The 55,335-nt window shown below is 70.8% G+C and carries 53 protein-coding genes and 1 tRNA gene (1 of these 54 only partly in view); 34 read left to right on the forward strand and 20 right to left on the reverse strand.

Annotated features, from left to right (window positions below; all coding sequences use genetic code 11):
• Positions 1-49 precede the first annotated feature (49 nt).
• Together ACFWNV_RS14610 and ACFWNV_RS14615 are read right to left on the reverse strand one after the other, a co-directional pair.
• The gene (locus ACFWNV_RS14610; RefSeq protein ID WP_383945791.1) at positions 50-538 is read right to left on the reverse strand and encodes a glutathione peroxidase; all 489 of its coding nucleotides are present in this window, start codon (positions 536-538) and stop codon (positions 50-52) included.
• Positions 539-780: 242 nt separating this feature from the next.
• Complete coding sequence (locus tag ACFWNV_RS14615) at positions 781-1,149, reverse strand: hypothetical protein (protein ID WP_383945794.1); 369 nt, start codon at positions 1,147-1,149, stop codon at positions 781-783.
• A gap of 837 nt (positions 1,150-1,986) precedes the next feature.
• Between ACFWNV_RS14615 and gcl the strand changes: the two genes are divergently transcribed.
• The gene (gene gcl, locus ACFWNV_RS14620; RefSeq protein WP_383945937.1) at positions 1,987-3,768 is read left to right on the forward strand and encodes a glyoxylate carboligase; all 1,782 of its coding nucleotides are present in this window, start codon (positions 1,987-1,989) and stop codon (positions 3,766-3,768) included.
• A 151-nt stretch (positions 3,769-3,919) separates the two neighbouring features.
• Positions 3,920-4,915, forward strand: coding sequence for a phosphotransferase family protein (locus tag ACFWNV_RS14625; RefSeq protein ID WP_383945797.1), 996 nt, complete (start codon positions 3,920-3,922; stop codon positions 4,913-4,915).
• Between the two features lie 425 nt (positions 4,916-5,340).
• Here the strand turns inward: ACFWNV_RS14625 and ACFWNV_RS14630 are convergent, their stop codons facing one another.
• From ACFWNV_RS14630 to ACFWNV_RS14640, 3 genes are all read right to left on the reverse strand, one after another.
• Positions 5,341-6,798, reverse strand: a complete 1,458-nt coding sequence (locus ACFWNV_RS14630; protein WP_383945940.1) for a catalase — start codon at positions 6,796-6,798, stop codon at positions 5,341-5,343.
• Between the two features lie 260 nt (positions 6,799-7,058).
• On the reverse strand, positions 7,059-7,949 hold the full coding sequence (locus ACFWNV_RS14635) for a 2-hydroxy-3-oxopropionate reductase (RefSeq protein ID WP_327303538.1): 891 nt from the start codon (positions 7,947-7,949) through the stop codon (positions 7,059-7,061).
• A 74-nt stretch (positions 7,950-8,023) separates the two neighbouring features.
• Complete coding sequence (locus ACFWNV_RS14640) at positions 8,024-8,857, reverse strand: TIM barrel protein (protein ID WP_243339126.1); 834 nt, start codon at positions 8,855-8,857, stop codon at positions 8,024-8,026.
• A gap of 126 nt (positions 8,858-8,983) precedes the next feature.
• Between ACFWNV_RS14640 and ACFWNV_RS14645 the strand changes: the two genes are divergently transcribed.
• The 7 genes from ACFWNV_RS14645 (at position 8,984) to ACFWNV_RS14675 (ending at position 15,047) form a co-directional block, all read left to right on the forward strand.
• A complete protein-coding gene (locus tag ACFWNV_RS14645) occupies positions 8,984-9,235 on the forward strand; it encodes a thiamine-binding protein (protein WP_250740545.1) in 252 nt (83 codons plus the stop codon).
• A complete protein-coding gene (locus tag ACFWNV_RS14650) occupies positions 9,232-9,630 on the forward strand; it encodes a helix-turn-helix domain-containing protein (protein ID WP_383945801.1) in 399 nt (132 codons plus the stop codon). The genes ACFWNV_RS14645 and ACFWNV_RS14650 overlap by 4 nt, the downstream gene beginning before the upstream one ends.
• Before the next feature lie 154 nt (positions 9,631-9,784).
• Positions 9,785-10,300 (forward strand): 2-oxo-4-hydroxy-4-carboxy-5-ureidoimidazoline decarboxylase, encoded by a 516-nt coding sequence (uraD, locus tag ACFWNV_RS14655; RefSeq protein ID WP_383945804.1) that lies wholly within the window; start codon positions 9,785-9,787, stop codon positions 10,298-10,300.
• Positions 10,301-10,308: 8 nt separating this feature from the next.
• The gene (gene uraH / locus ACFWNV_RS14660; RefSeq protein WP_383945807.1) at positions 10,309-10,701 is read left to right on the forward strand and encodes a hydroxyisourate hydrolase; all 393 of its coding nucleotides are present in this window, start codon (positions 10,309-10,311) and stop codon (positions 10,699-10,701) included.
• 1 nt (position 10,702) lies between these two features.
• Complete coding sequence (pucL, locus tag ACFWNV_RS14665; protein WP_250740536.1) at positions 10,703-11,626, forward strand: factor-independent urate hydroxylase; 924 nt, start codon at positions 10,703-10,705, stop codon at positions 11,624-11,626.
• Positions 11,627-11,834: 208 nt separating this feature from the next.
• Positions 11,835-13,238 carry an 8-oxoguanine deaminase gene (locus tag ACFWNV_RS14670; protein WP_383945811.1) on the forward strand — a complete coding sequence of 468 codons (1,404 nt, stop codon included), beginning with the start codon at positions 11,835-11,837 and terminating at the stop codon, positions 13,236-13,238.
• 402 nt (positions 13,239-13,640) lie between these two features.
• A complete protein-coding gene (locus ACFWNV_RS14675; RefSeq protein ID WP_383945943.1) occupies positions 13,641-15,047 on the forward strand; it encodes a nucleobase:cation symporter-2 family protein in 1,407 nt (468 codons plus the stop codon).
• 297 nt (positions 15,048-15,344) lie between these two features.
• Here the strand turns inward: ACFWNV_RS14675 and ACFWNV_RS14680 are convergent, their stop codons facing one another.
• A complete protein-coding gene (locus tag ACFWNV_RS14680) occupies positions 15,345-16,406 on the reverse strand; it encodes an Lrp/AsnC family transcriptional regulator (protein ID WP_383945813.1) in 1,062 nt (353 codons plus the stop codon).
• A 127-nt stretch (positions 16,407-16,533) separates the two neighbouring features.
• Between ACFWNV_RS14680 and ACFWNV_RS14685 the strand changes: the two genes are divergently transcribed.
• Positions 16,534-18,612: an ATP-binding protein gene (locus ACFWNV_RS14685; protein ID WP_383945816.1), complete on the forward strand. Its 2,079-nt coding sequence runs from the start codon at positions 16,534-16,536 to the stop codon at positions 18,610-18,612.
• A 21-nt stretch (positions 18,613-18,633) separates the two neighbouring features.
• Here the strand turns inward: ACFWNV_RS14685 and ACFWNV_RS14690 are convergent, their stop codons facing one another.
• Positions 18,634-19,605: an MTH938/NDUFAF3 family protein gene (locus ACFWNV_RS14690; protein WP_383945819.1), complete on the reverse strand. Its 972-nt coding sequence runs from the start codon at positions 19,603-19,605 to the stop codon at positions 18,634-18,636.
• Between the two features lie 179 nt (positions 19,606-19,784).
• On the opposite strand from ACFWNV_RS14690, the gene ACFWNV_RS14695 reads away from it, so the two are divergent.
• Positions 19,785-20,108 carry a hypothetical protein gene (locus tag ACFWNV_RS14695; RefSeq protein ID WP_383945822.1) on the forward strand — a complete coding sequence of 108 codons (324 nt, stop codon included), beginning with the start codon at positions 19,785-19,787 and terminating at the stop codon, positions 20,106-20,108.
• 58 nt (positions 20,109-20,166) lie between these two features.
• Here ACFWNV_RS14695 and ACFWNV_RS14700 read toward each other — a convergent pair whose 3' ends face one another.
• Both ACFWNV_RS14700 and ACFWNV_RS14705 read right to left on the reverse strand, forming a co-directional pair.
• Positions 20,167-21,345 carry a hypothetical protein gene (locus ACFWNV_RS14700; protein ID WP_383945945.1) on the reverse strand — a complete coding sequence of 393 codons (1,179 nt, stop codon included), beginning with the start codon at positions 21,343-21,345 and terminating at the stop codon, positions 20,167-20,169.
• 239 nt (positions 21,346-21,584) lie between these two features.
• A complete protein-coding gene (locus ACFWNV_RS14705; protein ID WP_383945825.1) occupies positions 21,585-23,465 on the reverse strand; it encodes a DNA/RNA helicase domain-containing protein in 1,881 nt (626 codons plus the stop codon).
• 257 nt (positions 23,466-23,722) lie between these two features.
• On the opposite strand from ACFWNV_RS14705, the gene ACFWNV_RS14710 reads away from it, so the two are divergent.
• Positions 23,723-25,786 carry a DUF2075 domain-containing protein gene (locus ACFWNV_RS14710; protein WP_383945828.1) on the forward strand — a complete coding sequence of 688 codons (2,064 nt, stop codon included), beginning with the start codon at positions 23,723-23,725 and terminating at the stop codon, positions 25,784-25,786.
• 47 nt (positions 25,787-25,833) lie between these two features.
• Here ACFWNV_RS14710 and ACFWNV_RS14715 read toward each other — a convergent pair whose 3' ends face one another.
• From ACFWNV_RS14715 to ACFWNV_RS14730, 4 genes are all read right to left on the reverse strand, one after another.
• The gene (locus tag ACFWNV_RS14715) at positions 25,834-25,977 is read right to left on the reverse strand and encodes a DUF6408 family protein (protein WP_383945831.1); all 144 of its coding nucleotides are present in this window, start codon (positions 25,975-25,977) and stop codon (positions 25,834-25,836) included.
• Between the two features lie 249 nt (positions 25,978-26,226).
• On the reverse strand, positions 26,227-27,846 hold the full coding sequence (gene aceB / locus ACFWNV_RS14720; RefSeq protein WP_383945834.1) for a malate synthase A: 1,620 nt from the start codon (positions 27,844-27,846) through the stop codon (positions 26,227-26,229).
• 263 nt (positions 27,847-28,109) lie between these two features.
• Complete coding sequence (locus ACFWNV_RS14725) at positions 28,110-28,766, reverse strand: NTP transferase domain-containing protein (protein WP_383945837.1); 657 nt, start codon at positions 28,764-28,766, stop codon at positions 28,110-28,112.
• Positions 28,688-28,903 carry a hypothetical protein gene (locus ACFWNV_RS14730; RefSeq protein ID WP_383945840.1) on the reverse strand — a complete coding sequence of 72 codons (216 nt, stop codon included), beginning with the start codon at positions 28,901-28,903 and terminating at the stop codon, positions 28,688-28,690. The genes ACFWNV_RS14725 and ACFWNV_RS14730 overlap by 79 nt, the downstream gene beginning before the upstream one ends.
• Positions 28,904-28,992: 89 nt before the next feature.
• On the opposite strand from ACFWNV_RS14730, the gene ACFWNV_RS14735 reads away from it, so the two are divergent.
• Positions 28,993-30,480: a PLP-dependent aminotransferase family protein gene (locus tag ACFWNV_RS14735; protein ID WP_383945843.1), complete on the forward strand. Its 1,488-nt coding sequence runs from the start codon at positions 28,993-28,995 to the stop codon at positions 30,478-30,480.
• A gap of 140 nt (positions 30,481-30,620) precedes the next feature.
• On the opposite strand, the gene ACFWNV_RS14740 is transcribed toward ACFWNV_RS14735, so the two are convergent.
• Together ACFWNV_RS14740 and ACFWNV_RS14745 are read right to left on the reverse strand one after the other, a co-directional pair.
• Positions 30,621-31,256 (reverse strand): response regulator transcription factor, encoded by a 636-nt coding sequence (locus ACFWNV_RS14740; RefSeq protein ID WP_243339143.1) that lies wholly within the window; start codon positions 31,254-31,256, stop codon positions 30,621-30,623.
• Positions 31,253-32,473, reverse strand: a complete 1,221-nt coding sequence (locus tag ACFWNV_RS14745; RefSeq protein ID WP_383945846.1) for a sensor histidine kinase — start codon at positions 32,471-32,473, stop codon at positions 31,253-31,255. Before ACFWNV_RS14745 ends, ACFWNV_RS14740 begins: the two co-directional genes overlap by 4 nt.
• A 134-nt stretch (positions 32,474-32,607) precedes the next feature.
• Here ACFWNV_RS14745 and ACFWNV_RS14750 point away from each other — a divergent pair, with 134 nt between their 5' ends.
• On the forward strand, positions 32,608-33,699 hold the full coding sequence (locus ACFWNV_RS14750) for an ABC transporter permease (protein ID WP_383945849.1): 1,092 nt from the start codon (positions 32,608-32,610) through the stop codon (positions 33,697-33,699).
• Complete coding sequence (locus ACFWNV_RS14755) at positions 33,696-34,388, forward strand: ABC transporter ATP-binding protein (RefSeq protein WP_383945852.1); 693 nt, start codon at positions 33,696-33,698, stop codon at positions 34,386-34,388. The genes ACFWNV_RS14750 and ACFWNV_RS14755 overlap by 4 nt, the downstream gene beginning before the upstream one ends.
• A gap of 66 nt (positions 34,389-34,454) precedes the next feature.
• Here ACFWNV_RS14755 and ACFWNV_RS14760 read toward each other — a convergent pair whose 3' ends face one another.
• Positions 34,455-35,258, reverse strand: coding sequence for an IclR family transcriptional regulator (locus tag ACFWNV_RS14760; RefSeq protein WP_327303518.1), 804 nt, complete (start codon positions 35,256-35,258; stop codon positions 34,455-34,457).
• A 337-nt stretch (positions 35,259-35,595) separates the two neighbouring features.
• On the opposite strand from ACFWNV_RS14760, the gene allB reads away from it, so the two are divergent.
• Positions 35,596-36,930 (forward strand): allantoinase AllB, encoded by a 1,335-nt coding sequence (gene allB / locus ACFWNV_RS14765; RefSeq protein ID WP_383945949.1) that lies wholly within the window; start codon positions 35,596-35,598, stop codon positions 36,928-36,930.
• A gap of 2 nt (positions 36,931-36,932) precedes the next feature.
• A complete protein-coding gene (gene alc / locus ACFWNV_RS14770; RefSeq protein ID WP_266885207.1) occupies positions 36,933-38,051 on the forward strand; it encodes an allantoicase in 1,119 nt (372 codons plus the stop codon).
• A gap of 182 nt (positions 38,052-38,233) precedes the next feature.
• On the opposite strand, the gene ACFWNV_RS14775 is transcribed toward alc, so the two are convergent.
• Entirely contained in the window at positions 38,234-38,968 is a 735-nt protein-coding gene (locus ACFWNV_RS14775; protein ID WP_383945856.1) for an SDR family oxidoreductase, read from the reverse strand.
• Positions 38,969-39,154: 186 nt separating this feature from the next.
• Between ACFWNV_RS14775 and ACFWNV_RS14780 the strand changes: the two genes are divergently transcribed.
• On the forward strand, positions 39,155-39,769 hold the full coding sequence (locus ACFWNV_RS14780; protein WP_383945859.1) for a dihydrofolate reductase family protein: 615 nt from the start codon (positions 39,155-39,157) through the stop codon (positions 39,767-39,769).
• A 21-nt stretch (positions 39,770-39,790) separates the two neighbouring features.
• Here ACFWNV_RS14780 and ACFWNV_RS14785 read toward each other — a convergent pair whose 3' ends face one another.
• Complete coding sequence (locus tag ACFWNV_RS14785; RefSeq protein WP_383945862.1) at positions 39,791-40,519, reverse strand: GNAT family N-acetyltransferase; 729 nt, start codon at positions 40,517-40,519, stop codon at positions 39,791-39,793.
• A gap of 191 nt (positions 40,520-40,710) precedes the next feature.
• Between ACFWNV_RS14785 and ACFWNV_RS14790 the strand changes: the two genes are divergently transcribed.
• From ACFWNV_RS14790 to ACFWNV_RS14800, 3 genes are all read left to right on the forward strand, one after another.
• Positions 40,711-41,139, forward strand: coding sequence for a universal stress protein (locus tag ACFWNV_RS14790; protein ID WP_383945864.1), 429 nt, complete (start codon positions 40,711-40,713; stop codon positions 41,137-41,139).
• Positions 41,140-41,258: 119 nt separating this feature from the next.
• A complete protein-coding gene (locus ACFWNV_RS14795) occupies positions 41,259-42,173 on the forward strand; it encodes a DMT family transporter (protein ID WP_383945867.1) in 915 nt (304 codons plus the stop codon).
• Between the two features lie 55 nt (positions 42,174-42,228).
• Complete coding sequence (locus tag ACFWNV_RS14800) at positions 42,229-43,413, forward strand: cytochrome P450 (RefSeq protein WP_383945870.1); 1,185 nt, start codon at positions 42,229-42,231, stop codon at positions 43,411-43,413.
• A gap of 83 nt (positions 43,414-43,496) precedes the next feature.
• Here the strand turns inward: ACFWNV_RS14800 and ACFWNV_RS14805 are convergent, their stop codons facing one another.
• Positions 43,497-44,501, reverse strand: coding sequence for a Gfo/Idh/MocA family oxidoreductase (locus ACFWNV_RS14805; RefSeq protein WP_383945872.1), 1,005 nt, complete (start codon positions 44,499-44,501; stop codon positions 43,497-43,499).
• A gap of 236 nt (positions 44,502-44,737) precedes the next feature.
• Here ACFWNV_RS14805 and ACFWNV_RS14810 point away from each other — a divergent pair, with 236 nt between their 5' ends.
• From ACFWNV_RS14810 to ACFWNV_RS14870, 13 genes are all read left to right on the forward strand, one after another.
• Positions 44,738-45,727, forward strand: coding sequence for a sugar ABC transporter substrate-binding protein (locus ACFWNV_RS14810; RefSeq protein WP_383945875.1), 990 nt, complete (start codon positions 44,738-44,740; stop codon positions 45,725-45,727).
• A complete protein-coding gene (locus tag ACFWNV_RS14815; protein ID WP_383945877.1) occupies positions 45,724-46,779 on the forward strand; it encodes an ABC transporter permease in 1,056 nt (351 codons plus the stop codon). Before ACFWNV_RS14810 ends, ACFWNV_RS14815 begins: the two co-directional genes overlap by 4 nt.
• A gap of 2 nt (positions 46,780-46,781) precedes the next feature.
• Positions 46,782-47,663, forward strand: coding sequence for an ATP-binding cassette domain-containing protein (locus tag ACFWNV_RS14820; RefSeq protein WP_383945879.1), 882 nt, complete (start codon positions 46,782-46,784; stop codon positions 47,661-47,663).
• 16 nt (positions 47,664-47,679) lie between these two features.
• On the forward strand, positions 47,680-48,843 hold the full coding sequence (locus tag ACFWNV_RS14825) for an ROK family glucokinase (RefSeq protein ID WP_383945882.1): 1,164 nt from the start codon (positions 47,680-47,682) through the stop codon (positions 48,841-48,843).
• Entirely contained in the window at positions 48,840-49,430 is a 591-nt protein-coding gene (locus tag ACFWNV_RS14830; protein ID WP_383945885.1) for a hypothetical protein, read from the forward strand. The genes ACFWNV_RS14825 and ACFWNV_RS14830 overlap by 4 nt, the downstream gene beginning before the upstream one ends.
• 39 nt (positions 49,431-49,469) lie before the next feature.
• Positions 49,470-49,544, forward strand: a tRNA-Trp gene (locus ACFWNV_RS14835).
• 43 nt (positions 49,545-49,587) lie between these two features.
• Positions 49,588-50,220 (forward strand): MBL fold metallo-hydrolase, encoded by a 633-nt coding sequence (locus ACFWNV_RS14840; protein WP_383945886.1) that lies wholly within the window; start codon positions 49,588-49,590, stop codon positions 50,218-50,220.
• 30 nt (positions 50,221-50,250) lie between these two features.
• On the forward strand, positions 50,251-51,030 hold the full coding sequence (locus ACFWNV_RS14845) for an exodeoxyribonuclease III (protein WP_383945889.1): 780 nt from the start codon (positions 50,251-50,253) through the stop codon (positions 51,028-51,030).
• A gap of 93 nt (positions 51,031-51,123) precedes the next feature.
• Positions 51,124-51,564 carry a DUF6278 family protein gene (locus ACFWNV_RS14850; RefSeq protein ID WP_383945892.1) on the forward strand — a complete coding sequence of 147 codons (441 nt, stop codon included), beginning with the start codon at positions 51,124-51,126 and terminating at the stop codon, positions 51,562-51,564.
• Between the two features lie 143 nt (positions 51,565-51,707).
• Positions 51,708-52,451: an amino acid ABC transporter ATP-binding protein gene (locus tag ACFWNV_RS14855; protein ID WP_266903477.1), complete on the forward strand. Its 744-nt coding sequence runs from the start codon at positions 51,708-51,710 to the stop codon at positions 52,449-52,451.
• A 23-nt stretch (positions 52,452-52,474) separates the two neighbouring features.
• Positions 52,475-53,398, forward strand: a complete 924-nt coding sequence (locus tag ACFWNV_RS14860; protein WP_383945895.1) for a glutamate ABC transporter substrate-binding protein — start codon at positions 52,475-52,477, stop codon at positions 53,396-53,398.
• A 17-nt stretch (positions 53,399-53,415) separates the two neighbouring features.
• Positions 53,416-54,060: an amino acid ABC transporter permease gene (locus tag ACFWNV_RS14865; protein WP_383945898.1), complete on the forward strand. Its 645-nt coding sequence runs from the start codon at positions 53,416-53,418 to the stop codon at positions 54,058-54,060.
• A complete protein-coding gene (locus ACFWNV_RS14870; protein ID WP_383945900.1) occupies positions 54,057-54,944 on the forward strand; it encodes an amino acid ABC transporter permease in 888 nt (295 codons plus the stop codon). The genes ACFWNV_RS14865 and ACFWNV_RS14870 overlap by 4 nt, the downstream gene beginning before the upstream one ends.
• 50 nt (positions 54,945-54,994) lie before the next feature.
• Here ACFWNV_RS14870 and ACFWNV_RS14875 read toward each other — a convergent pair whose 3' ends face one another.
• Positions 54,995-55,335, reverse strand: partial view of a CocE/NonD family hydrolase gene (locus tag ACFWNV_RS14875; protein WP_383945903.1) — the 3' portion only. 1,267 nt of this gene lie beyond the right edge of the window; only the last 341 of its 1,608 coding nucleotides appear in the window; the start codon falls outside the window, past its right edge; it ends in the stop codon at positions 54,995-54,997.

Below are 55,335 nucleotides of genomic sequence, written 5' to 3' on the forward strand. Positions count from 1 at the left end.
GTACGGGGCTGCGCGCGCAGCCCCGTACCGGCCCTCGGCTCGGGTGGTACTAGGCCGGGAGCTGCGCCTCGATCGCCGCGATGACCTCGGCGGCCTCGGGCTCGGTGCGCGGGCGGAAGCGGGCCACGACCTCGCCGGCGGGGGAGATCAGGAACTTCTCGAAGTTCCAGGTGATGTCACCGGCCTCGCCCTCGGCGTCCGGGACCTTCACCAGCTCCTTGTAGAGCGGGTGCCGGTTCTCGCCGTTGACCTCGGTCTTCTCCAGCATCGGGAAGGTGACGCCGAAGCCGGCCGCGCAGAACGTCTGGATGTCGTCGGCGTTGCCGGGCTCCTGGCCGCCGAACTGGTTGCAGGGCACACCGATGACGGTGAAGCCCTTCTCCTCGTACTTGAACTGCAGGCGGGCCAGACCCGAGTACTGCGGGGTGAGGCCGCACTGCGAGGCGGTGTTCACGAGCAGGATCGCCTTGCCCTTGTGCGCGGCGAGGCTGGTGGGCTCGTCGGACAGGGTGGTCAGCGGGATGTCGTACAGGCTCATCAAGCTCTCCTCGGCAGGCAAACGCACGTAATGCCCCGAGCTTAGGGGGTGTCTTGCCGATCAGGCCGGGCTCGCGGGGTCTGGCACCGCGCCTCGCCGCGTTGTCGTCACTCGCCGACTTCCCCAAGCTCTCGGCTTCGCTCGAGCAGGGGAGACCCCATTCGCGTCGACTCCCTCCTCCGCCTTGCGATCCACGGCACCAGACCCCGCTCCCTGATCCGGCCTGATCGGCAAGACACCCCCTAAGCCCCCATGGCGAGGAGGTCCTCCGCCGGGTCGTTGACCGGCTGCGGCATGCCCGTGAGGTCCATCACGAAGAGGGGTATCGCGAGGTCGTCCGCGCGGGCGCGGGCGTCCTCCGTGTATCCGGCGAGGGAGAAGTAGACGCTGGTCGCGCAGGCCGTGAGCCCGTTCAGCCAGACGCATTCCACCGCCCGCAGGCCGGCCGGGGCGGTGGTCGGGTCCACCTGGGCGACCAGGCCGGGGGCCCGCAGGTCCACCGCCGCCGACGGGAGCGGCCGCCCGTCGGGCTGGCGTACGTCCTGGAAGCCGAGCCAGCGCAGGTAGAGCGCGGCGGTGACCACCGCGTCCCGGGCGGTACGGATGGTCACGGGCCGGAAGGCGGGGCGGGGCACCGCGGGGTCCGGGGCGCCGGGGGCGGCGGCCGGGGAAGCGGGAGGGCCCGGGGGAGCGGAGGAAGCAGAGGGACTGGAGGGAACAGAGGGAGCGGGAGGGCCCGAGGAGCCGGACGGGAACGCCGGAGGCGGGCCCGCCGCCGCCCCGGGCGACTCCGCCGGCCGCGGCGGAGTCCGTACGTCCCCACCCGGAAGCCCACTCGGAACGCCACCGGGACCCCCGCCCGGAGCCCCGCCCGGAACTCCGCTCAGGCCCCCACCCAGACCCCCGCCCACCGGCTCCAGCGGATGCACCGGAACCAGCACCACCGTCCCGCACGAGGTGCAGCCCACCTCCGGGTGCGGCCACTCGCTCTCCCGCCCGCAGGCCCCGCACCGCACCGCGACCCAGCTCTGCGTCCAGGTGCGGTGGGTCAGCTCCCGGGGCGGCGACGTCAGGTCCAGGGGAGGGGTGACCGGGTTCCCGCAGGCGCAGGGGAAGACCGGGGCGGCGTAGTCGTTCTCGCGCAGGCACGCCGGGCAGCGCACCGGTACCGCATCCGCCATCAGAACCGGACCCCCTTCGTCGCTGTGCGTAGGCCCATGGTCCACCACCTGCCACCGGAGGGACGGGCAGACCCCCGATTTTCGGCCGAGGCCTGGTTTTTCGTACAAGTCACTGCCCGAGGCGCGGCTTTTGGTGGGTTCCGGGGTGCCGTACCGCCTTGACGTTGCGGGGAGTCGCCGCTTAGCTTGTTCCGTATAGCAGAACAAAACTTCCGGATTACGGAAAAGCCTGACCCGCCAGACCCGCAGGAGAACTCGATGCCTCGTATGACAGCCGCCGCCGCTGCAGTGGAGATCCTCAAGCTCGAGGGTGTCGAACAAGCGTTCGGCGTCCCCGGTGCTGCGATCAACCCGTTCTACCGCGAGCTCAAGAACGTGGGTGGAATCGCGCACACCCTGGCCCGTCACGTCGAGGGTGCCTCGCACATGGCCGAGGGGTACACCCGCGCCAAGGCCGGCAACATCGGCGTCTGCATCGGTACCTCGGGCCCGGCCGGCACCGACATGATCACCGGCCTGTACTCCGCGATCGCGGACTCCATCCCGATCCTGTGCATCACCGGTCAGGCTCCGGTCTCGAAGCTCCACAAGGAGGACTTCCAGGCCGTCGACATCGCCTCGATCGCCAAGCCGGTCACCAAGAAGGCGACGACCGTCCTGGAGGCCGCCCAGGTTCCGGGCGTGTTCCAGGAGGCCTTCCACCTGATGCGCTCCGGCCGTCCGGGCCCGGTCCTGATCGACCTCCCGATCGACGTCCAGCTGACCGAGATCGAGTTCGACCCCGAGACCTACGCGCCGCTGCCGGTCTACAAGCCGAGCGCCACCCGCGCCCAGGCCCGCAAGGCCCTGCAGTTCCTGCTCGACTCCGAGCGTCCGCTGATCGTCGCCGGTGGCGGCATCATCAACGCCGACGCCTCCGACCTGCTGGTCGAGTTCGCCGAGCTGACGAACGTCCCGGTCATCTCCACCCTCATGGGCTGGGGCGTCATCCCGGACGACCACGAGCTGGCCGCCGGCATGGTCGGTGTCCAGACCGCGCACCGCTACGGCAACGCGACGTTCCTCGAGTCGGACTTCGTCTTCGGCATCGGCAACCGCTGGGCCAACCGTCACACCGGTTACAACCTCGACGCCTACACCAAGGGCCGCAAGTTCGTCCACGTCGACATCGAGCCGACCCAGATCGGCAAGATCTTCGCCCCGGACTTCGGCATCGCCTCGGACGCCAAGGCGGCCCTGGAGCTCTTCGTCGAGATCGCCAAGGAGCTCAAGGCCGAGGGCAAGCTGCCCGACTTCAGCGCCTGGGCCGCTTCCGCCCAGGAGCGCAAGGCGACGCTGCTGCGCCGCACGCACTTCGACAACATCCCCATGAAGCCGCAGCGCGTCTACGAGGAGATGAACAAGGCGTTCGGCCCCGAGACCCGCTACGTCACCACCATCGGTCTGTCCCAGATCGCCGGTGCGCAGATGCTGCACGTCTACAAGCCGCGCAACTGGATCAACTGTGGCCAGGCCGGCCCCCTCGGCTGGACCATCCCGGCCGCGATCGGTGCCGCCACCGCGGACCCGGAGACCCCGATCGTCGCGCTGTCCGGCGACTACGACTTCCAGTTCATGATCGAGGAGCTGGCGGTCGCCGCCCAGCACAAGGTCCCCTACGTCCACGTCCTCGTGAACAACGCCTACCTGGGTCTGATCCGTCAGGCGCAGGGCGGTCTGGGCATCAACTTCGAGGTCAACCTCGAGTTCGAGAACATCAACGCCCCCGAGCTGGGCGTCTACGGTGTCGACCACGTCAAGGTCGCCGAGGGCCTGGGCGTCAAGGCGATCCGCGTCACCGACCCGGACAAGCTGGGCGAGGCCTTCGAGACGGCCAAGAAGTGGGCCCAGGAGCACCAGGTCCCCGTCGTCGTCGAGGCCATCCTCGAGCGCATCACCAACATCTCGATGAGCAAGACGGTCGACATGAGCGACGTCACCGAGTTCGAAGAGCTCGCGACCGAGCTGGAGCACGCTCCGACCGCGATCCGCAACACGCTGTCCGCCTAGTCCCATCAGGCTGGTCTAGCACCACCGAACGGCCCCCGTCCCTCCTCCAGGAGGAACGGGGGCCGTTCTGCGTCCCCTACGGGTCCCAGGTCCCGGCCCCGTTCCACCAGACGGCACGCCCACGCGGCGCCGCCCCGGATAGATTCGCCCGATGCGCAGATTCGCGGAGGCCGAGGACCTGTCGGGAGTGGTGCGGGACGCCCTGGGAGGGGCGGCCGGCATGGCCGGCGCGGAACGCCTGCGGGGCGGGAGCAAGAAGGGCGTGTACCGGGTCCGGCTCACGGGAGCCGGGACACCGAGCGTGATCGTCTACAGCTGGGCGGCCGAGGAGAACTTCTGGCCCGGCGGCGCCGAGGCGGAGGGTGCCGACGGGACGGACCCGTTCGCCCCCGCCTCCGGCCTGGAGCCGTTCCTGGCCGCGCAGCGGCTGCTGCACGCGCTCGGGGCCCGCGTACCCCGGCTCCTGCTGGCGGACGACAGCAGGCAGCGGTACGCGGCCGACGTAGCGGTGGTGGAGGACATCTCCGGGGGCACCCTGGAAGCCCTCTTCCGCACCGACCCCACCGCCGCGCGGAGGGCGCTGTCCGACCTGGCCCGGACCCTGGGCCTGATGCACGGCGCCCAGGCCCCCCGCTACGGCAGGGTGGACCTGCTGGAACGGGGAGGCGTCGCCCTCGGCAGCTCCTGCGAACAACTGGTCCTCGACCGGGCCCTGCACGACCTGGCGGAAGCGGCGGGCCGCGACGGCAGGATCAGTGCGGCCCGCGGCCGTCTCGACGACCGGCTCCGCACCCTCCGGGCGCTGGTGTCACCGCGCACGGAACACGGCCTGATCCACGGGGAACTGGGCCCCGACCACGTCCTCGTCACCCCCGAAGGGGAAGCGGTCCTCATCGACATCGAGGGCCTCATGTACTTCGACGTCGAGTGGGAGCACGTCTTCCTCCGGCTGCGCTTCCAGGACCGCTACGGAGCCCTGGCCCGTCCAGGCCTGGACCCGCGGCGCCTCGACCTCTACACCCTGGCCATGCGCCTCTCCCTGGTGGCCGGCCCCCTGCGCCTCCTCGACGGAGACTTCCCCGACCGGGAGTTCATGCGGGGCATCGCCGAGCACAACCTCAAGGAGGCGCTGGCCCTGCTCCCGTAGAGCAGGGTGGAGTAGCCCCCGGGCATGACAAAGAGCCGAGTCACGGGACCGTCCGTGACTCGGCTCTTTGAGTGTGTGCTGCTTGTTACCGCCCGACGGTACGAGGCTGGCGCGACAGGACGTTCGCACCGCCGGGCGGAGAGGGTGGGGGAGGTTCTCCTCGTACATATAGGGGCCGCTGTGCGTGGCCCCTATATGTAGGGGAGTGTTTGGCTGGGACCGTGGCGAACGGCGACGAGAACTCCGGCTTCGTCTCCCTCAGGTCAAGAGACGGGCCTCGGAACCCATTACCACCGCACTGGCTCGCACGCTCGCCACGGTCCTCGTCCTGCCCTCACCGCGTACCACCCCTCATCCGGGTCCGCGGTGTGGGCTCAGCACCCGGATCCTGACCTCCCGTCAGGATCCCGGCGCAGCTTTTCGGCTCAGGCGTCGCGCAGGGCGCGGACGGCCTCCTCGACGCGCTTGCCGTAGTCGGCGTCGGCGGCGTGGAAGTGAGCCAGGTTCTTCTCGATGACGTTCTCGAGGGTGACCTGAGACAGGCCGCCGGCGATGGTCGCCACCAGACGCTGCTTCTCGGCCTCCGACATCAGGCGGTAGAGCTCACCGGCCTGGAAGAAGTCGTCGTCCTTGGTGTGGGCAGGAGCCTCGTGGGTGCCCGTGTAGCCGGAGACGGCCTTCGGGGCGCCCAGCGCCAGGCCGGTCTCGGCCGGACCCTGGTGCGAGTTGGGCTCGTAGTTCTTGTCGTGGCGCGAGCCGTTGCGCAGCGCCATGACGCCGTCGCGGCCGTAGTTGTCGGCCTTGGTCGCCTTCGGAGCGTTGACCGGGATCAGGGTGTGGTTCACACCGAGGCGGTAGCGCTGGGCGTCGGCGTACGCGAAGAGGCGGCCCTGGAGCATCTTGTCCGGCGAGGCGGTGATGCCCGGGACGAAGTTGTTCGGGGAGAACGCGGCCTGCTCGACCTCGGCGAAGACGTTGTCCGGGTTGCGGTCGAGGACCAGACGGCCCACGCGCTGCAGCGGGTAGTCGCTGTGCGGCCACACCTTGGTGAGGTCGAACGGGTTGAAGCGGTAGTCCGCGGCCTCGGAGGCCGGCATGACCTGGACGTACAGGGTCCAGCTCGGGTTCACACCGCGCTCGATGGCCTGCAGCAGGTCGGTCTGGTGCGAGTTGGCGTCCGAGCCGACGAGCTCGGCGGCCTGCTCGCCCGACAGGCAGCGGATGCCCTGGTTCGTCTTGAAGTGGTACTTGACGAAGAAGGCCTCGCCCTGGGCGTTGGTCCACTGGTACGTGTGGGAGCCGTAGCCGTTCATGTGACGGTACGACGCCGGGATACCGCGGTCACCCATCAGCCAGGTGATCTGGTGCGTCGCCTCGGGGGCGTGCGCCCAGAAGTCCCAGACGTTGTCCGCTTCCTGCTTGCCCGTGAAGGGGTCGCGCTTCTGGGAGTGGATGAAGTCGGGGAACTTGATCGGGTCCTTGATGAAGAACACCGGGGTGTTGTTGCCGACGAGGTCGTAGTTGCCCTCTTCGGTGTAGAACTTCAGCGCGAAGCCGCGCGGGTCGCGGACCGCGTCCGCGCCACCCAGCGAGTCGGCCACGGTGGAGAACCGCAGGAAGGTCTCGGTCTTCTTGCCGACCGTGTTCAGGAACGCGGCACTGGTGTACGCGGTGACGTCGTCGGTCACCTCGAAGTGGCCGTACGCGGCGCTGCCGCGGGCGTGCACCACGCGCTCCGGGATGCGCTCGCGGTTGAACCGGGCGAGCTTCTCGAGGAGCTGCTGGTCCTGGATCAGCAGGGGGCCACCGACGCCGGCGGTAGCGGAGTTCTGGTTGTCGGCGACCGGGGCGCCAGACTCGGTCGTCAGCGTGCGCTTCGACATGGTGACCTTCCGTACGGGGAACTGCTGACGGAATCCGTCTTCCGTCATGCGGAACAGCCTAATTTCGGCATGAACTCGACGTCAACAGTTTGTTGAAAGAAAGAGTGGAGGGAGAGGTGATCCGGACGGTGCCGGCACTTGGGCGCGACAGGACAGGTGTCAGCACCGGCACCATCCGGAAACTCAGGGCCCCGCGAGCGGGGCGGGTGGCGGCCCGGCGATCGCAATGACCGGGATCGGGCCGCCTATCCGAGCGGAGCTCAGATCTGGGCGCCGGAGAGGCGCTCGACCGCGCGGAGCAGCGCGGAGTGGTCCAGGCCACCGTCACCCTGGGCGCGCAGCGAGGCGACCAGCTGGGCGACGACCGCGCCGACCGGGAGGGCCGCACCGACGTTGCGGGCGGCGTCGGTGACGATGCCCATGTCCTTGTGGTGCAGGTCGATCCGGAAACCGGGCTTGAAGTCGCGGTTCAGGAAGTTGGCCTTCTTGCGGGTCAGGACCGTGGAGCCGGCCAGACCGCCGTTGAGCACGTCCAGAGCGGCTTCGAGGTTCACGCCCGACTTCTCGAGGAAGACGACGGCCTCGGCGCACGCCTGGATGTTCACCGCGACGATGAGCTGGTTGGCAGCCTTCACCGTCTGGCCGGAGCCGTGCGGGCCGCACAGGACGATGACCTTGCCGAGGGCCTCGAGGATCGGGAGGGCCTCGTCGAAGTCGGCCTGCTCGCCACCGACCATGATCGACAGGACGGCCTCGATGGCACCGGCCTCGCCACCGGACACCGGGGCGTCGATGACGCGGATGCCCTTGGCGGCGGCGTTCTTCGCCAGGTCGATCGAGGTCTGCGGGGTGATCGACGACATGTCGATGATCAGCGCGCCGGACTTGGCGTTCTCGAGGATGCCGTTCTCACCGTAGGAGATGGCCTCGACCTGCGGGGAGGCGGGCACCATCGTGATGATGACGTCGGCGTCCTTGACGGCCTCGGCGATCGAACCGGCGGCGCCGCCACCGGCCGCGGCGAGGCGGTCCAGCTTGTCCTGCTCCAGCGTGAAGCCGGTGACCGAGTAGCCGGCCTTCAGGAGGTTCTCGGCCATGGGGGAGCCCATGATTCCGAGGCCGACCCAGGCGATCTTGGGGAGGTTGCTCATGATGAGGGTCCTTCTCTTAATGCTTCGTACGAAAAGTTCGTCTGGTGCCTGGCTGTTCGCCCGGACTTTTCCGCTTACTTCGCGGCGCGGGCCTCGGCGGGCAGCCACGCGAAGGAGGCGGCGGCGTCGGCGGCCTTGTACTCGAGACCGACAAAGCCCTGGTAGCCGGCCTTCTGGAGCTGGTCGAGCAGCTCTTCGAGGGGCAGCTCGCCGGTGCCGGGGGCACCTCGTCCCGGCTTGTCCGCAATCTGGACGTGTCCGGTCTTGGCGGCGTACTTTTCGATGACCTCGGAGAGGTCCTCATCGTTCATCGCCAGGTGGTACAGGTCGAGCAGGAACTTGGCGTTCCCGAGGCCGGTGGCCTCGTTCACCTTGTCCACTACCTCGATGCCGGCCGGGGCGCTCACCAGGGGGTAGAGCGGCGACTCGGGCTTGTTCAGGGTCTCGATCAGGAGGATCGCGCCGACGCGGTCCGCGGCCTGAGCCGCCACGACCAGGTTCTTCAGTGCGAGCTCGTCCTGAACGGCCGGGTCCACGCCTTCGACGCGGTTGCCGTAGAGGGCGTTCAGCGCCTTGCAGCCGACCGAGGCGGCGAAGTCCGCAGCCACGTTGATGTTGGCGTTGAAGCGCTCCGACTCCTCACCGGGAACCGAAACCGCACCGCGGTCCGGGCCCGGCAGCTGGCCGGCGTAGAAGTTCAGGCCCACCAGCTGGGTGCCGGCGTCCTCAAGAGCGGTCTTGAGGGCGTCGAGCTCCTCCTGAGCGGGGGTGGGGGTCTCGATCCAGGGCCACCACAGCTCGACCGCCGTGAAGCCCGCTGCGGCAGCAGCCGCGGGACGCTCCAGGAGCGGGAGTTCCGTGAAGAGGATCGAAAGATTTACATCGAAGCGCTGGTCCGTGTATCCCATGAGGGGTGTGCGCTCCTTCCGTATTGCGGAAGTTAGTTTCTGCCTGATGGAAGACTGCAAGCAGGGCGGCCCGCTTGTCAAGTACCGCCTCCCGAAAAGTCCGGAGTGCCAGGTAGCTTGAGCGGCGTGCGATTGAGAGTGGAGTTCACGACCGAGCCCTTCGATCTAGAAGAGGCCCCCGCCCATGCCGTAGCCGCTCGCGAGGTCATTCAGACGGCCCAGCTGGACGCGGTGGATGTAGGCCCGTTCGGCAATACGGCCGAAGGGGAGTCCGAGGCGGTGCTGACCGCGGTCACCGCGCTGCTGCGGAACTCCCTGGAGGCCGGAGCCACGCGCGTCTCGCTCCAGGTCAACGTGATCGGGGAGGACACGCCATGACCGAGCCCCGGGACCACCCGTTCGTCGCCGCGGTCAAGCCGCTGGTGGACGCGATGGGCGGCGAGCTGATGGATCCGTCCCTGGCCCAGCCCGACGACGTCGTGCTCGCCTGGGAGGGTCAGGACCTGCTGGCCGTACGGCTCCCGCAGCTCTCCGACTCGCTGGACCACATCCTGGCGGCGCTGGAGCGCCGGCACGGCGTACCGTTGTCCCAGCTCGACCGGAAGTCCAAGCAGGACGTCGTACGGATACTGGAGGCGCGCGGCGCCTTCTCGGTCCGGCACGGTGTGGAGACGGTCGCGGGGGCCCTGGGCGTGAGTCGCTTCACGGTCTACAACTACTTGAACAGGGACTCGAACACTCCCAAAGGGTCCGGAGCGACCAACCAAGAGTGAATCCTGAATGACCCACCGTGACGAGCCGCCGCCCAATTCACCCGGGCGGCGGCTTTTGTGTACGGGAAGTTTCAACAAAGTGTTGACGCGGTGTTGTCGAGGGCGTTAGCTATGCGCAGCCCGTCAAAGCAACAACAGGCCACGGAGGCCTACCGTGACTTCGAGTCCGACCCCGGGTCTCACCCGGTTCAACGCCTTGGACGACAGCGCGGCCACGGCCGAACTGCACGAGGTGTGTGCCAGCTCGGCATGGGGCAGCAAGCTGCTCGCCCAGCGCCCCTTCACCACCGTCGACACCCTGTTCGCCGCGAACGAGGCCGCCATGGCCGAGCTCACCGCGGAGGACCTGGGCGAGGCGATGGGCGGCCACGCGCCGATCGGCCGGCCGAAGCCGGGAGACCCGACCTCCGCCCGCGAGCAGCGCGGCATGGCCGGTGCCTCTGAGGAGCTCAAGACCGAGCTCCTCGAACTGAACCTGGCCTACCAGGACAAGTTCGGCCACGTCTTCCTCATCTGCGCCACCGGTGCGACCGGTGAGTTCATGCGGGACGCGGTCAAGGTCCGGATCGAGAATTCGCCGGAACAGGAGCGGGAAACCGCTCGTGGCGAGCTCGTCAAGATCAACCGGATTCGGCTGACCCGTCTCGTGGAATCCGTAGAAGGAGAGTAAAACCGAGCATGAGCACTGAGACCACCGCGTCGGTGTCCACGCACATCCTGGACACCAGCATCGGAAAGCCCGCCGAAGACGTCGCGATCTCCCTGTCGGCCCGTACGGGTCTCGACGGCGAGTGGGCGGCCCTGGGCGGATCCGCCACCGATGTCGACGGGCGCTGCAAGGACCTGCCGGCGCTGCCGGAGGGCACCACCCACGTGCGCCTCGACTTCGAGACCGAGACGTACTTCTCCAAGAAGCAAGCCGCCGAGGCACAGCAGGACGCCCCCCGCGTAAGGGACAGCGGTGCGTTCTTCCCCGAGGTCACCATCACCTTCGCGGTGAACCCGGGCGAGCACTATCACGTACCGCTGCTGCTCAACCCGTTCGGCTACTCCGTTTACCGAGGGAGCTAGCATGGCCACCATTCTGGGCCAGAACCAGTACGGCAAAGCAGAGAACCGCGTAGTCAAGATCACGCGGGACGGCGACACCCACCACATCAAGGACCTGAACGTCTCGGTCGCCCTCTCGGGCGACATGGACGACGTCCACTACTCCGGCTCGAACGCCAACGTCCTTCCGACGGACACCACCAAGAACACGGTGTACGCGTTCGCCAAGGAGTACGGCATCGAGTCCGCCGAGCAGTTCGGCATCCACCTGGCGCGTTGGTTCGTCAACAGCCAGGAGCCGATCCAGAAGGCCCGCATCCGGATCGAGGAGTACTCCTGGTCCCGGATCGCGACCTCGGACGCGAACTCCAAGTTCATCGGCTCCGACGAGGTGAACCACTCCTTCGTCCGCGAGGGCATGGAGACCCGGGTCACCCAGATCACGTACGACGGCAAGAACTGGGAGGTCATCTCCGGCCTCAAGGACCTGACCGTCATGAACTCCACGAACTCCGAGTTCTGGGGTTACGTGAAGGACAAGTACACGACCCTGAAGGAGGCCTACGACCGCATCCTGGCGACCCAGGTTTCGGCTCGCTGGCGCTTCGCCTGGTCGGATGACGAGCAGCGGATGCCCAACTGGGAGAAGTCCTACGCCGAGACCCGGAAGCACATGCTCCAGGCCTTCGCGGAGACCTACTCCCTGTCGCTGCAGCAGACCCTGTACCAGATGGGTTCGCGCATCATCAACCACCGTTCGGAGATCGACGAGGTTCGCTTCTCGCTCCCGAACAAGCACCACTTCCTCGTCGACCTCGAGCCCTTCGGTCTCAAGAACGACAACGAGGTCTACTTCGCCGCGGACCGCCCGTACGGTCTGATCGAGGCGACGGTCCTCCGCGACGGCGTAGACGCCCGTATCCCCGTGGACATGACCAACCTCTGATGTGGCACGCGCGTCCCGGGGCTCCGCAGTGGCCCCGGGGCGGCGCGACACCCCTCAGTACTTTCAACACTTTCAACTTCCTGAATCGGCACCCGGACGCACCACACGGGGCGGCAGTACTGTCAGCTGTCAAGGCCCCCGGCTCCGGCACTCAAATCCCCTGGGTTTTGCCGTGCCCGCACCGCCACTGAAAGCACGAGGAAGTCCCATGGCAGCATCGGCAGCCAATGACAGCGCCGTAGAGCGCATCGTCATCGAAAACTGTGCGATTGCGACCGTCGACGCCAACGACACCGAGTACGCCTCGGGTCACGTGGTGCTCGCCGGTAACAAGATCGAGTTCGTCGGTGCGGGCAAGGCCCCCGCGAACCTCGAGAACGTCGTCCGTCGCATCGACGGCACCGGGCACCTCGTGACTCCCGGTCTGGTCAACACGCACCACCACTTCTACCAGTGGATCACGCGTGGTCTGGCCACCGACCACAACCTCTTCAACTGGCTGGTCGCGCTGTACCCGACGTGGGCGCGCATCGACGAGCAGATGACGTACACGGCCGCGCAGGGCTCCCTCGCCGCGATGGCCAAGGGTGGCGTCACCACCGCGATGGACCACCACTACGTCTTCCCCAAGGGTTCGGGCGACCTCTCCGGGTCGATCATCCGCGCCGCGTCCGAGATGGGCGTCCGCTTCACCCTCGCCCGTGGCTCCATGGACCGCAGCGAGAAGGACGGCGGCCTGCCGCCGGACCACGCGGTCGAGACCCTCGAAGGTGCCCTCGCGGACACCGAGGCGACCGTGAAGAAGTACCACGACTCCTCCTTCGACGCGATGACCCAGGTCGCCGTCGCCCCGTGCTCCCCCTTCTCGGTCTCCACCGAGCTGCTGAAGCAGGGCGCCGAGATGGCCCGCCGTCTGGGTGTGCGCATGCACACGCACGGCTCGGAGACCGTCGAGGAAGAGCAGTTCTGCAAGGAACTGTTCGGCATGGGCCCGACCGACTACTTCGAGTCGACCGGCTGGCTCGGCGAGGACGTGTGGATGGCGCACAGCGTCCACATGAACGACTCCGACATCGCCGCGTTCGCCCGTACCAAGACCGGTGTCGCGCACTGCCCGTCCTCCAACGCCCGTCTGGCCGCCGGCATCGCCCGCGTCCCGGACATGCTCGCCGCCGGTGTCCCGGTCGGCCTCGGCGTGGACGGCACCGCCTCGAACGAGTCCGGTGAGCTGCACACCGAGCTGCGCAACGCGCTGCTCATCAACCGCCTGAACCCGGTTCACCGCGAGCGCGCGCTCAACGCCCGCCAGGCCCTGCGCCTCGGTACCTTCGGTGGCGCCCAGGTCCTCGGCCGCGCCTCGAACATCGGTTCGCTGGAGGTCGGCAAGTGCGCCGACCTGGTCCTCTGGAACCTGAACACCCTCCTGCACTCCTCGATCGCCGACCCGGTCACGGCGCTGGTCTTCGGTGCGGCGGCCCCGGTCACCGCGTCGTTCGTCAACGGCAAGCAGATCGTCGAGAACAACCGTCTGCTCTTCGCCGACGAGGACGCCATCGCGGTGTCCACGCGCGAAGAGGCCCAGCGCCTGGCGCGGATCTCCGCGCAGGCCTGATCCCACGGAGTCCGGCCGGGGGGGACGGCCCCCGGCCGGCGGCCGCGGACCCGAGCGGGGTCCGTGGCAGCTGTTCCCGGGTAGCGCCCGAGGATTTTCCTGGGGCGCCCCGGGGGCGGTGACTCGTGCCAGTAGCTCTGCGGCCCGTGCCGCGGGCCCCGCAGCCCGCGTACCGCGTCCGCGCCATCGCTACGGCACCTCCAGCTCTCTTCGACTTCCTTACCGGCGGCCCCTCTGGCCGCCCGTGCGTGGAAACGCCTCGGGCGAATCGTTTCCGCACCCCTTGGGACAAGTATTCGCAGCACCCCCACAACTGAATACAGGCTCGACTCGCACAGCTTTCGCACCACCTCCCAGACACATCACGTCCCTGCCGGCGTGTTTAACAGTTCGGAGGAAGCCGTGGCCCAGGCGCCCAGGTTTCGCAAAGACGCAGTCGCAGTACCGCAGGCCGAAGGCGACTCAGGGGTGAAACACCCGGTCGACGAGACCTTGCCCCCGCTGAAGATGTTCACCAGCGGGCTCCAGCACGTAGCCGCCATGTACGCGGGCGTCGTCGCCCCACCCATGATCGTCGGACCGGCCGTCGGCCTCTCCGCCACCGAGACCGCCTTTCTGATGGGCGCCTCGCTCTTCACCGCAGGACTCGCCACCCTCCTCCAGACCCTCGGCTTCTGGAAGATCGGCGCCAAACTCCCCTTCGTCAACGGCGTTTCCTTCGCCGGTGTGACCCCGATGATCGCCATCGGAAAGGGGGAGGGCGACAACGCGATCCCGGTCATCTTCGGCGCGATCATCATCGCCGGAATCCTCGGCTTCTTCGCCGCCCCCTACTTCGGCAAACTGGTCAGGTTCTTCCCACCGGTCGTCACCGGTACGGTCATCACCCTGATCGGCGTCTCGCTGCTGCCCGTGGCCTTCAACTGGTCGCAGGGCGGGAACAGTCACGCCGCCGACTACGGCTCGATGAAGAACATCGCCATGGCCGCCGTCACCCTCATGATCGTGCTGCTGATGCGCAAGTTCCTGCGCGGATTCCTCCAGCAGATCTCCATCCTCCTCGGCCTGGTCGCCGGCACGCTCATCGCGCTGCCGCTGGGCATGACGAACTTCGACGCCGTCAGGAACGCCGACTTCATCGGCTTCCCGACCCCGTTCCACTTCGGGGCGCCGCAGTTCCAGGTCGCCGCCATCATCTCCATGTGCATCGTGATGCTGGTGTGCATGACCGAGTCCACCGCCGACATCCTCGCGCTGGGCAAGATCGTCGGCCGCCCGGCGGACGCGAAGACCATCGAGGGCGGCCTGCGCGCCGACACCCTGGGCAGCGCGCTCAGCCCGCTGTTCAACGGGTTCATGTGCAGCGCCTTCGCGCAGAACATCGGGCTGGTCGCCATGACCAAGGTCCGCAGCCGGTTCGTCGTCGCGGCCGGCGGCGGCATCCTGATCCTGCTCGGCCTGTGTCCCATCGCCGCCTCCGTCATCGGAGTCGTACCGCTGCCGGTCCTCGGCGGCGCGGGCATCGTGCTCTTCGGCTCGGTGGCCGCCAGCGGCATCCAGACCCTGGCCGGCGCGGCCATGGAGAAGGGCGAGAACGCCCTGATCGTCGCCGCCTCGCTCGGCATAGGCCTGATCCCGATCGCGGCCCCCGGCTTCTACCACGCCTTCCCCGAGGACCTGTTGGTCGTCCTCGACTCCGGCATCAGCACCGGCTGCGTCGTGGCCATCGTGCTGAACCTGGCCTTCAACCACCTCGGTGCCAAGAAGGGCGCGGCCTCGGCCGCCCCGGATCCGGTACTGGTGCACTGACCGGGCTGTTCCCGGCCCTGGCTCCGGCCTTGGCCCTGGCCCCGGTCCCGGTCGGCGTGCGGTGAGCGGGCTCTGCCCGGACCGTGCGCGGGATACGGCGGTGCGTACGTCACCCACTGCGGGGTTGACGTCCGCACCGCCGTCCGCGTTGGCGGGGAGGGGCGGGAGGCCCGGGCCGGCTTCGGCCGGGGTTCCCGGGGCTCCGCCCCGGACCCCGTGCCTCAAACGCCGGCGGGGCTGGGTTTTCCGGAGCCCGTGCCTCGAACGCCGGCGGGGCTGGATTGACCCGACGGGGGATCAGGCCGTGTCGGTGGAGACCGGGTCCGACCAGATGTCCGGGGTGACCGTGCGCACGCGGTGGCCGCGCCGGTCGAGTTCCTGGGCTTCGGTCTTGCGGACCTGCAGGGCCACCGCCGAGTCCGTGATGCGCAGGCCCGGCAGCCGCCGGGTGAGCTCCGCCGTGTAGCGCGAGAGGTCCTCCACCGTGCGCAGCCGGGCGCTGATCATGAAGTTCCAGGGGCCGCTGACGGACATGCAGATCCGGGTCTCGCGCAGCCCCGCGGCGACCGCCGCGCAGTCGGCGAGCTCGAACTCGGAGGCCTCCGCCCACAGCGTCGCCGACACCGGCCAGCCCGACAGCGCGGAGGCCAGCGCGCAGCTGTAGCGCAGGCTCTGCCCGCCCTCCAGCCGCGCCAGCCGGCGCCGTACGGTCGACTCGCTCATGGTGAACTCCCGGGCCAGCGAGGCCACGGTGCGCCGCGCGTCCGAGGCCAGGGCCAGCACCAGCGGCCGGTCCTCCTCCTGGAGCGGCGCCACCGCCTGCCGGTCCGGGGCGGCGGAGGCGGCCGGCCGCCGGGTCCTCCTGGTCAGCAGGCCTATCTGGCCCGGGGTCAGCTGGTCCAGGCGCCAGCGGTCGGGGGCGTAGTGCACCGCCGTCACCATCGAGGTGCGGGTGCCGACCACACCCGGGATCCGCTGCACCCGCGAGGACAGGTAGGCGTACAGCGTCGGCAGGTCGGGTACCGCCACGAAGACGAGCAGGTCCCGGCTCCCGGTGGTGTGTTCGACCCCCAGCGCGTATGGATCCGCCACGAGCACGTCCCCCACCGAGGGCGAGGTGCCCGCGGTACAGGTGACCTCCACCCACGCCATACAGGGCTTCGTGGCGCCGGTGCGCAGCCCGAGTCCGCTCAGCCACGCCTCGCCGGACCCGGTGAGCCGCTCCCAGCGGCGCGCCAGGGTGTCCGGGCGCGCGCCGAGGACGGGCCCCAGCAGTTCCCAGCTGGCGCGGGGCGCGAGCTGGAGCGCGTGGACGAGTGCCCGGTCCGTGTCGTCGATGGCGGAAATGGCCGAGTTCATACCCTCCCCTTGGTGGTTCTCCCGGTCGGTGACGGGACAACGGGATTATGAGCCGATCATCTCTCTTTGTGCGTTCAACTGTTGACCACATGACGGTGCGCACGGAGCGGACATTGCGGGAGGACGTGTGGCGGAGGCCGGCTCGGGCGTGCGGCAGGCGGTGCCCGCCGAACTGTCGAGTTTCATCGGGCGGGAGCGGGAGCTCACCGCCCTCGCCTCCCTGCTCGCCACGGAACGCCTGGTCACCCTCACCGGACCGGCCGGCATCGGCAAGACCCGGCTCGCGGTGCGCACCGTCCGCACCCTGGGCGACAGGGACGGCCTGGAGGTCGTCTGGGCCGAGCTCGCGAGCCTGCCCGAGCGGTGCTGGGGCGGTCTCCGGGCGGAACTCGCCGACCGCCTCGCCGGCCCCGAGGTGCTGCTCGTGCTCGACGGCTGCGAACAGCTGGGGGAGTCCGGCGCGGGGCTCGCGGCCGAGCTGCTGCGACTGCCGGGGCTACGGATTCTGGCCACCTCGCAGCGCCGGCTGCGGATCGCCGGGGAAGCGGTGCTCGCCGTACCGCCGCTCTCGGTGCCGACCGCACCCTCCGTGCAGCCGCTGCCCCCGTCCCCGTCGGTCCTGCCGGGGCACGGCGCGCCCGACCCGGCCCGGCGGTTCCCGGTGGCCGACGTCGCCGGCTACGCGGCCGTACGGCTCTTCGCGGAGCGGGCGCGCGGCGCGGACCCCTTCTTCGAGCTGACCGAGCGCAACGCTGGCGCCGTGGCCGCGCTGTGCCGGGCGCTCGACGGGATCCCCGGGGCGCTGGAGCTCGCGGCGGGGCGCTCGCACCAGTACGCGCCCGCGCAGGCGCTCCGCAGACTCGGCTCCGACCCGCTGGGCTTCCTCGCCGGCGGCGCGGGCCGCAGCACCCGGGGCGACGCCGAACGCTCGCTCCGGCTGGCCTCGCCCGCCGAACGCCTGCTCTGGGAGCGGCTCTCCGTCTTCGCGGGCTCCTTCGACAGGGCGGCCGTCGCCGAGGTGTGCGGCTTCGGGGCGCTCACCCCGGACACCGCCGTCGAGGCACTGCTCCGGCTGGCCCCGGGCCTGCTCGCGGACGCCGGGCAGGGCCGCTACCGACTGCCGCTGTCCGTACGGGCGTACGCGGCCCGGCGGCTGGCGCACGCACCCGCCGGGGAGGCCGCGAAGACCGCCCGGCGCCACCGCGAACGCTGCCGGGTGGTGGCGGAGCGGGCGGCGCGGCTGTGGCGCGCCGGTGCGCAGCGCGAGGCGCGCGCCCTGGCCCTGCGGGAACTCCCCGAGCTGCGCGCGGCGATGAACCCGCTCGCCGCCGGAGGGCCGGGCGCGGCCCTGGAGATCGCGGTGTCCCTGTGGTTCCTGTGGTCCGCGTGCGGGATGGCCGCGGAGGGGCGCAGGCACGTGGAACGCGCCCTGGCCGTGCACCCCGCACCCCGGCCCGCCCGGGCGCTGTGGCTCGCGGCGTGGCTGGTCGCCGCCTTCGGGGAGTCGGCCGGCACCGACCCGCTGCTGGTGGAGGCCTGGACGGAGGCCGTGCACGAAGGGGAGGACGCCTGCCTGGCGTACCTCGCGCACCTGCGCGGCACGATCGCGCTGTGGGAGGGCCGCTACGAGGACGCCGCGGCGGAATACCGGGAAGGGCTGGAACTCCTGCCCGCGGAGCCCGGGTTCGGCCCGGGCCAGGAGGCCCTGTGCGCCGCGCACACGCTGGCGGTGGCCCGTACCGACCCGGCCGCGGTCCCGGTCGAGGTCCCGGTCGAGGACGGCGTGCCGGGCGGCTCCCCGTACGCCTCGCCGGGTGTCCCGCCCGGCGGCCCGGTCGACCTGTGGGCCCGGTCCTGGGTGAGCTACGCCCACGCCCTGGTCCAGCGCCACGAGGGCCGCCCGGCGAGGGCCCGTACCGAACTACTGGGCGCGCTGCGGACCCAGTTCGCGCTGGACGACACCCTCGGGCAGGCCTTCTCGGCGGAACTCCTCGCCGAACTGGAGGCGGACCAGGGCCGGTACACCGAAGCCGCCCGCCTCCTCGGCGCGGTCTCCCGCACCCGCCCGCACGCGGCCCCGGCCCCCCGCGCCCAGCACACGGTCCGCGCCCGCCTCACCCCCCAGGCCTTCCGCACGGCCTACGCCGCGGGCGCCCGGACACCACTGCGCGACCTGCTCCCTGACCTGCCGGCTCTGCCGGACTGACCGGGCGGCGGGCCCTCCGGCTCAGCAGGTCGAGTGGAAGAGCCCGCCCACGCGCTCGGTGGCGGCCAGCCGGTTGTAGAGCGCGACCGCGGCGGCCGTCTCCTCGACGTGCACCTCCACCCCGGCGTCCCGCAGCACCCGCAGCGTCTCGGGCATGGTGTGGAGCCGCAGCTCCATCCCGCGGCTGAGGACGGCCACCGTGCAGTCCCGGTCCAGGAGTTGTGTCACGTCGGCGGGCTGGATGCCCGGCTCGTGCCGGGTGCCGTGCTCGCCCCAGTCCCAGGGCCGGCCGCCGCCCGGGTACAGCACGAAGTCCTTCCCCGCCGCGAGGCCCTCGACCTCCATGCGGCCCCACGAGAGGTGCGTGACGAGCGGGGAACGGGCGGGCGGCGTCCACGCCATCAGGTTGCTCATCAGCTCGGCCTGCTCGACCGCGTCGTCCAGCGCGTGATGCGTGTGCGGCCGCCGGGAGAGCAACTCGCGCGGCATGCGCCCCTTGACGGCGGCCCGGAGCGGGACCCCGGCCTTGGCCGCGTAGAGGGTCTTCATGTCCAGGCAGCCGGAGTGGCCGAAGGGGCTTTCGCCGCCGAAGCTCATCAAGTACCAGTACAGGAAGGTCCAGTCGAAGGAGGCCGGGTACGCGCACATCACCGGCTGCGCCCCCACCGAAACCTCCCGCACCCAGGCGCGGAACTCCGCCATGGCCGCGCCCGGTTCGGCCCCCTCCCGGAGCAGCCGGTCCCGGTCCAGCCCACTGACCGCGAGCGCCTCCGGCACGTACGCCTCGCTGATGGGGCGCAACTCCCGGTAGAAGGTGTCCCGTTCCGGATCGGCGGCCGTATACGAGACCCCGTCCTGCCGCCCCGCCACGGCGGCCCCGAAACTGATCATCGAATACGGCCCGGGGATGGGCCCGTCGGCCTCGACGTCGACGGAGATGTAGAGGCTGGGACGAGGCGGACGGACGGAGCGGGCGGAACCGGCAGAGGTCATACCCCGAGCATCGCAGCCGACGCCGCCTTGATCACCCCGATATCCCCGAGCCCGACGGACCGGCAGCGCCCGTACGCGGCCCCGGTCCGTCCACATGGCGGGCTCCCTTACCGGCGGGTGCAGACCGCCGTCCACAATGAGAGGAACGCCGCCCCGCCGCCCCGCCATGAAGGAACGCAATGCCTGATCCCAGCCCCGGCCCCGCTTTCACCATGGGCGGGGTCTCCCACCCCCTCACCCGCCAAGCGGTCGAGGCGGCCGCCGCCGGTCTCCTGCCCGCCCACAGCGCCCGCGGTCTCGACTACGTGTGGTACGCCCTCGTCGGCCGGGAACTCCACTACGTCGTGGCCCTCGCCGCGGCCGCCGCCGGGCAGCCCCTGCCCGACCGCCCCTCGCGGTACGTCAAGGACGCCCGCCTCGCGCTCAAGGCCCTCGGCTACCCCGTCGTCTGCTGGGCCGACTCCGTCCTCCTCGACAAGGGCCACCCCTCCCACACCGGCTGACCCGCACAACACACCACCCCCGGCCGGTCCTCCGGCGCGGGGGCGGTTGCGTCCTCGGCTACGGCGCCGCGGTGAGGTACATCCCGCTCTGGTCGGCCCCGGCGGTGTTCTTGCAGCCGAAGCCGCTGCCCGCCGGCTGCGCCACGACCAGTGCCAGGCAGCGCCCGGCCGCGAGCTGCCCGAAGTAGTTCGGGTGCATGGACTCCTGGACCAGCCCCTGCGTCTCGCTGCTGTCGATCCAGCGCGCCCACTCGCTCGTCTTCGCCGACGCCGGCGCCGCGGTGGTCACCTGCTTGCTCGCCTTCGCGCAGACCTCGCGCCCCTGCATCATGTCCTTCAGGTCCAGGAACTGCGCGCCCTTGGCCGCGGCGACCGCCTTCAGCCGCCCGGCGAGCTGCGGCACGAGCGAGTCCCGCGCCCAGTCGGAGTCCCGGTTCCAGAAGGGACAGCCGCCGGTGTTGAGCCGGCTCCAGTCGCTCTGGGTGTACCGGTTCTCCGCGCCGCGCGGGATCGGTGACGGGTAGGACTGGAGCACGATCCGGTACGAGGAGTCCGTGTACCCGGCGCCGCGCATGACGGCCCGCACTTCGTCCACGGACTTCCCGACGCCGGCCATCACCCCGTCGATCTTCTCGTCCACACCCTCCTGCTGGTCGTCGTAGCAGTAGGAGCCCCACAGCACGAAGTCGTACGCGCACTCCTTGATGATGTCGGCGAAGCCGAGGTCGTTGCCGCCGATGGACAGCGCGATGACCTTGACGTTGTTGCTCGCGGCCACGGCGGCGAGCTGATCGGCCTGCGGGGCCTCGCCCTTGAAGGCGACGCCCCCGTTGGAGGCGCGGAACACGTTCTGCGAGACGGCCCCGGAGCAGGCCAGGTTGATCGCGACATCGGCGATCGGCCCGGCGCTCTTCACCTCGGCGGAGTCCGACCGGTGGCATCCGCCCGCGGTGGCCCCGTAGACCTTCCCGGGGTCGTAGCTGCTGCCGCTCACCCAGGCCCGGTCGGTGCCGGTCCGGTTCCCGCTGTTGGTCAGGCTGTTGCCCTTCCAGCGCCCGGCCTCTCCGGAGATGTAGCTGTCGCCGAGGGACACCACCGCCGTGGGCCCGCTCCCCGGCCCGGCCACCGCCGTCCCGGCCCCTCCGGCGACCAGCGCCCCGGCGCCGAGGGCCACCGCCGTCCCGATCCCGGCCAGTCGTCGCACCCGACGGGCCCGGTCCCTGCTGTCGCTGCGCATTCCGATCACTGCGGAACTCCTGCGGTCGGCCATGCGAAAGCCGGGAACAACTCCGGCGCATGGCGGGGTAAGTGGGGGTTACCTCCGGCCGGTGGCAATCGGAAAGGTCCCACCCCACACGTTGTTACCGCTAGGTACAGGCAAGTTACGAAGAAGTAACAACCGACCGCTCGTTCGGCGCGGGGCGCGCATCAGCCCCCGGCGCCGAGTGGTGCCGGGGGCTGTGGGAGTGCGTGAGATCAGACGCTGACCGGGGCCACGAGCGCGCCGGCCAGCTCGCGGAGTCTGGTCCGGGTCTCGGCGTCCGTGGAGTGGACGACCGTTCCCACCATGCCTCGCGTCAGGAGGACCTTGTAGGTGTTCCGGATGAGCCGGTCCACGTCGGCGTCGGGGGTCGACTTCGTGAAGACGGGATCCTTCGAAGCCGCGCGGACCGTGACCCAGCGATCGGTGCGCCACACGAGGTCGGGGCCGAGGATGACTCCGCTCCAGTCGTACTCGAAGCCCTGAGCGGTGTAGACACAGCCGACCTGGCCGAAGCCCGCGGGATCAGTGGCCCAGAGCCAGGACGGGGGCGCCCCGTCGACGGACCTGTCGCCGGCGAGGTTCCAGGGGCGCGCCCAGTCCCCGACGACGACATCGGTGGGGAGGGGCTCCCCGGGCACGATCCGGGTGGTCCACTTCCAGCAGTAGCCCGCGGACATCCGCGCACCGTAGCCCTCCGCGCGCCTGGCCTCGAGGAAGTCCTCCATTTCCTGCGGGGTGTCGGCCACCATGAGGTGCATCTTGCCGTCCGGCTCCCAGGCGAGGGGGCCGCCCGGTTCGAGGCCCAGCAGACGGACGACCCAGTTGAGGTACGCGTCGCTGCCGCCGCAGCGGAACTGGCTGTCGAGCGGCACGACCCGGCAGGTCAGGCCCTTGGCCGCGGCGGCCGCCCGGATCTCTTCGACGGTGCCCATCTCTCCGGGGCGCACCACCTGGTGTTCGTCGAGGAGGAACACGGGTACGCGTGCCACGTCGATCAGTTCCGAGATCTGCGGCTTTCCGGTCCGGTGCTGGGCGCGCGTGTAGCGGTTGGCCGACGTCTCCCGGATCCGGTGCGCCTCGTCGCAGATCAGTACATCGAGGCTGTTCTTGTCCGCGGTCATGAAACTGTTGAAGTACTTGAAGAGTTCCTGTACTTCACGCTTGCGGGATCCGGCCACCTTCCGCATGGTCTGGGTGAAGGACTTCGATCCGGTGGCGTGCAAGGTGGGAACGCCCTGCCGGTACATCTCTCCCAGGAGGGAGAGCGCGATCACGCTCTTGCCCGTACCGGGTCCTCCCGTGACGACCACGACCTCTTTGTGGTCCGAGCGCTTCGCGCGTTCCACCGCGCCGATCACGGTCCGGTACGCGACCTGCTGTTCATCCAGGAGGACGAACAGCTCCCGCTCCCGCACTTCTTCGGCGGCGACGTCCATCAGCTGCAGCGAGGGCCGGGTCTTGCCGGCGAGCAGTTCGTCGGCGGCCGACGCCCCGGAGGAGGGCGCCAGTTTCGCGCGCAGGTAGTCGAGGAACGCTCCCCGCCGGTCCGCCGAGAAGAGCTGCCCGAATTGGTCCTCCCCCGCTTCGGCCAGTCCAGCGACACCGAACTCGGTCGCGTTGTGGAGATAGGCGACTCCGTGAATTCGTTCGGAACGGCCGGAAAGGGCCCCGTTGAAGTCGGCGAGGTAGCGGCAGTAGCGGCGTACTTGCTCGATCGGATTCAGCTTCGGGCGGGAGTAGCCGTCCATGAGGCACAGTGTCGGGTCCTCGTCGTCAGGGGCTGCCTGACTCCACTGCTTCAGCTCGACGACGACGTACGAGGGTTCTCCGGTCCTGGGGTGCTTTCCGGCCAGGACGACGTCGGCCCGCTTGCTGGTCAAGGGAAGGCCGTACTCGATCAGCATCTCGACCTGCCCGAGTCCGGCGTCGTTGAGCGCGTTCGCCACTACCGGGATGCTGCGTTCCCACGACCTGGCTTCACCGGGGCTGGGCTTGTGTCCGTGCACGTGGACGAACTGCTCGGTCAGCCGGAAGTACAAGGAGCCGGAGAGGATCTCGGCGGCCACGGCGGCGGCGGAGTCGCGGAACAGCAAGGAAGCCCCCAGGCAGCACGAAGTAGTCGTGCGGGTGGGGGCATGTCCTTCGGAACTCCGAGGGCGCGGAGCGGAAGCCCGGCGGGCCGCATGGATGTCGTGGCCAAGACTATCGCGGTGATCGATCACCCAGCGGGGGTGGTGGGGTGGAGATCACGGGCGCCGATCTATGATCGCCGGGTCATTGCGGACCGACGGGCTTCCGATCCGGACATGCCCCCACCGCACGGGATTTCTCGTGCCCTGGGGGACCGGTCGTGCTTTTGCTGCAACTTTCCGCCCGGCAGTTGCTGCGCCTGCACGCCCGGGGCCGCCTGCTGCCGCACATGGCCGCTCGCTGGATCGAGTTCCAGAGGAAGGAAGCTTCGCCCGGGGAACAGGCCGCCTGGAAGGAAAGCCTGGTCAGGCTCGCCGAAGAACTCGTCGAGGCGGGGCACGGCGAAGTCCACATGTTCGTGGAATGCCGGCCGGACGGGGTGGCGGCCCCGGCGGACGTCATCCTGGTGGGAACGCATCCCGAGTCGCGGCAGGACTCGTTGCTGGTCGTGGAGCTCAAGCGATGGAAATCGGTGGCGCAGGCCACCGATCCGCAGAAGGTGGACGTTCCCGGCTACCGCACTCCGAAGAAGCACCCGAGCACGCAGGTACGCGGAATCATCGACTATTTCACCGCGGACCAGGCGGCGCCCGGCCTTGCCGTTTCCTATGCGGGGCTGACCTACCTGCACAACGCCACCGAGGACTCGGTGGGGCCTTTGCTGAAGGCCGGAACGGACAGGGGGGCGCACGCCCTCTACTTCACGGACGACACGCGTGAGGAACTGCTGGAGGAGCTCGGGGACCGCTTCACGCAGGAGAGCGGCGCGCCTGCAGCGGCACGCCTTCTTCGTCGGCTCGGCCTGAGCAACGCACCTTTGCTGGAGGCCGTGGCCTACTCGGAGGGCGCGGATACGGCGTTCACCCTGCGCGGTGAGCAGCGGACGGTGTGGCGCGACGTGAAGCGCTCCGTCGAGCGGGTGGGCAAGGAGTCCGAAGGGGCGGCCGGGCAGGCGGTGTTCTTGGTGAGGGGAGGCGCGGGGACGGGGAAGAGCGCGATTGGTCTGCAACTGCTCCGGTATTTCACCGCGAAAGGACTGCGGGCTGGCTACGCCACTGGTTCGTATGCCTTCGACGGCTCGCTGAGAGATCTGTTCCAGAAGGACGGCGTGCTCTCCGAGGACCAGCTCGCGTACTTCCTGAACTTCGTCGAAGCTCCCGATCCCCTGCTCGACCTGCTCATCTGTGACGAGGCGCACAGGCTGCGGGCAAAGTCGGAACACCAGCGGATGAAGGCCGAGGACCGGGGTAAGCAGCCGCAGGTGGACGAGTTGATCCAGGCCGCCCGCGTCACGGTTTTCCTCCTGGACGAGAACCAGTCGCTGCGTCGCGATGACGTGGGCAACAGCGCCCTGATCGAGGAGGCGGCCCAACGGCACGGCGTGGCCCTCGGTACGTACGATCTGCGCACCGAGTTCCGCTGCGGAGGAAGCGACAGTTACCGGAACTGGGTGTTGGACCTGTTGGGGATCTCCGGCGAAGTGGCGCAACCCTGGGCCCCGGACGGCCTGATGTACGTCGAGATGGCGGACAGCGTGGAAGCGCTCGAGGAAATCGTTCTTCGGGAGGAGCGCGACGGTGCGACGGCACGCATGGTGGCTGGATTCGCCTGGCCGTGGAGCGAGCCGCATCCGCAGACGCATGTGCTCCACAAGGACGTGCAGATCGGGGACTGGCACCGGACGTGGAACGCGAAGGGAACCCGGTCCAGGTACGGCGGGGGTGAGCCGCCCGCCAAGTACTGGGGCGTGAGGCCGCAGGGGATCGGCCAGATCGGCTGTGTCTATACCGCACAGGGCCTCGAATGGGACTGGTGCGGCGTCATCATGGGCGACGACATGGTCTGGCGTGACGGAGAGTGGATCTTTCGCAAGGGCAAGGCCTCGCCGAAGGACGAGAAGACCGGGATCCGGGAGACCGTGCGGAAGGGCTCGATGGATCCGATGCTTCCCGGTGACCCCGCCGAGTTCGCACGGCGGATCCGGAACGCCTATCACGTGCTGCTGACGCGGGCGAGCCGTTGCACGGTGATCTACTCCACCGACGAGGACACCAGGCGCCATCTTCGGACGCTGATCGACCCCGTGGACGATCAGGGGCTGAGGCCGGCCCCCGTGGAGTTGTCGCCGCAGGAACGACTGCGCCGCGAGATCAGGGAGTACGACGCCCGGTCGGGCAGGAGGCGCAAGTCCTCTGTGCACGAAGGCCAAGTGGGCTTCTTCTGAGGGTGCGGTGGAATGGGGCGGCGGGCCGCGAGGGCCCGCCGCCGGCCTCACCGGAGTCCGGTGAGGGACGCTGCCGTCTGCCCCGCCCAGAGAACCAGTTCCGTAGCCAGGCCACCAGCGATGCTGAGGGCGAGGTCACGCAGCCAGGTGCGACGGGGGGACGTGTACTTGACGGGCTCCATGCTCTGCATCTCCTCGAGGAGTCGGATGTGGCAGGGAAGTCCCCAACCGGGGAACCGAGCCGTCCGAAGAACCGCGTCACCTACACCCTTCGTGAAGAAGGAAGCGAGCGCCTTGCAAGGTTAGCCAGAGATCGAATCGCGGAACACCGATTTCCGGCCGGCGTGTCCGCGAAAACACCTCCGCCCCCGGCGCGGTGAGGCGACGGGGGCGGAGGCGCGTGGTTTCGGCTGCTGTGCGATTCAGCCGAAGGTGGGGTTTCAGCCGATGAGCTGGTCGTACGCGGGGAGGGTGAGGAAGTCCGCGTAGTCGGCGTCGAGGGAGACCTGGAGGAGGAGGTCGTGGGCCTGCTGCCACTTGCCGGAGGTGAAGGCCTCCTCGCCGACCTCGGCGCGGATGGCGGCGAGTTCGGCGGCCGCGACCTCGCGGGCGAGGTCGGCGGTGGCGAGCTTGCCGTTCTCGAAGACCACGCCGGCGTTGATCCACTGCCAGATCTGCGAGCGCGAGATCTCGGCGGTGGCGGCGTCCTCCATCAGGCCGAAGATGCCGACGGCGCCGAGGCCGCGCAGCCACGCCTCGATGTAGCGGATGCCGACCTGGACGGCGTTGCGCAGGCCGTCGTACGTGGGCTTCGCGTCCAGGGAGTCGATGGCGATGAGCTCGCCGGGGGCGACGTGGACGTCCTCGCGGAGGCGGTCCTTCTGGTTGGGCTTCTCGCCCAGGACGGCGTCGAAGGAGGCCATCGCGATCGGGACCAGGTCGGGGTGGGCGACCCAGGAGCCGTCGAAGCCGTCGCCGGCCTCGCGGTCCTTGTCGGCCTTGACCTTCTCGAAGGCGACCTTGTTGATCGCCGCGTCCTTGCGGGACGGGATGAAGGCCGCCATGCCGCCGATGGCGTGCGCGCCGCGCTTGTGGCAGGTCTTGACCAGCAGTTCGGTGTACGCCCGCATGAAGGGGGCGGTCATCGTCACCGCGTTGCGGTCCGGCAGGACGAACTTCTCGCCGCCGTCACGGAAGTTCTTGACGATGGAGAAGAGGTAGTCCCAGCGGCCGGCGTTCAGGCCCGCCGCGTGGTCGCGCAGCTCGAAGAGGATCTCTTCCATCTCGTACGCGGCCGTGATCGTCTCGATCAGGACGGTCGCGCGGACGGTGCCCTGCGGGATGCCGACGTAGTCCTGGGAGAAGACGAAGATCTCGTTCCAGAGGCGCGCCTCCAGGTGGGATTCCGTCTTCGGCAGGTAGAAGTACGGGCCCTTGCCGAGCTCGATCAGGCGCTTGGCGTTGTGGAAGAAGTACAGGCCGAAGTCGACGAGGGAGCCGGAGGCCGGGCCGCCCTCGAAGCTCAGGTGGCGCTCCTCCAGGTGCCAGCCGCGGGGGCGCATCACGACGGTGGCGAGCTCCTCGGCGGGCTTGAGGGCGTAGGCCTTGCCCGTGCGGGCGTCGGTGAAGTCGATGCGGCGCTCGTAGGCGTCGATCAGGTTGAGCTGGCCGAGGACCACGTTCTCCCAGGTGGGAGCCGAGGCGTCCTCGAAGTCGGCGAGCCAGACCTTGGCGCCCGAGTTCAGGGCGTTGATGGTCATCTTGCGGTCCGTCGGACCGGTGATCTCCACACGGCGGTCGTTCAGCGCGGCCGGGGCCGGCGCCACCTTCCAGTCGCCCTCGCGGACCTGTGCGGTGTCCGGGAGGAAGTCGAGCGTGGAGGTGCGGGCGATCTCGGCGCGGCGCACGGAGCGGCGGGCGAGGAGCTCGGCACGGCGCGGGGCGAACCGCCGGTGGAGCTCCGCGACGAAGGCGAGAGCCGCGTCGGTGAGGACCTCGTCCTGCCGGGGCAGGGGCTCGGCGTCGACGATGGCCAGCGATGACGGCGCTGGTGCGGACATATCTGTCACTCCTTCAGCGGCGGTGCCTGGCGGCCGCGGGGGAATGCTCGCGCGAGACGGCACGCAGTGCCGTCGGGTGTGGAGAGTTCCGGGATACGGTCGCGGGCGCCGTCTGGGGGTTCAGGGCGCTTCTGACCAGTGGATAGTAATTTCCTCATGGTGGAAGTTCAATGGTTTGTTGATGTCGAGATTCTCTGAGTCGACAGATTCCGGTTCCCGGCCGGTTCCCGGTGGCCCTCAGTGCCATCGTGGTCACAGCCTGCTCAGGCGAGTCGTGCCAGGTCGGGAGGGGTGTCGATGTCGAAGGCCTCCGCGATGTCACCGCACTCGACCAGCGTGAGCTCGTCCGCGTGCGCCGCGAGGTGCACCCGCGCGCCCTTGTCCCCCGTGGCCGTCGCCACGATGTCCGGCCAGCGGTCCGCCCCGAAGAGCACCGGGTGCCCGCGCTCGCCGTCGTACGCCGCCGCCACCAGGCTCGCGGGGGACCGGTAGGCGGCCCGGACCCGGGCCACCGCCTCCGGGCCGATGCCCGGCTGGTCCACCAGGGAGACCAGGGCCGCGCCGGCGCCCGTACCGGCCAGCGAGGCGAGGCCGACCCGCAGGGAGGAGCCCATGCCCTCGGCCCAGTCCGGGTTGTCCGTCACCACGCAGCCGCTCAGGTCGGCGCGCTCGCGCACCTCGGCCGCGGAGGCGCCGAGCACCACGTGCAGCGGGCCGCAGCCCGCCTCGCGCAGGACCCGTACGGCGTTCTCCACCAGCGGGCGGCCCCGGTAGGTCAGCAGGGCCTTCGGGCGGCCGCCCAGGCGCCGGCCGCCGCCGGCCGCCAGGAGGAGACCGGCGATCACCGGGGGAGCGGAGAGGCCGGCTGCCGCCGCGGGCTCGTGCCGGTGCTGGTCGGGTGTGCTGCTGTGGGGTGACATGTCACCGATTCTCGCTCGCGCCGCAGGAGGCGCCGTACGGCGGCCAGCGCGGCCCCCACGCGCAGGGGTTCGGCGATCCGGTTCTCGGCGGCGGCGAGCAGGGCCCGTTCGTCACGGTCGGTCAGTCTCTGCGACATTGCGTCATCTTCCTTGCCAATCGGCGGCCAATACAGCGAGTCTGGACCCGGATTGGCCTGGCAGGCAGAGCCAATCAGGGGAGGTTGGCATGGCAAACGGGCGAGTGGTCCAGACGGCGGACAGAACGATCGGCAGCCGCCAGCTCGCGGCCCTGCTCCCCGCCGAGGTACGGGCCCGCCCCGGCTACCGGGCCCTGGCCGACGCCGTCCGCACGCTGATCCTCGACGGCCGGATCGCCCTGCACGTGCGCCTGCCCGCCGAACGCGAGCTCGCCGAGGCGGTCGGCGCCAGCCGGGCCACCGTCACCGGCGCCTACGACCTCCTGCGCGAGAGCGGCTACGTCCGCAGCCGCCGCGGTTCCGGGACCTGGACCGAGCTCCCCGAAGGCCACCGCCCGGTCGGCGCGCACGCCATCGTCGGCGCCGGCGGCTACCACGCCGACGGCGACCCCGGCATCGACCTGGCCATCGCCGCCATGGGAGCCCCCGAGGACAGCCTCACCGAGGCCGTGGCCCGGGCCGCGCCCAGGCTCCCGGCCTTCGCCCGCACCCCCGGCTACCACCCCTTCGGGCTCCCCGACCTGCGGACCGCCATCGCGGAGCGGTTCACCCGGCGGGGACTGGCGACCCGCCCCGAGCAGATCCTCGTCACGGCGGGCGCGCAGCAGGCGTTCGCGCTGGTGGTGAGCCTGCTGTGCCGGCCCGGGGACCGGGTGATGACCGAGAACCCGACCTACGCCAACGCCCTGGACGCCCTGCGCCACGCACGGCTGCGCACCGGGTCGATCGCCGTCTCCGACGCGGGCTGGGACCTGGAGATCGCCGAGTCCGCGCTGCGCCAGACCGTGCCGAGGCTCGCGTACGTGATCCCCGACTTCCACAACCCGACGGGTGCGCTGATGCCGGAGGAGCAGCGGCTGCGGCTGCTCGCGGCGACCCGGCGGACCGGGACCTGGCTGGTGGTCGACGAGACCATCGCCGACATCGCGCTCGACGTGCCCGCGCCCGCCCCGCTGGCCTCGCTCGCGCCGATGGGCGGGGCCGATCACGTGGTGACCATCGGCTCCCTGAGCAAGACGCACTGGGGCGGCCTGCGGGTCGGGTGGATCCGCGCCACCGCCAAGATGATCACGGAGCTGACGGCGGTACGGGTCGCCGCCGACATGACCGGCTCCGTCCTCGACCAGCTGGTCGCCCTCCCCCTGCTGGAGGGCCTGGAGCGGACGCTGCCCGTGCGGCTGGAGCAGGTGCGGGGGCAGCGGGCGGCCCTGATCGCCTCGCTGGAGCGGCACACGCCGGAGTGGACCTGGCAGGTGCCGCCGGGCGGACTCTCGCTCTGGGTGGACCTGGGGGAGCCGGTCAGCTCCGCGCTGGCGGACCGGGCGGCGGCGGCCGGGGTCAACATCGGGCGGGGCGCGCGGTTCGGGGTGGACCCCGGGACCTTCGAGCACCGGCTGCGGATTCCCTACACGCTGGGGGCGGAGGAACTGGACGAGGGGGTGCGGAGGCTCGCGGAGGCGTTTCACGGGGGCGTGCCGTTGCCTTCGGCGGTGGAGCGGCCGTACTGGGTGGCGTAGCCCGCCACCGGGGCTCTGGGCCCGGAACCCGGTGCGGGTGGGTGGGCCCTGCGGGGGCGGAGTCCCCTACCCGCCCTTCCACCGTTCCCCGGGGCTCCGCCCAGGACCCCGGTCCTCAAACGCCGGACGGCTGAGTTGGCCTACGGCGTCCGGATCAGGCGGCGGGTGGCGGCCGTGGCCACGGCCGAGGTGCGGGAGTCGACGCCGAGTTTGGCGTAGATGTGGACCAGGTGGGACTTGACCGTGGCCTGGCTCAGGAAGAGCTGCTTGGAGATCTGCTGGTTCGACAGGCCGTCCGCGACCAGTTGGAGGACCTCCAGTTCGCGCTTGGTCAGGGCTTCGGCGGGGGTGCGCATGCGGTCCATGAGGCGCAGGGCCACCGCCGGGGCCAGCGCGGACTGGCCGGCCGCCGCGGTGCGGACCGCCGCCGCCAGTTCCTCCGGCGGGGCGTCCTTGAGGAGGTAGCCCGAGGCGCCGGCCTCCACCGCCGCCAGGATGTCCGCGTCCGTGTCGTACGTGGTCAGGACCAGTACCCGGGGCGATGGGGAACCGGCCGTGATCAGTGCCGTGGCCGCCGAGCCGTGCATGCCGCCGCCGGGGCCGAACTGGAGGTCCATCAGGACCACGTCGACCCCGGCGGAGCCGGCCAGCTCGACGGCCCGCTCCGCCGTCGCGGCCTCCGCCACCACCTCGAAGTCCGGCTCCGTGTCCAGTACCGCGCGCAGTCCGGCCCGGACCACCGGGTGGTCGTCGGCGAGGAGCAGCCGGATGGTCATGACAGGGCCTCCGCGGGCAGGGGAAGGGTGACGGCCACGGCGGTGCCCTGGCCGGGGGCGGATTCCACCGTGAACAGGCCGCTGAGGGTCTCGGCGCGCGAGCGCATCGCGGGCAGCCCGAAGCCGCCTTCGCCGGAGGGCGCGGACGTGGGGTCGAAGCCCTTGCCGTCGTCGACGATGTCCAGGGTCACGGAGGAGTCCATGAAGGTCAGGGTGATCTCGGCGCGCCCCGCCTCCGCGTGCCGCACCACATTGGCCAGCGCCGACTGCGCGATCCGCAGCAGCGCCACCTCGTAGGGGGTCGGGAGGGGGCGCGCGGTGCCGCTCAGGGAGAAGCGGACCCGGGGCCCCGGCGCCCCCGAGCACAGTCGCTCCAGTGCGGCCGGCAGCGACCCGTGCTCCAGGTCCGGAGGCGTGAGGGCCCGTACGAACCGACGCGCCTCGGCGAGGTTCTCCTGCGCGGCCTCCCGGGCCCGGCCGATGTGCGGAAGGGCCGCCGACCCCTCGGGCAGGCTGCGCTCCGCGGCCCGCAGGAGGAGCTGGATGGAGGACAGGCCCTGCGCCAGGGTGTCGTGGATCTCCCGGGCGAGGCGTTCCCGCTCCGCCAGGATCCCGGCGCTCCGCTCGGCCGCGGCCAGCTCCGCCCGGGTGGTGATGAGCTCCTCGATCAGCTCGCGGCGCCGCTCGCTCTCCCGGTACAGCGCCTGGTAGCCCAGTACGGTCGCCACCGCCACGGCGCCGCCCAGCAGCGGCCCGAGGAAGGCCCCCGGGGTCACCGCGCTGCTGTGCGCGAGGAAGCCGCCGATCGCCGCCGCAGCCGTCGCCGCGACGGCGGCCACGCCCCAGCGCAGCCGCAGCAGGTGCAGCTCCAGGAAGTACAGCGGGAAGGCGATCCACAGCCCGTCGGGGGATACCACCAGCAGCGCGGCCCAGGCCGCGCACAATCCGGCCAGCCACACCGCCCCGGCGCGCGCCGAGCGGTGCACCGCGGGGGTCCGTACGCCCGCGAGGTACACGGCGGCCAGCAGTGCGCAGGCCGCGACCACCCAGCCGGCGTCCGGCGCGGAGTCGGCGACGGCCCGCCCGGCGGCCAGGGCGAGCAGGCCGAAGAGCAGTGCGTGCAGGCACAGCCGCAGGATCCGGGAGACCGGGGTGAGGGTGCGGACGCCGGCGGGTGCGGGCGCGGGGGGCGGGAGGGGCGGGAGGGGAGCAGTCATGGCCTGACCAGCGTAAGTCCGGGTCCGGGAGCCCCGGTCAACCAAAGGATTGATGTCTTGGTGGGCCCTTCGATACGAGGATCTCTACTGTGGCGCGATGCCTTGTGTCCACGCGGAACACCAAGGTGGGGAACATGTTCGTCGCATGGAGAGATCTACGGTTCGCCAAGGGCCGCTTCGCCCTGATGGGATCGGTCGTACTGCTGATCACGCTGCTGGTCGGCCTGTTGTCCGGGCTCACCGCGGGCCTGGCCCGGGAGAACATCTCGGCCATCACCGGCCTGCCCGCCACCACCCGCCTCGCGTTCGCCGCGCCCGCCGGGGACCAGAAGGTCTCCTTCACCAACTCGCAGGTGCCCGAGAAGGCCTGGCTGGCCTGGCGGGAGCGGCCCGGGGTGACCTCGGCGCAGCCGCTGGGCATCCGCACCACCAATGTCGTCTCGGGTGAGCGCACGGCGGCCGTGTCCGTCTTCGGCGTCGATCCGGCGGGCTCCCTCGCACCCCGGGGGAGCGGCCTCACCCAGGGCGGGGTGGTCCTGACGGAGAAGGCCGCCGGGGAGCTCGGCGGGCTGAGCGCCGGAGCCAAGGTCAGGATCGGCCAGGTGGAGATGACCGTGGCCGGCGTCTCCGGCACCGCCGCCTACAGCCATACCCCGGTCGTCTGGATGGACCTCAACGACTGGCAGCGCATCGGCAACCCCGGCACCTCCATCGACACCCTCGCCACCGTCGTGGCCCTGGACGGCAAGGACGGCGTCGACTGGGCGGCCGGCGACGAGGCCACCGGCACCAGGGCGCAGACCGTCGACGAGGCCCTGAGCGCGATCGGCTCCTACACCTCCGAGAACGGCTCGCTCCAGCTGATGCGCGGGTTCCTCTTCGCCATCTCGGCCCTGGTCATAGGAGCCTTCTTCACCGTGTGGACCATCCAGCGCAGCGGGGACATCGCCGTGCTGAAGGCACTGGGTGCCTCCACCCCGTACCTGCTCAAGGACGCCCTCGGGCAGGCCGTGGTGATGCTGGCGCTCGGCACCGGTGCGGGCACCGCGCTCGCGGCCGGCTTCGGAGCGCTGATCAGCGGCGGTGCCGTGCCCTTCGTGCTCGAAGCCGCCACCGTGCTGGTCCCGGCCGCCGTCATGATCGCGCTCGGCGCGCTCGGCGCGGCCCTGTCCATCCGGCGGATCACCGCCGTAGACCCCCTGACCGCTCTCGGGAGCGCCCGATGACCCTGCTCGTGCACGACGTCACGCTCACCTACCCGGACGGCGACGGCCGGCTCACGGCGCTGGACTCGGTCGCCCTGGAGGTGCCCGCCGGCACCCTGACGGCGGTGGTCGGCCCCTCCGGCTCCGGGAAGTCGAGCCTGCTGGCGGTCGCCGCCACCCTGGTCACGCCCGACACCGGCCGGGTGGTCGTGGCGGGACAGGACGCCTCGCGGCTCTCCGCGGGCGAGAAGTCGGCGCTGCGCCGGGAGAAGATCGGCATCGTCTTCCAGCAGCCGAACCTGCTGGCCTCGCTCACCGCCGCCGAACAGCTCCAGGTGATGGCCCACCTCTCCGGCCGGCCCGCGCGGGCCCTGCGCCGGCGGGCCCTGGAGCTGCTGGACGCCGTGGGGCTGGCCGACAAGGCCGACAAGCGGCCGCACCAGCTCTCCGGAGGGCAGCGCCAGCGGATCAACATCGCCCGCGCCCTGATGAACGAGCCCGCCGTACTGCTGGTCGACGAGCCCACCAGCGCCCTCGACCACGAGCGTGGCGCCGCGATCCTGGACCTGCTGGTCACCCTGACCCGGGAGCGCTCCACCGCCACCGTGCTGGTCACCCACGACCACGCGCACCTGGAGCGGATGGACCGCACCACGACGATGACGGACGGCCGCCTCACCCAGGGCGCGGAGCCCGTCCCGGCCCCGTAGGGCCTACGAGGAAGGCCCCGGCCCCCTTTCGAAGGGGTGCCGGGGCCTTTCCCGTACGCGGGTCGCCTACGCGGGGTTCTGGCTCTGCAGGGCCACCGACAGCTCGGCCGCGACGCCCTGGAGGATCGGCACGAAGGACTCGGCCACCGCCTCCGTCACCCGGCCGGCCGGGCCGGAGATGGAGATCGCGGCGGCGGTCGGCGAGTTCGGCACGGAGACCGCCAGGCAGCGGACTCCTATTTCCTGCTCGTTGTCGTCGACGGCGTAGCCCACCCGCCGGACCACTTCCAGGGCGTCCAGGAAGCCCTCGGGGGTGGTGATGGTCTTCTCGGTCGCGGCGGGCATCCCGGTGCGCGCGAGGAGCGCCCTGACCTCGTCCGCGGGGGTGTAGGCGAGCAGCGCCTTGCCCACGCCGGTGGAGTGCGGCAGCACCCGGCGGCCGACCTCGGTGAACATGCGCATCGAGTGCTTGGACGGCACCTGGGCGACGTAGACGATCTCGTCCCCGTCGAGCAGGGCCATGTTCGCGGTCTCGCCGGTCTCCTCCACCAGACGCGCCAGGTAGGGGCGGGCCCAGGTGCCCAGCAGCCGCGACGCGGACTCGCCGAGGCGGATCAGCCGGGGTCCGAGGGAGTACCGTCGGTTGGGCTGCTGCCGGACATAGCCGCACGCCACGAGGGTGCGCATGAGGCGATGGATGGTGGGCAGCGGCAGACCGCTGGCGGCGGAGAGCTCGCTGAGGCCGACTTCGCCCCCGGCATCGGCCATGCGTTCGAGCAGATCGAAGGCGCGCTCAAGGGACTGGACGCCACCGCTGGCGGCGGTGGGCTTGGTGGAGGCGTCGGTGGTGCTGGCGCTGGACGTCGGCACGGGCGCGGTCCTTTCGGTGCTGGCAGGCAAGCAAGCAGCCTACCGGTCGGTCTGCGTCGGCCCTAGAGCCGGGGCGATGCCGTCCCCGCCGGTCAGAGGCGGTTTGTCCTGGTGGCGGACGGCCTCGGGAAGTTACCCGTCCGGTTCCTGGTGGTGGTAGCTACATTCTGCATAGCGAAATCTTAATTCCATCCTGTGGAAACATCCAATTGCGATCCGTAGTCGTCAGTGGTCCGTCCGGGCGCTCTTGACTGGTTCCGGATCGACGTGAAGACTCCGTCAACAGAACGTTGAATTTCGCTCTGTGGAAGTAGATGGGGAGGTTCCGGTGTCCGACCTGGCTGTGGAACTGGTACTGCGCTCGACGCGCGTCATCACCCCCGAGGGGACGCGTGCCGCTTCGGTGGCCGTCGCCGGCGGGAAGATCGCGGCCGTGCTGCCGTACGAGGCCGACGTACCGGCCGGTGCCCGGCTGGAGGACTTCGGCGACGACGTGCTCCTCCCCGGCCTGGTCGACACCCACGTCCACGTGAACGACCCCGGTCGTACCGAGTGGGAAGGCTTCTGGACGGCCACCCGCGCCGCCGCGGCCGGTGGCATCACCACCATCCTCGACATGCCGCTCAACTCCCTGCCGCCGACCACCACGACCGCCAACCTGGTGGTCAAGCAGGACGTCGCCCGGGCCAAGGCGCACGTGGACGTCGGCTTCTGGGGCGGTGCGCTGCCGGACAACGTCAAGGACCTGCGCCCGCTGCACGACGCCGGCGTCTTCGGCTTCAAGTGCTTCCTGTCGCCCTCCGGCGTCGACGAGTTCCCCCTCCTCGACCAGGAGCAGCTCGCCGCCTCGCTCGCCGAGATCACCGGCTTCGGCGGCCTGCTGATCGTGCACGCCGAGGACCCGCACCACCTGGAGTCCGCGCCGCAGAACCCGGGCCCCAAGTACGCCGACTTCCTGGCCTCCCGCCCCCAGGACGCCGAGAACACCGCGATCCAGAACCTGATCGACCAGGCGAAGCGACTGAACGCGCGCGTCCACGTCCTGCACCTGTCCTCCGCCTCCGCGCTGCCGCTGATCGCCGCGGCCAAGGCCGAGGGCGTGCAGATCACCGTGGAGTCCTGCCCGCACTTCCTCACCCTGACGGCCGAGGAAGTCCCGGACGGCGCCACCGAGTTCAAGTGCTGCCCGCCCATCCGCGAGTCCGCCAACCAGGACGTCCTGTGGGACGCGCTCGCCGACGGCACGATCGACTGCATCGTCTCCGACCACTCCCCCTCCACCGCGGACCTCAAGACCGGCGACTTCGCCACCGCGTGGGGCGGCATCTCCTCCCTCCAGCTGGGCCTTCCGGCCATCTGGACCGAGGCGAAGAAGCGCGGACGCACCCTTGAGGACGTCGTCCGCTGGATGTCCGCCGCACCGGCCGCCCTCGCCGGTCTGGCGAGCAAGGGCGCGATCGAGGCCGGCCGCGACGCCGACTTCGCCGTCCTGGCCCCCGAAGAGACCTTCACCGTGGACCCGGCCCACCTGCACCACCGCAACCAGGTCACGGCGTACGCGGGCAAGACCCTGCACGGCGTCGTGAAGTCCACCTGGCTCCGCGGAGCGCAGATCGCCGACCACGGCACCCCGTCCGAGCCCACCGGCCGACTCCTTGAAAGGCAGAACTGACAGTGGCGATTGAATCCTTCACCGGCAACGCGAACCCGTACGGAGGCGGCGACCCGTACGCGGACTACCGCAGCGCGGACTTCCCGTTCACCCAGTACGCGAACCTCGCCGCCCGTGAGCTCGGCGCCGGTGTCATCGAGGCCAACGACGAGTTCTTCGCCCAGCGCGAGAACCTGCTGATCTCCGAGGCCGCGCACTTCGACCCCGAGGACTTCGGCCACAAGGGCAAGGTCATGGACGGCTGGGAGACCCGCCGCCGCCGCGGCATCTCCGCCACCCAGCCCTGGCCGACCCCCGAGGACCACGACTGGGCGCTCGTCCGCCTGGGCGCCCCCGGCGTCATCCGCGGCATCGTCGTCGACACCGCCCACTTCCGCGGCAACATGCCGCAGGCCGTCTCCGTAGAGGCCACCAACTGGGAAGGCGCCCTCGCGCCGACCCCGGCGGAGCTCCAGGGCGACGACATCAAGTGGACGACCATCGTCGCCCGCACCCCCGTCGGCGGCCACGCGGCCAACGGCTTCGAGATCGACTCCGAGCAGCGCTTCACGCACCTGCGCGTGAACCAGCACCCCGACGGCGGCATCGCCCGCCTGCGCGTCTACGGCGAGGTCGTGCCCGACCCCAAGTGGCTCGCGGCGCTCGGCTCCTTCGACGTGGTGGCCCTGGAGAACGGCGGCTCCGTCCAGGACGCCTCCAACCGCTTCTACTCCCCGCCGACCAACACCATCAACCCGGGCCGCTCCCGCAAGATGGACGACGGCTGGGAGACCGCCCGCCGCCGCGACAACGGCAACGACTGGATCCGCTACCAGCTCGTCGCCGAGTCCGAGATCCGCGCCGTCGAGATCGACACCGCGTACCTCAAGGGCAACTCGGCCGGCTGGGCCTCCCTGTCGATCAAGACCGGCGAGGAGGGCGAGTGGACGGAGTTCCTGCCGCGCACCCGCCTGCAGCCCGACACCAACCACCGCTTCGTGCTCGACGCCCCGGCGGTCGGCACGCACGTGCGCATCGACATCTTCCCGGACGGCGGCTTCTCCCGCCTGCGCCTCTTCGGCGCGCTGACGGAGGCCGGCACCGCCGCGCACACCGCCCGCCACCAGGAGCTGGGCGGCTGACGCCACCCTCGTGACCGCCCCGGGGGCCGACACCCCCGGGGCATGCGCGAACACCCCGCAGGGGCGCACCGTTTCGACGGCGCGCCCCTGCGGCGTTCGTACGAGATCGCCGGCCGCGGCCTGATGAAGGACGGCCGCCGGCTGCCCTGACGGCCCCTGCCCGTGCTCAGCGCGCGGGCGGCCTACGCGGCGTGGCCGCCGTCCACCGAGAACTCGGCGCCCGTGACGTACGCGGAGTCCGGGCCCGCCAGGAAGGACACCATGGCGGCCACCTCCTGGGGGGTGGCGAAGCGGCCCAGGGCCGTCATGGCCGACTGCGAGGCGGCGTAGGGGCCGTCCGCCGGGTTCATGTCGGTGTCCACCGGGCCCGGGTGGACCAGGTTCGCGGTGATCCCGCGCTCGCCGAGCTCCCGCGACAGGGCCTTGGTCAGGCCGGTCAGCGCCGCCTTGCTCATCGCGTACAGGGTGCCGCCCGGGCCCGGTACCCGCTGGGTCATGCAGCTGCCGATGGTGATGATCCGGCCGCCCCGGTCCAGCCGGCCGGCCGCCGCCTGGGAGGCCAGGAAGGCACCCCGGACGTTGACCGACAGGACCCGGTCCACGTCCGCGAGGGTGAGCCCCTCCAGCGGGCCGAGCACGCCGGCCCCCGCGTTGTTGACCAGGACGTCGAGCCGGCCCAGGCCCCGTACGGTCTCCTCCACCACCCCGGCGGCCCGCTCCGCGTCCCCCGCGTCGGCGCGCAGGGCCAGGCCGCGCCGGCCGAGCGCCTCGATCTTGCCCACGACCTCCGCGGCGGCCTCCGCGTCGTTGACGTAGGTCAGGGCCACATCGGCCCCGTCCTGCGCCAGCCGCAGCGCGGTCGCCGCGCCGATGCCCCTGCTGCCACCTGTCACCAGGGCCACTGCGTTGCCGTTCATGGTGTTCCTCCCGTGTCGGTTGGTTGCGAGTTCAATGAAATCGCCCGGCGGGCAACGGCGCTGGCAGGAAACGGACATCGCGTTCGCGCGCGCCGGAGCGATGAGTTCCGGGCGGCCCGGGAGTCTGGAGCCGTGACAGTCGACACCCGTGACGGTCGACGTACCGCAGCCAAGGAGCGCAGTGCCATGGGAAAGCTGACCCTCACCACCTTCCTGACCCTCGACGGCGTGATGCAGGCCCCGGGAGGCCCGGAGGAGGACCCCAGCGGCGGGTTCACGTACGGCGGCTGGCTCGTGCCCTTCGCCGACGAGGGCATGGGGGAGTTCATCACCGAGGTCTTCGACCGGGCCGGGGCCTTCCTGTTCGGGCGCCGGACCTACGAGATCTTCGCCTCCTACTGGCCGCAGCACGACGACCCCGCCGACCCGGTCGCGAGCAGGCTGAACCGGCTGCCCAAGCACGTGGCCTCGACCACGCTCAAGGAGCCGGCCTGGGGCCCCGCCACGGTGATCGACGGGGAGCAGCTGCAGGGCGAGATCGTACGGATCAAGGACGCGACCGAGGGGGAGCTGCAGGTGCACGGCAGCGGCGCGCTGGCGCAGTGGCTGCTGGCGCGGGACCTGGTGGACGAGCTGAACCTGCTGGTCTTCCCCGTGGTCCTGGGCGGCGGACGCCGGCTGTTCCCCACGGGCGGACTGCCGACGGCCTACGAGCTGACGGGCTCCCGCACCACCTCGGCCGGCACGGCCATCCACACCTACCGGCCGAAGGGGCGCGCCGCGTTCGGTACCTTCGAGTGACGCGTCAGGGCGGCCCGTACGTCACGGTCGCGCAGGGGCGGCGGCCGTGCGCAGTTCGGCCAGCGAGCGGCGCTGGACCGCCCGGTCGTCGAAGTTCCCGGGTGCGAGCCAGGCCTCGAAGCCCTGCCTGACCGCGGGCCATTCGCTGTCGGTGACGGAGTACCAGGCGGTGTCGCGGTTGCGGCCCTTGTAGACGATCGCCTGCCGGAAGATTCCCTCGAAGGTGAAGCCCAGGCGCTCCGCCGTCGTGCGCGACGGGGCGTTGAGGCTGTCGCACTTCCACTCGTAGCGCCGGTAGCCGAGGTCTTCGAAGACGTACCTCATGGCGAGGAACTGGGCCTCGGTCGAGACCGGGCGGCGCTTCATCACCGGGGAGAACATCACGTTGCCGATCTCGACGACGCCGTGGTCCGGGTCCTGCCGCATCAGCGAGAGGGAGCCGGTCGCCGTGCCGGTGGCGAGGTCGATCACCGCGTAGTGCCGCGGGTCTGCGGAGGCCGCCGCGGCTTCGGCGTAGCGGCGGTAGTCCTCCGGGGACGCGAACGGGCCGGTGAACATGTACGTCCAGTCCCGCTGGTCGGACCCGCTGACGTAGGCCGCGTGGAGCTCGGCGGCATGCCGGTCCGCGTCCAGCGGCTCCAGCCGGCAGCGCCCGCCCGTGAGCGTGACCGCGGCGGGCAGGGGCCGCGGGGACCAGCCGGGCACGGGCTCGCCGATGGGCTGGCCGTACTCGTTGAGGCGAAAGGACATTGCTTCTCCCGGGTTCACAGGCCTGAATCCCATACCAGCATGAATATCTGCAAACCACGCGCATCCCATGGTCGCCCCTGCCGAAAAACACGCCCCAATTCCCTATAGTCGCCACGAAGCGGACATGGCCGCAGGGCGCAGCCGCAGGACACGGTCACAGGGCACAGGACACAGTCACAGGAGGCAGGCACATGGGCAGGATCGTGGTGGGCGTCGACGGGTCCGCGCCCTCGTTGAAGGCGCTGGTCTGGGCCCAGCGCCAGGCCGAACTCTCCGGCGCCGACCTGGAGGCCGTCACCAGCTGGGACTTCCAGGCCTGGGCCGCGACGGTACCCGGCGCCGTCGCCCCGGACTTCAACGCGGAAGAGCTGGCGCACCAGATCCAGGACGAGGCCATCGGCAAGGTGCTCGACGCGGAGGCGGCCCGGAAGGCGACCCGCACCATCGTCCTCGGCAGCCCCGGCCGTGTCCTCCTGGAACGGGCCGAGGGCGCCGAGCTCCTCGTCGTCGGGGACCGCGGCCACACCGGACTCGTCGCCACCCTCCTCGGCTCCGTATCGCTCCACGTCACCCAGCACGCCCCCTGCCCCGTCACCGTCGTCCGCGGCGCCGTCTCCTGACCGGGCCCGGCCGGCGGCCAGGTAAAACGCTCGACCGGCCGATCATGCTCGGGTAGCTTGGGCGGGCCCCCCGTGCGAGCCGCCGAAGTCTCCACCTGCCTTCTGCCGTTGGAGAACCGGTGTCCACCATCGCCGCCCCCGCTCCCGTCGCCGCCCCCCGCCGGGCCTGGCTCGCCGATCTGCCGGTGCTGCTCGTCGCCGTCGTCTGGGGCGGCAGCTACCTCGCCGCCAAGGGCGTCACCACCACGCACACCGTGATCGCGGTGCTCGTCCTGCGCTTCGCGCTGGTCCTGCCCGTCCTGGCCGTCGCCGGCCGGCGCAAGCTGCGCGCGCTCACCCCCGCCCAGCTGCGCGGCGCCGGAGTGCTGGGACTCGTACTCGGCGGAATCTTCCTGCTGGAGACCTACGGGGTCGTCCACACCTCCGCCACCAACGCCGGGCTCATCATCAGCCTGACCATGATCTTCACCCCGCTCGCCGAGTCGGCCGTCCGGCGCACGGCCCCCTCGCCCGCCTTCCTCGGCGCCGCGGCCGTCTCCGTCTGCGGGGTCGTGCTGCTGACCCAGGGGGCGGGCTTCGCCACCCCGGGCCTCGGCGACCTCCTCATCCTCGGCGCCGCGCTCGCGCGGACGGCGCACGTCCTGCTCATGTCCCGGATCAAGGCAGTGCAGGAGGCGGACTCGCTCTCCCTGACCACCGTCCAGCTCGGCACCGCCGTCGCCGTGTTCGCCGTACTGGCCCTGCTGCCCGGCACTGGCGCGAGCCCCTGGGCGGCCGCCGCCGACTTCGGCCCCGCCGAGTGGGCCGGGCTCGCCTTCCTCTCCGTCTTCTGCACCCTGTTCGCCTTCTTCGTCCAGATGTGGGCGGTCCGCCGCACCTCGCCCTCCCGCGTCAGCCTGCTGCTCGGCACCGAACCCCTCTGGGCCGCCGCGGCGGGCATCGCCATCGGGGGCGAGCGGCTCGGCGCGGCCGGTTTCGCGGGGGTCGCGCTGGTGCTCGCGGGCACCGCCTGGGGGCGCCGCGCGGCTGGCTGAACGAATGGCCGAAAGCCGCTCCGGAGCAGATCAACTCCCGGTCTAGGGTGGCCACATGCCGGTTCTGGACCTCAGTACGATCGCCGAAGACTTCAACGAGAACCCGTACCCCCACTACGCGCGCATGCGCGCGGAAGCGCCCGTCCACCGGGTGAAGGCGGCCGACGGCCAGGAGGTCTGGCTGATCGTCGGTCACCAGGAGGCCCGCCAGGCCCTCACCCACCCCGCGGTGTCCAAGAACTGGCTGGCCTCCGGGCTCTACACGGACCGGGAGCGGACCGAGGCCAGCGCCAACATGATGCGCGCCGACCCGCCCGACCACACCCGGCTGCGCCGGCTGGTCTCCCGCTCCTTCGCCCCCGGCCGGATCGAGGGGCTGCGCCCGCGCATCCAGGAGATCGTCGACGGACTGCTCGACGGGATGGAAGCCCTCCCCGGGCGCCGCGCCGACCTGATCGAGGCCTTCGCGCAGCCGCTGCCCATGACCGTGATCTGCGAGCTCCTCGGGGTCCCGGAGGCCGACCGCGGCGCCTTCCGCGGCTGGATCACCGAGATGGTCTCGCCCACCGGGGTCGAGTCCGAGAACGCGGCCGTGCGCGCCATGACCTCGTACACGGCCGAGCTCGTCGACGCCAAGATCGCCCGTCCCGGCGAGGACCTGCTCAGCGACTGGGTGACGAGCCGGGGGGACGGGGGAGACCGGCTGTCCCGGCAGGAGCTGGTCGCCATGGCCGTCCTGATGATGGTCGGCGGGCACGAGACCACCGTGCACCTGATCTCCAACGGGATGCGGGCGCTGCTCACCCACCCCGAGCAGCTCGCCGCCCTGCGCGCCGACCCCGGCGGCCTGATCGACGGCGCCGTCGAGGAGATCCTGCGCTACGACGGCCCGGTGGAGACGGCCACCTTCCGCTTCGCCGGCACGGACCTGGAGATCGGCGACACCTTCATCGAGGCGGGCTCCGCCGTACTCGTCTGCCTGGCCGCGGCGGACCGCGACCCGGCCCGCTTCGACCGCCCCGACGCGTTCGACATCCGCCGCACCGGCCGCGGCGGGCACATCGCCTTCGGGCACGGCATCCACCACTGCGTCGCCGCCCCGCTCGGCCGGCTGGAGGGCCGGATCGCGATCCGGTCCCTGGTGGAACGCTTCCCCGGCCTCCGGGAGGAGCCGGCCGTCCTCACCTGGACGCCCGGGACCCTGGTCCGGGGGACGACCCGGCACCCGGTGCGCTGGTAGCGGGCATGCACTTAGGGACTCGGGGGACGCGCGTACGGACTCGGGGCACGCAGGTACGGAGTCGGGGCGTCCGCTCACCGGCCTCAGAGGTCCGGGAGCTCCTCCAGGGCCACCCGGCGCCGCTCCCGCCGCGAGAGCTCACAGGCCTCCGCCACCCGGAACGCGGCGAGCGCCTCGGCCCCGTCGCACGGATTGGGGCCCTCGCCCCGCACCAGCCGGACGAAGGCCGCCAGCTCGGCCTCGTAGGCGGGGGCGAAGCGTTCCAGGAACCCCGGCCACGGTTTGGTCGCCGGGGGCGGGCCCTGCGGTTCGGTCGAGGCGATCGGCGTGCGGTCGTCCAGCCCGGTGGAGACCTGGTCCAGCTCCCCGGCCAGCTCCATCCGTACGTCGTACCCGGCGCCGTTGCACCGCGTACCGGTACTGGAGACCAGCGTCCCGTCGTCCAGGGTGAGGACGGCGGAGGCCGTGTCGATGTCGCCCGCCTCCCGGAACTGCGCCGGTCCGGCGTCCGACCCGGTCGCGTACACCTCGCGGACCTCGCGCCCCGTGACCCAGCGGACCATGTCGAAGTCGTGCACCAGGCAGTCCCGGTACAGCCCGCCCGAGGTCCGCAGGTACGCGGCGCTCGGCGGCGAGGGGTCCGCGGTCGTGGTCCGTACGGTGTGCAGCCGCCCCAGGGCCCCGGAGCGGACCAGGTCGCGCGCCGTCGTGTAGCCCGCGTCGAACCGGCGCATGAACCCGATCTGGAGCACCCCGCCGGCCGCCGCCACCTCGCGCAGCACCGCCAGGGTGCGGCCCAGGTCCGGGGCGACGGGCTTCTCGCAGAACACCGGCAGCCCGCCGCGGACCGCCCGTACGACGAGGTCCGCGTGCCCCTCGGTGGCGCAGGACACCACCAGCGCGTCCACGCCCCAGGTGAAGATCTGCTCGACGGTGGGCGCGGCCGTGGCCCCGAGCCGGTCGGCGAGCCGCACCGCCCGCGCGGGGTCGGCGTCCGCGAGCAGGAGCGAGCCCGCGTCCGCCTGCCGGGCCAGTGCCGCCGCGTGGAAGGAACCGATCCGGCCCGTTCCGATGAGCCCGATGCGCATGCACTCAACGTGGCCCCGTCCGGGGGAGCTGTCAATCTGTCCCGCTGTGTCCGGCACGGTCCGCAATGGCCCCGATGACCTTGCATGGTGCACTGTGACGGATACTGGGCGGCTGCGGCTTGAAACATATGACCGTTTTGACGACCGGGTACCGCGGCGGGACAGCGCTCGCGGAACGGCCCGACAAGCGAAAGGCACGGGCAGACGTGGCTAGGGTTCGGACAGGGGTACGCCTCGTGGGCGCGGTGCTCGCGGCGGTACTGGGTGCCTCCCTCGTGGGCTGCAGCAGTACGGGCGGCAAGCGCGCCGAGGACCGCGCGAAGGCCGAGGCGGCGGGCCGGCCCGCCGTCTCCACCCCGCGCTGGACCTTCGCGATGGTCACCCACGCGGGAGACGGCGACACCTTCTGGGACATCGTGCAGAAGGGGGCCAAGGAGGCCGCGGCGAAGGACAACATCAACTTCGTCTACGCCCACGACGACCAGGCACAGCAGCAGGCCCAGTTCGTCCAGAACGCCATCGACCAGAAGGTCGACGGGCTGATCGTCTCCCTGGCCAAGCCCGAGGCCCTCAAGGACGTCCTCGCCAAGGCCGTCAAGGCCGGCATCCCGGTGATCACGGTCAACTCGGGATCCGCCCAGTCCGCCGCCTACGGGGCCCTCACCCACATCGGCCAGGACGAGGTGATCGCCGGCGAGGCGGTCGGCACCGAGCTGGGCAAGCGCGGCCGCAAGAAGGCCGTCTGCGTCCTGCACGAGCAGGGCAACGTGGGCCACGAGCAGCGCTGCGCCGGAGCGAAGAAGACCTTCGGCGAGTCCGGCGGGACCATGGAGAACCTGTACGTCGAGGGCACCAACATGCCGTCCGTCCAGGCGGCCCTGCAGGCCAAGCTCCAGGCCGACCCCTCCGTCGACGCGATCGTCACCCTCGGCGCGCCCTTCGCCCCCACGGCCGTCAAGGCCAAGGACGCGGCGGGCAGCAAGGCCGAGGTCGACACCTTCGACCTGAACGCCTCCGTGGCCCGCGACCTGAAGTCCGGCGCCCTCGGATTCGCCGTCGACCAGCAGCCCTACCTCCAGGGCTACGAGGCCGTGGACCTGCTCTGGCTCTACCGGTACAACGCCGACGTGCTCGGCGGCGGCCTGCCGGTGCTCACCGGGCCGCAGATCGTGACCGGGGCCGAGGCGGCCACGCTGGAGCCGTACATCAACCGGGGCAGCCGATGAGCACCGCCACCAAAGCCCCCGCTCCGGCCCCCGCCCCGCGCGACGAGCGGCTCGCCCCCACCTCGCTGCTGCGCCGCCTGCTCGGCCGGCCCGAGCTCGGCGCGGTCGTCGGCGCGGCCGCCGTCTTCGTCTTCTTCTCCTTCGCCGCGGACAGCTTCCTGCGGGCCTCCAGCCTCAGCACGATCCTGTACTCGGCCTCCACCATCGGCATCATGGCCGTCCCGGTGGCCCTGCTCATGATCGGCGGGGAGTTCGACCTGTCCGCCGGGGTCATGGTCACCTCGTCGGCGCTGCTCAGCTCGATGTTCAGCTACCAGATGACCGCCAACGTCTGGGTGGGCGTCCTCGTATCGCTGCTGGTCACCCTGGGGATCGGCTTCTTCAACGGGTTCATGCTGACCCGCACGAAACTCCCCAGCTTCATCATCACGCTCGGCACCTTCCTGATGCTGACCGGCCTGAACCTCGGCTTCACCAAGCTGATCAGCGGCTCGGTCTCCACCAAGACCATCGCCGACATGGAGGGCTTCTCCTCCGCCCGCGCGCTCTTCGCCTCGCAGTGGACCTTCGGGTCGGTCACCCTCAAGGTCACCATCCTGTGGTGGCTGGTCCTGGTCGCCGTGGCCACCTGGATCCTGCTGCGCACCCGCGCCGGTAACTGGATCTTCGCCGTCGGCGGCGGCGCGGACGCGGCCCGCGCGACCGGCGTGCCGGTCGTGAAGACCCGTATCGGCCTGTACATGGGCGTCGCGCTGTGCGCCTGGATCTCCGGGCAGCACATCCTCTTCTCGTTCGACGTGGTCCAGTCGGGCGAGGGCGTCGGCAACGAGTTCCTCTACATCATCGCGGCCGTCATCGGCGGCTGTCTGATGACCGGCGGCTACGGCTCGGCCATCGGCTCCGCCGTGGGCGCCTTCATCTTCGGCATGACCAGCAACGGCATCGTGTACGCCCAGTGGAACCCGGACTGGTTCAAGTTCTTCCTCGGCGCGATGCTGCTGCTGGCCACGCTGCTCAACGCATGGGTCCGCAAGCGGGCGGAGGCGAAGTGACGATGACCGAGACCGGAGCCGGGGCCACCCCGGACACCGCACCCGCCCTGGTGAAGCTGACGGAGGTCAGCAAGTACTACGGCAACATCCGCGCCCTCCAGGACGTCTCCCTGGAGGTCTCGGCCGGCGAGATCACCTGTGTCCTCGGCGACAACGGCGCCGGCAAGTCCACCCTGATCAAGATCATCGCGGGGCTGCACCGGCACGACGCAGGCACCTTCGAGATCGAGGGCGAGGAGACCGTGCTCGCCAACCCGCGCGCCGCCCTCGACCGCGGCATCGCCACCGTCTACCAGGACCTCGCCGTGGTCCCGCTCATGCCCGTCTGGCGGAACTTCTTCCTCGGCTCCGAGCCCACCAGGGGCCGCGGCCCCTTCCGCCGCCTCGACGTGGAGCTCATGCGCCGGACCACCCGCGCCGAGCTGCTGCGCATGGGCATCGACCTGCGGGACGTGGACCAGCCCATCGGCACCCTGTCCGGCGGCGAGCGGCAGTGCGTGGCCATCGCCCGCGCCGTCCACTTCGGCGCGAAGGTCCTCGTCCTCGACGAGCCCACCGCCGCCCTCGGCGTCAAACAGTCCGGGGTGGTCCTCAAGTACGTGGCCGCGGCCCGTGACGCGGGTCTCGGCGTGGTCCTGATCACGCACAATCCGCACCACGCCCACCTGGTCGGGGACCGGTTCGTGCTGCTCAAACGCGGCACCATGGCGGGCAGCCACACCCGCGACTCGATCACCCTGGACGAGCTCACCCGGCAGATGGCGGGCGGCTCCGAGCTCGACGAACTGAGCCACGAACTGGAGCGAGTGGCAGAATCAGGACCTGACGACACATCCGGCCCTGACAACACATCCGGCCCCGCCAAGGGCACCACCGCATCCTGAGGGACGACACGACTCGATGAGCACGTACCGGGACTTCACGCTCGCCCACCGGGGGGCGGCGCGGGGCACCGTCCTGCGGACCATCGGGACCCGTGAGCGCAGGTCGCACCTGACCGCACCGCGCGTTCCGACCGTCGGCATCGACATCGGCGGCACCAAGGTGATGGCCGGCGTGGTCGACGCCGACGGGGTCATCCTGGAGAAGATCCGCGCCGAGACCCCCGACAAGTCCAAGAGCGCCAAGGTGGTCGAGGACACCATCGTCGAGCTGGTCCTCGACCTGTCCGACCGGCACGACGTGCACGCCGTGGGCATCGGCGCCGCCGGCTGGGTCGACGCCGACCGCTCCCGCGTCCTGTTCGCCCCGCACCTGGCCTGGCGCGACGAACCGCTGCGCGACGCCCTCCAGTCCCGGCTCGCGGTCCCGGTCATGGTGGACAACGATGCCAACACCGCCGCCTGGGCCGAGTGGCGCTTCGGCGCCGGCCGCGGCGAGGACCACCTGGTCATGATCACCCTGGGCACCGGGATCGGCGGGGCCATCCTCGAAGGCGGCCAGGTCAAGCGCGGCCGCTACGGGGTCGCCGGCGAGTTCGGCCACATGCAGGTGGTCCCCGGCGGCCACCGGTGCCCCTGCGGCAACCGCGGCTGCTGGGAGCAGTACAGCTCCGGCAACGCCCTGGTCCGCGAGGCCCGCGAGCTGGCCGCCGCCGACTCCCCGGTCGCGTACAACCTCATCGCCCGGGTCGGCGGCAACGTCCACGAGATCACCGGGCCGCTCATCACCGAGCTGGCCCGCGAGGGCGATGCCATGTGCATCGAGCTCCTCCAGGACATCGGCCAGTGGCTCGGCGTCGGCATCGCCAACCTCGCGGCCGCCCTCGACCCCTCCTGCTTCGTCATCGGGGGCGGTGTCAGCGCCGCCGACGACCTGCTGATCGGCCCCGCCCGCGACGCCTTCCGCCGCCACCTCACCGGCCGCGGCTACCGCCCCGAGGCCCGCATCGCCAAGGCCCAGCTCGGCCCCGAGGCCGGCATGGTCGGCGCCGCCGACCTCTCCCGGCTCGTCGCCCGCCGCTTCCGCCGGGCCACGCGCCGGCGCGTCGAGCGGTACGAGCGCTACGCGCAGTTCGGCCGGCGCGACATGACCACCGGCCCCGAAGACCAGGAACAGCAGTGACCCCGCCCTCCCTGCCCCGCCAGGCCCCGTCCCCCGACGAGCGGTCCGGGGAGCCCACCCCCGCCGAGGACCGCAAGCACGTGGTGCGGCGCCGCTGGATCACGGCGATCATCATCCTGCTGCTCGTCGGCGTCCCGGCCGGCTACCTCGCCGTCTCCGCCCAGCAGAGCCGCCAGAGCGGCCGCGACAAGGCCGCCAAGGTCGGCGCCGCGAAGGTCCGCACCGGCTGGCCCTCCAAGGTGCAGCGCAGCATCTACGAGGTCCCGATCCCGGTGAAGGCCTCGCGGGTCGGGTACCTGGAGACCAACAACTGGCACACCAGCCGCCTGTACGTGCAGTTCGGCGTCACCCCCGAGGAGCTCGACACCTTCCTCGCCGAGGCCGGCACCAGCCGGGAGGCCCTGACCAGCGGGGTGTCGATCTCCCCGGGCGACACCGCGTCCGCGGGCTGGCGCTTCGGCTCGAAGGGCAAGTGGTACGGGACCACCCTGGACGCCCCGGACCCCCGGCCCACCCGCGACATCACCGTCGACCTCAGCCACCCCGGGTACCCCAAGGTCTACGTGGTCTCCACGGCGGTGCCGTAGGAGCTGTCCTGCCTCGCGGGTACAGTGCGCCCCGGAGGCGGAGCCGTAGCGCAGAGGTCGTCGCGCGCGGTCTCCAAAATCGCGAGGACGCCGGTTCGAATCCGGTCGGCTCCGTCTTCCCCGCCTGTACGGGCGCCCGCGGCGCTAGCCTTGGATCATGAAGCTCACCAAGCGGCTGCACTCCTGCGTCCAGCTGGAGAAGGACGGGCTCGTGCTCGTCATCGACCCGGGCGCCTTCAGCGAACCGGACGCGGGCCTCGGCGCCGACGTCCTGCTCGTCACCCACGAGCACCCCGACCACTTCGAGGAGGGCCGGCTGCGCGCCGCCCTCGACGCGAACCCGGCGGCGCAGCTGTGGACCCTGCGCAGCGTCGCGGAGAAGCTCGCCCCCGCCTATCCGGGCCGCGTCCACACCGTGGGCCACGGCGACGCCTTCACCGCGGCCGGCTTCGACGTCCAGGTGCACGGCGAGCTGCACGCCGTGATCCACCCCGACATCCCGCGGATCACCAATGTCGGCTACCTCGTGGACGCCTCCGTCTTCCACCCGGGCGACGCGCTGACCGTGCCCGCGACCCCCGTGGAGACCCTCATGCTCCCGGTGCACGCGCCCTGGAACAAGATCGCCGAAGTGATCGACTACGTGCGCGAGGTCAAGCCGCGCCAGACCCTCGCCATCCACGACGCCGGCCTCACCGACATCGTGCTGCCGATCTACGCCAACCAGATCGGCAGCCTCGGCGGCGCCGAGTACGGCCGACTCACCGCGGGGCACACCGCCGACCTGTGACTGTCGGTGCCGGGCGGTAGGTTGGACGGCATGCGTATCGCCACGTTCAACGTCAACTCCATCACCGCCCGGCTGCCGCGCCTGCTGGCCTGGCTGGAGAGCTCCGCCACCGATGTCGTGTGCATCCAGGAGACCAAGTGCTCCGCGGAGCAGTTCCCGTACGAGGAGCTCCGCGCCCTGGGCTACGAGTCCGCCGTCAACGCCACCGGACGGTGGAACGGCGTGGCCCTGCTCTCCAAGGTGGGCCTGGAGGACGTGGTCGTGGGGCTGCCCGGCGGGCCCGACTACGAGGGCGTCGAGGAGCCCCGCGCGATCTCCGCCACCTGCGGCGGCGTACGCGTCTGGTCGGTGTACGTGCCCAACGGGCGCGAGGTGGACCACGACCACTACGGCTACAAGCTGGACTGGTTCCGTGCCCTGTCGGCCGCCGTCGCGGAAGACGCGGCGGGGGAGCGCCCCTTCGCGGTGCTCGGCGACTTCAATGTGGCTCCGACCGACGAGGACGTCTACGACCCGGCGGTCTTCGAGGGCCTGACCCATGTCACCCCGGCCGAGCGGGCCGCCCTGGAGCAGCTGCGCGCGGCCGGACTCTCCGACGTCTTCCCGCGCGCGCTCAAGTACGACCGGCCGTACACCTTCTGGGACTACCGGATGCTGGCCTTCCCGAAGAACAAGGGCATGCGCATCGACCTGGTCTACGGGAACGAGGCCTTCGCCAAGGCCGTCACCGACTCCTACGTGGACCGCGAGGAGCGCAAGGGCAAGGGCGCCTCCGACCACGCCCCGGTCGTCGTCGACCTGGAGGTCTAGCCGCACCCCGGGCGTCGCGGAACGGGCCCTTCGCCCGTGATCCTTCAGGCGCGCCCTATGGCCGGTCGCGGATCCTGGTGTCAGGCTGACTCCATGAACATCCCTTTCCTGGCCAATTGGATCAACCGACATGAAACGGACCGCGGCGCGGGGCTCGCCGCGGCCCTCGCGGACGATCCCGAGGGCATCAACGAGTTGTTCGCGGAATGCGAGATGCTGCGCGCCCACGCACGCTCGGCCGGGCTCGAACTCGACGAGAGCCCGCGCTCGTTGGAGGAGATCGACCAGCTGATGCCGCGCTGGCGCCGGGATCCGGAAATCACCCCGTGGCTCGGCAACGACGCGGGCTTCTACCTCGGCACGGTGATCGTCCGCTCCGTTCCGGGCGCCGCCTGGCAGGTGTGGCCCAACGGGCAGCCGATGATCCGGCTGGCCTCGGGCCGCGAGCTGAACGTGGTCGAGTCGGGGGTGTCCTGGGCGATGACGGGATCCCCCGAGCTCAGCCAGGCGTACGCCGAGGCCTCGGAGGGCTGAACTGCCCCGGAATGGCGCGCCGCCACGAAAGGCTGACCTCGGGGGCCTTTATGCGGCTTTTAGGCGTGTCGCGGTGAAGTGCCCTTCCGCGGCTGGATAGTTTGCGCTGACCTCGACACACCGACAAGTGGGCAGGGCAGCGTATGGCCGTCGATCCGTTGATCGAGCTGCGGGACGTCAACAAGCACTTCGGACAACTGCACGTCCTCCAGGACATCAACCTCACCGTCGGCCGCGGGGAGGTGGTGGTGGTCATCGGCCCCTCCGGCTCCGGGAAATCCACCCTGTGCCGGGCGATCAACCGGCTGGAGACCATCGAGTCGGGCACGATCACGCTCGACGGGAAGCCGCTGCCGGCCGAGGGCAAGGAGCTCGCCGCGCTCCGCGCGGACGTGGGGATGGTCTTCCAGTCCTTCAACCTCTTCGCGCACAAGACGGTCCTCGCCAACGTCTCCCTCGCCCAGATCAAGGTCAGGAAGCGCAAGAAGGAGGAGGCGGACAAGCGCTCCCGCGAACTGCTGGAGCGGGTCGGCCTCGCCGACCAGGCCGAGAAGTTCCCGGCCCAGCTCTCCGGCGGCCAGCAGCAGCGCGTGGCCATCGCCCGGGCGCTCGCCATGAACCCCAAGGCCCTCCTCTTCGACGAGCCCACCTCCGCGCTCGACCCGGAGATGATCAACGAGGTGCTGGAGGTCATGCAGCAGCTCGCCGCGGAGGGCATGACCATGGTCGTGGTCACGCACGAGATGGGCTTCGCCCGCTCCGCCGCCAACCGCGTGGTGTTCATGGCCGACGGAAAGATCGTCGAGGACCGGACCCCGGAGGCCTTCTTCACCGCCCCCGAGAGCGACCGGGCCAAGGACTTCCTCTCCAAGATCCTCAAGCACTGAGGGGCGGCCCGATGAGACACCCGATGGAACGCGCGCGCCCGCGCATCCGCACCGCGGCCCTCGCCCTGGCCCTCGTGCTCGTGGGCGCCCTCGCCGGATGCGGGAAGTCCGGCAGTCCGCCGGTCAAGGGCCCGCAGCCCGAGGACCTGCCCGTCTACCAGGTCGCCACCGGCTTCCAGCTGCCGGACTCCCCGACCTGGCAGAAGGCGAAGAAGCGCGGCCACCTCGTGGTCGGCGCCAAGGAGGACCAGCCGTACATGGGGGAGAAGGACCCCGCGAGCGGCCGCTACTCCGGCTTCGACATCGAGATCGCCAAGATGATGTCGGCCTCGCTCGGCTTCGACCCCAAGACGATCGAGTTCAAGACCATCGCGTCCGCCAACCGCGAGACCGCCCTGCAGAACGGCCAGATCGACTACTACGTGGGCACCTACACGATCAACGACAACCGCAAGAAGCAGGTCGGCTTCGCCGGCCCCTACTTCATGGCCGGCCAGTCCCTGCTGGTGCGCAAGGGGGAGACGGAGATCAAGGGTCCCGAGGACCTCGACGGCAAGAAGGTCTGCTCGGCCGCCGGCTCCACCCCGTACCAGCGGCTCCAGAAGGAGTTCCCGCGGGCCGTCCTCGTCGCCTACGACACGTACTCGGTCTGCGTGGACAACCTGCTGACCTACCAGGTCGACGCGGTCTCCACCGACGATTCCATCCTCCTCGGCTACGTGGCCAAGGTCCCCGAGGAGCTCAAGGTGGTCGGCAAGCCCTTCTCCGAGGAGCCCTACGGCATCGGCGTCCCGCGCTCCGACAACGCCCTGCGGTTCGCCCTCGACGACGCGCTCGCCGCGAACGAGAAGAACGGCAACTGGAAGAAGGCCTACGAGGCCACGCTCGGCCTCTCCGGCCAGCCCGCGCCGACACCGCCCGCCATCGACCGCTACCCGGCGAGCTGAGGGGAGAGCGCACCGCCATGGACGTACTCACCAAAAACTTCTCGCTCTACGGGAAGGGCTTCCTCGGCACCGTGGAACTCACGGTCTACGCCTCCCTGCTGGCCCTGGTCCTCGGCTTCCTGATGGCCTCCTTCCGCGTCGCCCCCGTCGGCTCCTTCCGGGTCTTCGGCACCGTCTGGGTGACCATCCTGCGCAACACCCCGCTCACCCTGCTCTTCTTCGCCGTCCTGCTGGGCCTGCCCCGCTTCGGCCTGGTCCTGCCCTTCCAGCTCTTCGCCGTGCTGGCCCTGGGCTGCTACACCTCGGCCTTCATCTGCGAGGTCCTGCGCTCCGGCATCAACACCGTGCCCAAGGGCCAGGGCGAGGCGGCCCGCAGCCTCGGCATGTCCTTCGGGCAGACCCTGGGCACGGTCGTCCTGCCCCAGGCCTTCCGGTCCGTGATCCCGCCCATCGGCTCCACGCTGATCGCGCTGGCCAAGAACTCCGCGATCGCCGGGGCCTTCAGCGTCACCGAGCTGCTGGGCACGTACAAGACCCTCAACGAGCTGGGCTACAGCATCATCTGGACCTTCGTCTGGATCGCGGTGGGCTACCTGATCATCACCCTGTCCATCAGCGCGCTGTTCAACGTGCTCGAAAAGCGCTACGGAGTCGCCCGATGACCGCGCACGCGCTCCACGGTGACCTGGAGTCCACCGCCCTCTACGACCTGCCGGGCCCGCGCGCCCAGCGCCGCCACTTCTTCTACGGGATCGGCTCGACGGTCCTCATCCTCGGGCTGCTCGGCTGGCTGCTCTACCTGCTCTTCGACACGAACCAGTTCACCGCCGCCAAGTGGAGCCCCTTCACCTACAAGGGCATCCAGGAGCTGCTGCTCAAGGGGCTCTGGAACACCCTCAAGGCCTTCGCCTACGCCTCGGTGCTCTCGCTCGTGCTCGGCGCGGTGCTCGCGACGGGCCGCCTCTCGGTCCACCGGCCGGTGCGCTGGCTGTCGACGCTGTGCGTGGAGTTCTTCCGGGCCATGCCGGTGCTGGTGATGATCTTCTTCATCTTCGTCGCGCTCAAGGTCCAGCCGCTGCCCGCGCTGGTCGCCGGACTGACCCTGTACAACGGCTCGGTGCTGGCCGAGGTCTTCCGGACGGGCATCAACTCCGTGGAGAAGGGCCAGCGCGAGGCCGCGTACGCCCTGGGCATGCGCAAGACCCAGGTGATGACCTACGTCCTGGCCCCGCAGGCGGTCCGGGCGATGCTGCCCACGATCATCAGCCAGCTCGTGGTCGCCCTGAAGGACACCTCGCTCGGCTACCTGATCACCTACGAGGAGTTCCTGCACGCGGGCAAGCTGATCGCCTCCAACCTCGACTACGACCTGCCCTTCATCCCCGTCGTGATGATCATCTCGCCGATCTACATCGGGATGTGCATGCTCCTGTCCTGGTTCGCCACCTGGGTGGCCCGGCGCGAGCGCCACAACCCCAAGACGAAGGCGGTCGGCGTCGACATCGACACGGCCGACCCCTCGGCGGCGCTGCCGGGCCGGATCTGACCCGGAGGGCGAACCCCCAGAGCCACACCCGGCCCGGCTGCAGCCGTGGATCACTGCTCGCGCAGCGGCACCGAGACGTACGAGGGATCGGTGCGCGGCGAGGAGAAGGTCAGCTGCGCGCCGGTCGGGTTGTGCTCGATGTAGAGCGGGTCGACGGTGTCGACGACCACCGCGAGGCGGTGCCCGGCCGGGACGTCGTAGGCGGTGGAGAAGAGCTCCAGGTCCACCCCGAAGGACCGGCCGGCCGCCTTGCCGTGGAAGGTGTACGGGGCGTTGCTGATCAGCTTGCCGATCCCGAGCGGGCCCACGTCGTAGAGGTACGCGACGAAGGTGCCGTCGGACTTCGAGGGCGTGACGGTGGTGTGCAGTTTCACCGTGCCCCGCACGCGGC

It is taken from the genome of Streptomyces sp. NPDC058401 (assembly GCF_042722885.1).
Taxonomy (GTDB): domain Bacteria; phylum Actinomycetota; class Actinomycetes; order Streptomycetales; family Streptomycetaceae; genus Streptomyces.

What these genes read in the sequence shown, in the direction of transcription:
- ACFWNV_RS14610 (WP_383945791.1), bottom strand. Translation starts at nt 538, where the DNA reads ATGAGCCTGTACGACATCCCGCTGACCACCCTGTCCGACGAGCCCACC.
- gcl (WP_383945937.1), top strand. Translation starts at nt 1,987, where the DNA reads ATGACAGCCGCCGCCGCTGCAGTGGAGATCCTCAAGCTCGAGGGTGTC.
- ACFWNV_RS14625 (WP_383945797.1), top strand. Translation starts at nt 3,920, where the DNA reads ATGCGCAGATTCGCGGAGGCCGAGGACCTGTCGGGAGTGGTGCGGGAC.
- ACFWNV_RS14630 (WP_383945940.1), bottom strand. Translation starts at nt 6,798, where the DNA reads ATGTCGAAGCGCACGCTGACGACCGAGTCTGGCGCCCCGGTCGCCGAC.
- ACFWNV_RS14635 (WP_327303538.1), bottom strand. Translation starts at nt 7,949, where the DNA reads ATGAGCAACCTCCCCAAGATCGCCTGGGTCGGCCTCGGAATCATGGGC.
- ACFWNV_RS14640 (WP_243339126.1), bottom strand. Translation starts at nt 8,857, where the DNA reads ATGGGATACACGGACCAGCGCTTCGATGTAAATCTTTCGATCCTCTTC.
- ACFWNV_RS14650 (WP_383945801.1), top strand. Translation starts at nt 9,232, where the DNA reads ATGACCGAGCCCCGGGACCACCCGTTCGTCGCCGCGGTCAAGCCGCTG.
- uraH (WP_383945807.1), top strand. Translation starts at nt 10,309, where the DNA reads ATGAGCACTGAGACCACCGCGTCGGTGTCCACGCACATCCTGGACACC.
- pucL (WP_250740536.1), top strand. Translation starts at nt 10,703, where the DNA reads ATGGCCACCATTCTGGGCCAGAACCAGTACGGCAAAGCAGAGAACCGC.
- ACFWNV_RS14670 (WP_383945811.1), top strand. Translation starts at nt 11,835, where the DNA reads ATGGCAGCATCGGCAGCCAATGACAGCGCCGTAGAGCGCATCGTCATC.
- ACFWNV_RS14680 (WP_383945813.1), bottom strand. Translation starts at nt 16,406, where the DNA reads ATGAACTCGGCCATTTCCGCCATCGACGACACGGACCGGGCACTCGTC.
- ACFWNV_RS14690 (WP_383945819.1), bottom strand. Translation starts at nt 19,605, where the DNA reads ATGACCTCTGCCGGTTCCGCCCGCTCCGTCCGTCCGCCTCGTCCCAGC.
- ACFWNV_RS14695 (WP_383945822.1), top strand. Translation starts at nt 19,785, where the DNA reads ATGCCTGATCCCAGCCCCGGCCCCGCTTTCACCATGGGCGGGGTCTCC.
- ACFWNV_RS14700 (WP_383945945.1), bottom strand. Translation starts at nt 21,345, where the DNA reads ATGCGCAGCGACAGCAGGGACCGGGCCCGTCGGGTGCGACGACTGGCC.
- ACFWNV_RS14715 (WP_383945831.1), bottom strand. Translation starts at nt 25,977, where the DNA reads ATGCAGAGCATGGAGCCCGTCAAGTACACGTCCCCCCGTCGCACCTGG.
- aceB (WP_383945834.1), bottom strand. Translation starts at nt 27,846, where the DNA reads ATGTCCGCACCAGCGCCGTCATCGCTGGCCATCGTCGACGCCGAGCCC.
- ACFWNV_RS14725 (WP_383945837.1), bottom strand. Translation starts at nt 28,766, where the DNA reads ATGTCACCCCACAGCAGCACACCCGACCAGCACCGGCACGAGCCCGCG.
- ACFWNV_RS14730 (WP_383945840.1), bottom strand. Translation starts at nt 28,903, where the DNA reads ATGTCGCAGAGACTGACCGACCGTGACGAACGGGCCCTGCTCGCCGCC.
- ACFWNV_RS14735 (WP_383945843.1), top strand. Translation starts at nt 28,993, where the DNA reads ATGGCAAACGGGCGAGTGGTCCAGACGGCGGACAGAACGATCGGCAGC.
- ACFWNV_RS14740 (WP_243339143.1), bottom strand. Translation starts at nt 31,256, where the DNA reads ATGACCATCCGGCTGCTCCTCGCCGACGACCACCCGGTGGTCCGGGCC.
- ACFWNV_RS14745 (WP_383945846.1), bottom strand. Translation starts at nt 32,473, where the DNA reads ATGACTGCTCCCCTCCCGCCCCTCCCGCCCCCCGCGCCCGCACCCGCC.
- ACFWNV_RS14750 (WP_383945849.1), top strand. Translation starts at nt 32,608, where the DNA reads ATGTTCGTCGCATGGAGAGATCTACGGTTCGCCAAGGGCCGCTTCGCC.
- ACFWNV_RS14755 (WP_383945852.1), top strand. Translation starts at nt 33,696, where the DNA reads ATGACCCTGCTCGTGCACGACGTCACGCTCACCTACCCGGACGGCGAC.
- ACFWNV_RS14775 (WP_383945856.1), bottom strand. Translation starts at nt 38,968, where the DNA reads ATGAACGGCAACGCAGTGGCCCTGGTGACAGGTGGCAGCAGGGGCATC.
- ACFWNV_RS14780 (WP_383945859.1), top strand. Translation starts at nt 39,155, where the DNA reads ATGGGAAAGCTGACCCTCACCACCTTCCTGACCCTCGACGGCGTGATG.
- ACFWNV_RS14785 (WP_383945862.1), bottom strand. Translation starts at nt 40,519, where the DNA reads ATGTCCTTTCGCCTCAACGAGTACGGCCAGCCCATCGGCGAGCCCGTG.
- ACFWNV_RS14790 (WP_383945864.1), top strand. Translation starts at nt 40,711, where the DNA reads ATGGGCAGGATCGTGGTGGGCGTCGACGGGTCCGCGCCCTCGTTGAAG.
- ACFWNV_RS14800 (WP_383945870.1), top strand. Translation starts at nt 42,229, where the DNA reads ATGCCGGTTCTGGACCTCAGTACGATCGCCGAAGACTTCAACGAGAAC.
- ACFWNV_RS14805 (WP_383945872.1), bottom strand. Translation starts at nt 44,501, where the DNA reads ATGCGCATCGGGCTCATCGGAACGGGCCGGATCGGTTCCTTCCACGCG.
- ACFWNV_RS14815 (WP_383945877.1), top strand. Translation starts at nt 45,724, where the DNA reads ATGAGCACCGCCACCAAAGCCCCCGCTCCGGCCCCCGCCCCGCGCGAC.
- ACFWNV_RS14820 (WP_383945879.1), top strand. Translation starts at nt 46,782, where the DNA reads ATGACCGAGACCGGAGCCGGGGCCACCCCGGACACCGCACCCGCCCTG.
- ACFWNV_RS14825 (WP_383945882.1), top strand. Translation starts at nt 47,680, where the DNA reads ATGAGCACGTACCGGGACTTCACGCTCGCCCACCGGGGGGCGGCGCGG.
- ACFWNV_RS14840 (WP_383945886.1), top strand. Translation starts at nt 49,588, where the DNA reads ATGAAGCTCACCAAGCGGCTGCACTCCTGCGTCCAGCTGGAGAAGGAC.
- ACFWNV_RS14845 (WP_383945889.1), top strand. Translation starts at nt 50,251, where the DNA reads ATGCGTATCGCCACGTTCAACGTCAACTCCATCACCGCCCGGCTGCCG.
- ACFWNV_RS14850 (WP_383945892.1), top strand. Translation starts at nt 51,124, where the DNA reads ATGAACATCCCTTTCCTGGCCAATTGGATCAACCGACATGAAACGGAC.
- ACFWNV_RS14855 (WP_266903477.1), top strand. Translation starts at nt 51,708, where the DNA reads ATGGCCGTCGATCCGTTGATCGAGCTGCGGGACGTCAACAAGCACTTC.
- ACFWNV_RS14860 (WP_383945895.1), top strand. Translation starts at nt 52,475, where the DNA reads ATGGAACGCGCGCGCCCGCGCATCCGCACCGCGGCCCTCGCCCTGGCC.
- ACFWNV_RS14865 (WP_383945898.1), top strand. Translation starts at nt 53,416, where the DNA reads ATGGACGTACTCACCAAAAACTTCTCGCTCTACGGGAAGGGCTTCCTC.
- ACFWNV_RS14870 (WP_383945900.1), top strand. Translation starts at nt 54,057, where the DNA reads ATGACCGCGCACGCGCTCCACGGTGACCTGGAGTCCACCGCCCTCTAC.